Source organism: Pseudomonas sp. G1002, from assembly GCF_013385455.1.
GTDB lineage: Bacteria > Pseudomonadota > Gammaproteobacteria > Pseudomonadales > Pseudomonadaceae > Aquipseudomonas.
Map to the genome: position 1 here is coordinate 638,245 of NZ_JACAPY010000027.1, position 56,450 is coordinate 694,694.

At 59.8% G+C, this 56,450-nt stretch carries 54 protein-coding genes (1 of these 54 running past the window's edge); 26 read left to right on the forward strand and 28 right to left on the reverse strand.

Going from position 1 to position 56,450, the window contains the following annotated elements; genetic code table 11:
- The 5 genes from HX801_RS17180 to mnmG all read right to left on the reverse strand — a co-directional run.
- Positions 1-402: the 5' portion of a F0F1 ATP synthase subunit I gene (locus HX801_RS17180; RefSeq protein ID WP_003213556.1), read on the reverse strand. Its footprint begins 6 nt before the window's first position; 402 of the gene's 408 nt are visible here — the first part of the coding sequence; it begins with the start codon at positions 400-402; the stop codon falls past the left edge of the window.
- A 148-nt stretch (positions 403-550) separates the two neighbouring features.
- Positions 551-1,423, reverse strand: coding sequence for a ParB/RepB/Spo0J family partition protein (locus HX801_RS17185; protein WP_063033750.1), 873 nt, complete (start codon positions 1,421-1,423; stop codon positions 551-553).
- Positions 1,424-1,432: 9 nt separating this feature from the next.
- On the reverse strand, positions 1,433-2,230 hold the full coding sequence (locus tag HX801_RS17190; protein ID WP_003213559.1) for a ParA family protein: 798 nt from the start codon (positions 2,228-2,230) through the stop codon (positions 1,433-1,435).
- 18 nt (positions 2,231-2,248) lie between these two features.
- Entirely contained in the window at positions 2,249-2,893 is a 645-nt protein-coding gene (gene rsmG / locus HX801_RS17195) for a 16S rRNA (guanine(527)-N(7))-methyltransferase RsmG (RefSeq protein ID WP_003213561.1), read from the reverse strand.
- On the reverse strand, positions 2,890-4,782 hold the full coding sequence (gene mnmG, locus HX801_RS17200; RefSeq protein WP_177022416.1) for a tRNA uridine-5-carboxymethylaminomethyl(34) synthesis enzyme MnmG: 1,893 nt from the start codon (positions 4,780-4,782) through the stop codon (positions 2,890-2,892). The genes rsmG and mnmG overlap by 4 nt, the downstream gene beginning before the upstream one ends.
- 586 nt (positions 4,783-5,368) lie before the next feature.
- Between mnmG and HX801_RS17205 the strand changes: the two genes are divergently transcribed.
- The 3 genes from HX801_RS17205 to HX801_RS17215 all read left to right on the forward strand — a co-directional run bounded on the left by HX801_RS17205 (position 5,369) and on the right by HX801_RS17215 (position 9,354).
- Entirely contained in the window at positions 5,369-5,875 is a 507-nt protein-coding gene (locus HX801_RS17205; protein WP_008439546.1) for a sigma-70 family RNA polymerase sigma factor, read from the forward strand.
- Positions 5,875-6,819: a FecR domain-containing protein gene (locus tag HX801_RS17210; protein ID WP_087694576.1), complete on the forward strand. Its 945-nt coding sequence runs from the start codon at positions 5,875-5,877 to the stop codon at positions 6,817-6,819. The genes HX801_RS17205 and HX801_RS17210 overlap by 1 nt, the downstream gene beginning before the upstream one ends.
- A 93-nt stretch (positions 6,820-6,912) precedes the next feature.
- Positions 6,913-9,354 (forward strand): TonB-dependent siderophore receptor, encoded by a 2,442-nt coding sequence (locus HX801_RS17215; RefSeq protein WP_102370204.1) that lies wholly within the window; start codon positions 6,913-6,915, stop codon positions 9,352-9,354.
- Positions 9,355-9,376: 22 nt separating this feature from the next.
- Here HX801_RS17215 and mnmE read toward each other — a convergent pair whose 3' ends face one another.
- The 5 genes from mnmE to rpmH form a co-directional block, all read right to left on the reverse strand.
- Positions 9,377-10,747: a tRNA uridine-5-carboxymethylaminomethyl(34) synthesis GTPase MnmE gene (gene mnmE, locus HX801_RS17220; RefSeq protein WP_134327611.1), complete on the reverse strand. Its 1,371-nt coding sequence runs from the start codon at positions 10,745-10,747 to the stop codon at positions 9,377-9,379.
- An 80-nt stretch (positions 10,748-10,827) separates the two neighbouring features.
- Entirely contained in the window at positions 10,828-12,510 is a 1,683-nt protein-coding gene (gene yidC / locus HX801_RS17225; RefSeq protein ID WP_003213572.1) for a membrane protein insertase YidC, read from the reverse strand.
- A 2-nt stretch (positions 12,511-12,512) separates the two neighbouring features.
- The gene (gene yidD / locus HX801_RS17230) at positions 12,513-12,758 is read right to left on the reverse strand and encodes a membrane protein insertion efficiency factor YidD (RefSeq protein ID WP_003213574.1); all 246 of its coding nucleotides are present in this window, start codon (positions 12,756-12,758) and stop codon (positions 12,513-12,515) included.
- On the reverse strand, positions 12,751-13,155 hold the full coding sequence (gene rnpA / locus HX801_RS17235) for a ribonuclease P protein component (protein ID WP_010168490.1): 405 nt from the start codon (positions 13,153-13,155) through the stop codon (positions 12,751-12,753). Before rnpA ends, yidD begins: the two co-directional genes overlap by 8 nt.
- A gap of 16 nt (positions 13,156-13,171) precedes the next feature.
- Positions 13,172-13,306, reverse strand: coding sequence for a 50S ribosomal protein L34 (gene rpmH, locus HX801_RS17240; RefSeq protein WP_003213577.1), 135 nt, complete (start codon positions 13,304-13,306; stop codon positions 13,172-13,174).
- Positions 13,307-13,891: 585 nt separating this feature from the next.
- On the opposite strand from rpmH, the gene dnaA reads away from it, so the two are divergent.
- From dnaA to gyrB, 4 genes are read left to right on the forward strand one after another with little or no spacing between them, the layout of a single operon-like run.
- A complete protein-coding gene (gene dnaA / locus HX801_RS17245; protein WP_032868695.1) occupies positions 13,892-15,412 on the forward strand; it encodes a chromosomal replication initiator protein DnaA in 1,521 nt (506 codons plus the stop codon).
- A gap of 39 nt (positions 15,413-15,451) precedes the next feature.
- On the forward strand, positions 15,452-16,555 hold the full coding sequence (gene dnaN, locus HX801_RS17250; protein ID WP_177022417.1) for a DNA polymerase III subunit beta: 1,104 nt from the start codon (positions 15,452-15,454) through the stop codon (positions 16,553-16,555).
- A gap of 20 nt (positions 16,556-16,575) precedes the next feature.
- Positions 16,576-17,679, forward strand: coding sequence for a DNA replication/repair protein RecF (recF, locus tag HX801_RS17255; RefSeq protein ID WP_003213585.1), 1,104 nt, complete (start codon positions 16,576-16,578; stop codon positions 17,677-17,679).
- A gap of 4 nt (positions 17,680-17,683) precedes the next feature.
- A complete protein-coding gene (gyrB, locus tag HX801_RS17260; protein ID WP_003213587.1) occupies positions 17,684-20,107 on the forward strand; it encodes a DNA topoisomerase (ATP-hydrolyzing) subunit B in 2,424 nt (807 codons plus the stop codon).
- Between the two features lie 98 nt (positions 20,108-20,205).
- On the opposite strand, the gene HX801_RS17265 is transcribed toward gyrB, so the two are convergent.
- Positions 20,206-20,928, reverse strand: a complete 723-nt coding sequence (locus HX801_RS17265) for a response regulator transcription factor (protein ID WP_003213588.1) — start codon at positions 20,926-20,928, stop codon at positions 20,206-20,208.
- Between the two features lie 173 nt (positions 20,929-21,101).
- Here HX801_RS17265 and HX801_RS17270 point away from each other — a divergent pair, with 173 nt between their 5' ends.
- The 3 genes from HX801_RS17270 to HX801_RS17280 all read left to right on the forward strand — a co-directional run bounded on the left by HX801_RS17270 (position 21,102) and on the right by HX801_RS17280 (position 24,928).
- Entirely contained in the window at positions 21,102-21,353 is a 252-nt protein-coding gene (locus HX801_RS17270) for a hypothetical protein (protein ID WP_003213590.1), read from the forward strand.
- Between the two features lie 269 nt (positions 21,354-21,622).
- Positions 21,623-22,618 carry a FecR domain-containing protein gene (locus HX801_RS17275; RefSeq protein ID WP_256344261.1) on the forward strand — a complete coding sequence of 332 codons (996 nt, stop codon included), beginning with the start codon at positions 21,623-21,625 and terminating at the stop codon, positions 22,616-22,618.
- 18 nt (positions 22,619-22,636) lie between these two features.
- A complete protein-coding gene (locus tag HX801_RS17280) occupies positions 22,637-24,928 on the forward strand; it encodes a CHASE2 domain-containing protein (RefSeq protein ID WP_177022418.1) in 2,292 nt (763 codons plus the stop codon).
- Between the two features lie 180 nt (positions 24,929-25,108).
- Here the strand turns inward: HX801_RS17280 and HX801_RS17285 are convergent, their stop codons facing one another.
- The 4 genes from HX801_RS17285 to glyQ all read right to left on the reverse strand — a co-directional run bounded on the left by HX801_RS17285 (position 25,109) and on the right by glyQ (position 29,507).
- Positions 25,109-25,879 (reverse strand): 1-acyl-sn-glycerol-3-phosphate acyltransferase, encoded by a 771-nt coding sequence (locus tag HX801_RS17285; protein ID WP_003213596.1) that lies wholly within the window; start codon positions 25,877-25,879, stop codon positions 25,109-25,111.
- Between the two features lie 84 nt (positions 25,880-25,963).
- The gene (gene gmhB / locus HX801_RS17290; RefSeq protein WP_176438638.1) at positions 25,964-26,500 is read right to left on the reverse strand and encodes a D-glycero-beta-D-manno-heptose 1,7-bisphosphate 7-phosphatase; all 537 of its coding nucleotides are present in this window, start codon (positions 26,498-26,500) and stop codon (positions 25,964-25,966) included.
- A 2-nt stretch (positions 26,501-26,502) separates the two neighbouring features.
- Positions 26,503-28,557: a glycine--tRNA ligase subunit beta gene (glyS, locus tag HX801_RS17295; protein ID WP_177022419.1), complete on the reverse strand. Its 2,055-nt coding sequence runs from the start codon at positions 28,555-28,557 to the stop codon at positions 26,503-26,505.
- A complete protein-coding gene (glyQ, locus tag HX801_RS17300) occupies positions 28,554-29,507 on the reverse strand; it encodes a glycine--tRNA ligase subunit alpha (RefSeq protein WP_003213601.1) in 954 nt (317 codons plus the stop codon). The genes glyS and glyQ overlap by 4 nt, the downstream gene beginning before the upstream one ends.
- An 81-nt stretch (positions 29,508-29,588) precedes the next feature.
- Here glyQ and HX801_RS17305 point away from each other — a divergent pair, with 81 nt between their 5' ends.
- Positions 29,589-30,146, forward strand: a complete 558-nt coding sequence (locus HX801_RS17305) for a DNA-3-methyladenine glycosylase I (protein WP_087694571.1) — start codon at positions 29,589-29,591, stop codon at positions 30,144-30,146.
- Between the two features lie 40 nt (positions 30,147-30,186).
- Positions 30,187-31,074, forward strand: coding sequence for a lysophospholipid acyltransferase (locus HX801_RS17310; RefSeq protein ID WP_003213605.1), 888 nt, complete (start codon positions 30,187-30,189; stop codon positions 31,072-31,074).
- Between the two features lie 134 nt (positions 31,075-31,208).
- Here the strand turns inward: HX801_RS17310 and HX801_RS17315 are convergent, their stop codons facing one another.
- From HX801_RS17315 to def, 5 genes are read right to left on the reverse strand one after another with little or no spacing between them, the layout of a single operon-like run.
- Complete coding sequence (locus HX801_RS17315) at positions 31,209-31,520, reverse strand: lipopolysaccharide assembly protein LapB (protein ID WP_003213608.1); 312 nt, start codon at positions 31,518-31,520, stop codon at positions 31,209-31,211.
- Positions 31,521-31,538: 18 nt separating this feature from the next.
- Complete coding sequence (trkA, locus tag HX801_RS17320; RefSeq protein WP_003213611.1) at positions 31,539-32,912, reverse strand: Trk system potassium transporter TrkA; 1,374 nt, start codon at positions 32,910-32,912, stop codon at positions 31,539-31,541.
- Between the two features lie 22 nt (positions 32,913-32,934).
- Complete coding sequence (gene rsmB / locus HX801_RS17325) at positions 32,935-34,245, reverse strand: 16S rRNA (cytosine(967)-C(5))-methyltransferase RsmB (protein WP_008439563.1); 1,311 nt, start codon at positions 34,243-34,245, stop codon at positions 32,935-32,937.
- Positions 34,242-35,201 carry a methionyl-tRNA formyltransferase gene (gene fmt / locus HX801_RS17330; protein WP_003213615.1) on the reverse strand — a complete coding sequence of 320 codons (960 nt, stop codon included), beginning with the start codon at positions 35,199-35,201 and terminating at the stop codon, positions 34,242-34,244. The genes rsmB and fmt overlap by 4 nt, the downstream gene beginning before the upstream one ends.
- 57 nt (positions 35,202-35,258) lie before the next feature.
- Positions 35,259-35,765, reverse strand: a complete 507-nt coding sequence (def, locus tag HX801_RS17335) for a peptide deformylase (protein ID WP_003213617.1) — start codon at positions 35,763-35,765, stop codon at positions 35,259-35,261.
- A 150-nt stretch (positions 35,766-35,915) separates the two neighbouring features.
- Here def and HX801_RS17340 point away from each other — a divergent pair, with 150 nt between their 5' ends.
- The 3 genes from HX801_RS17340 to HX801_RS17350 all read left to right on the forward strand — a co-directional run bounded on the left by HX801_RS17340 (position 35,916) and on the right by HX801_RS17350 (position 38,474).
- Entirely contained in the window at positions 35,916-36,704 is a 789-nt protein-coding gene (locus HX801_RS17340; protein ID WP_177022420.1) for a peptidoglycan-binding protein, read from the forward strand.
- A gap of 63 nt (positions 36,705-36,767) precedes the next feature.
- Positions 36,768-37,862, forward strand: coding sequence for a DNA-processing protein DprA (gene dprA, locus HX801_RS17345; RefSeq protein ID WP_177022421.1), 1,095 nt, complete (start codon positions 36,768-36,770; stop codon positions 37,860-37,862).
- Positions 37,863-37,916: 54 nt separating this feature from the next.
- Entirely contained in the window at positions 37,917-38,474 is a 558-nt protein-coding gene (locus HX801_RS17350) for an L-threonylcarbamoyladenylate synthase (RefSeq protein ID WP_003213622.1), read from the forward strand.
- 145 nt (positions 38,475-38,619) lie between these two features.
- Here HX801_RS17350 and HX801_RS17355 read toward each other — a convergent pair whose 3' ends face one another.
- Complete coding sequence (locus HX801_RS17355) at positions 38,620-39,597, reverse strand: NADPH:quinone reductase (protein WP_177022422.1); 978 nt, start codon at positions 39,595-39,597, stop codon at positions 38,620-38,622.
- 158 nt (positions 39,598-39,755) lie between these two features.
- Between HX801_RS17355 and hemF the strand changes: the two genes are divergently transcribed.
- Both hemF and aroE read left to right on the forward strand, forming a co-directional pair.
- On the forward strand, positions 39,756-40,685 hold the full coding sequence (gene hemF, locus HX801_RS17360) for an oxygen-dependent coproporphyrinogen oxidase (protein WP_003213625.1): 930 nt from the start codon (positions 39,756-39,758) through the stop codon (positions 40,683-40,685).
- The gene (gene aroE, locus HX801_RS17365) at positions 40,685-41,503 is read left to right on the forward strand and encodes a shikimate dehydrogenase (RefSeq protein WP_177022423.1); all 819 of its coding nucleotides are present in this window, start codon (positions 40,685-40,687) and stop codon (positions 41,501-41,503) included. The genes hemF and aroE overlap by 1 nt, the downstream gene beginning before the upstream one ends.
- Before the next feature lie 114 nt (positions 41,504-41,617).
- Here the strand turns inward: aroE and HX801_RS17370 are convergent, their stop codons facing one another.
- From HX801_RS17370 to betC, 3 genes are all read right to left on the reverse strand, one after another.
- A complete protein-coding gene (locus HX801_RS17370) occupies positions 41,618-43,186 on the reverse strand; it encodes a SulP family inorganic anion transporter (protein ID WP_177022424.1) in 1,569 nt (522 codons plus the stop codon).
- Positions 43,187-43,351: 165 nt separating this feature from the next.
- A complete protein-coding gene (gene choX / locus HX801_RS17375) occupies positions 43,352-44,272 on the reverse strand; it encodes a choline ABC transporter substrate-binding protein (RefSeq protein WP_177022425.1) in 921 nt (306 codons plus the stop codon).
- 16 nt (positions 44,273-44,288) lie between these two features.
- Positions 44,289-45,803, reverse strand: a complete 1,515-nt coding sequence (gene betC / locus HX801_RS17380) for a choline-sulfatase (protein ID WP_008439571.1) — start codon at positions 45,801-45,803, stop codon at positions 44,289-44,291.
- Positions 45,804-45,906: 103 nt separating this feature from the next.
- On the opposite strand from betC, the gene HX801_RS17385 reads away from it, so the two are divergent.
- The 6 genes from HX801_RS17385 to HX801_RS17410 all read left to right on the forward strand — a co-directional run bounded on the left by HX801_RS17385 (position 45,907) and on the right by HX801_RS17410 (position 51,586).
- Positions 45,907-46,857, forward strand: a complete 951-nt coding sequence (locus tag HX801_RS17385) for a LysR family transcriptional regulator (protein WP_008439576.1) — start codon at positions 45,907-45,909, stop codon at positions 46,855-46,857.
- Positions 46,858-46,888: 31 nt separating this feature from the next.
- Positions 46,889-47,215 carry a DOPA 4,5-dioxygenase family protein gene (locus tag HX801_RS17390; protein WP_003213639.1) on the forward strand — a complete coding sequence of 109 codons (327 nt, stop codon included), beginning with the start codon at positions 46,889-46,891 and terminating at the stop codon, positions 47,213-47,215.
- 102 nt (positions 47,216-47,317) lie between these two features.
- A complete protein-coding gene (locus HX801_RS17395) occupies positions 47,318-48,286 on the forward strand; it encodes a 2-dehydro-3-deoxygalactonokinase (protein WP_008439579.1) in 969 nt (322 codons plus the stop codon).
- Positions 48,287-48,299: 13 nt separating this feature from the next.
- Positions 48,300-48,920 (forward strand): 2-dehydro-3-deoxy-6-phosphogalactonate aldolase, encoded by a 621-nt coding sequence (locus HX801_RS17400; protein ID WP_003213643.1) that lies wholly within the window; start codon positions 48,300-48,302, stop codon positions 48,918-48,920.
- A 33-nt stretch (positions 48,921-48,953) separates the two neighbouring features.
- Positions 48,954-50,102 carry a galactonate dehydratase gene (dgoD, locus tag HX801_RS17405; RefSeq protein WP_003213645.1) on the forward strand — a complete coding sequence of 383 codons (1,149 nt, stop codon included), beginning with the start codon at positions 48,954-48,956 and terminating at the stop codon, positions 50,100-50,102.
- 179 nt (positions 50,103-50,281) lie between these two features.
- Positions 50,282-51,586, forward strand: a complete 1,305-nt coding sequence (locus HX801_RS17410) for an MFS transporter (protein WP_177022426.1) — start codon at positions 50,282-50,284, stop codon at positions 51,584-51,586.
- Positions 51,587-51,772: 186 nt separating this feature from the next.
- Here HX801_RS17410 and HX801_RS17415 read toward each other — a convergent pair whose 3' ends face one another.
- The 3 genes from HX801_RS17415 to trpB form a co-directional block, all read right to left on the reverse strand.
- The gene (locus HX801_RS17415; protein ID WP_003214903.1) at positions 51,773-52,216 is read right to left on the reverse strand and encodes an anti-virulence regulator CigR family protein; all 444 of its coding nucleotides are present in this window, start codon (positions 52,214-52,216) and stop codon (positions 51,773-51,775) included.
- A 140-nt stretch (positions 52,217-52,356) separates the two neighbouring features.
- Positions 52,357-53,166 (reverse strand): tryptophan synthase subunit alpha, encoded by an 810-nt coding sequence (gene trpA, locus HX801_RS17420; RefSeq protein WP_003214901.1) that lies wholly within the window; start codon positions 53,164-53,166, stop codon positions 52,357-52,359.
- Positions 53,167-54,393 (reverse strand): tryptophan synthase subunit beta, encoded by a 1,227-nt coding sequence (trpB, locus tag HX801_RS17425; protein WP_003214899.1) that lies wholly within the window; start codon positions 54,391-54,393, stop codon positions 53,167-53,169.
- Between the two features lie 109 nt (positions 54,394-54,502).
- Between trpB and HX801_RS17430 the strand changes: the two genes are divergently transcribed.
- A complete protein-coding gene (locus tag HX801_RS17430; protein WP_177022427.1) occupies positions 54,503-55,399 on the forward strand; it encodes a LysR family transcriptional regulator in 897 nt (298 codons plus the stop codon).
- On the opposite strand, the gene HX801_RS17435 is transcribed toward HX801_RS17430, so the two are convergent.
- Entirely contained in the window at positions 55,396-55,722 is a 327-nt protein-coding gene (locus HX801_RS17435; protein WP_003170746.1) for a YqjD family protein, read from the reverse strand. The two genes, HX801_RS17430 and HX801_RS17435, sit on opposite strands and share 4 nt — an antisense overlap.
- Before the next feature lie 156 nt (positions 55,723-55,878).
- Between HX801_RS17435 and HX801_RS17440 the strand changes: the two genes are divergently transcribed.
- Both HX801_RS17440 and HX801_RS17445 read left to right on the forward strand, forming a co-directional pair.
- Positions 55,879-56,094: a dodecin gene (locus tag HX801_RS17440; protein ID WP_008439585.1), complete on the forward strand. Its 216-nt coding sequence runs from the start codon at positions 55,879-55,881 to the stop codon at positions 56,092-56,094.
- Between the two features lie 117 nt (positions 56,095-56,211).
- Positions 56,212-56,439: a DUF1161 domain-containing protein gene (locus tag HX801_RS17445; protein ID WP_003214893.1), complete on the forward strand. Its 228-nt coding sequence runs from the start codon at positions 56,212-56,214 to the stop codon at positions 56,437-56,439.
- The last annotated feature ends 11 nt before the right edge of the window (positions 56,440-56,450 follow it).

Below are 56,450 nucleotides of genomic sequence, written 5' to 3' on the forward strand. Positions count from 1 at the left end.
TTTCGAAAGTCTTGTTTTCATTAGCAGGGGAGCGAACCAGCTGACCAGTTGGGTCAACACGAAGACGCCGAATACAGCCAGCGGCGCCAATGGCTTCACACCTGCAAAGGTCAGTGCAAACAGCACTGCCGTCAAAATCAATTTCCCCGCCTCGCCGGCATAAAAAGACCGGACGATAGCCTGGGCTGCTCGGGCGCCGGAAAACCGAAAGGCCCTGTGAGCAAAATACATATTGGGCAGCAAGGCTATCAGGCCTCCGCAGAGTCCCGAGTATCCGGCTACGACTCCATACCAATACCAGAGCGCCAAAGAGGCGATCAGTAAAATGACAAATTGAGCCACTAAAACCGGGAAAACGGCCAAGCGATGGAACGGCAACGTGTTTGGCGTGCGGGTTTCCATCACTCTTGCTCCTCAATGGTCGGCTGCCGGAAATCAATAACTTGGCATAATTTGTGCCGACAAAATGCGCGCAGAGTATAGGGGCGGTTCTGCCCCTATTCAACTGCCGGGTAGTGATTTCCGACTGCGCGCTACAGAAGCAATTGTTTCAGCGGATGTGGGCAAGGACGCCCTGAAGCTCATCCAATGAGTTATATCCGATGACCAATTGCCCTTTGCCTTTCTTGCCATGACGAATTTGCACCGCAGAGCCTAGGCGTTCGGCCAGGCGCTGCTCCAGGCGTGCAATATCCGGATCAGGTTTGGCGGTTTCGACCGGTGCAGGTTTGCCACTGAGCCACTGGCGAACCAGGGCCTCGGTCTGACGAACGGTGAGGCCTCGTGCGACAACGTGTCGCGCCCCCTCAACCTGTTGATTTTCCGGCAAACCGAGCAAAGCACGGGCATGACCCATTTCCAGGTCGCCATGGGAAAGCATGGTTTTGATGACTTCCGGCAGCGCGATCAGGCGCAACAGGTTGGACACGGTAACCCGGGACTTGCCCACCGCATCCGCGACTTCCTGCTGAGTCAGTTTGAATTCCTGCTGCAAACGCTGCAGGGCGATCGCTTCCTCGATCGGATTGAGGTCTTCACGCTGGATGTTCTCGATCAACGCCATGGCGATGGCGGTTTCATCCGGCACATCGCGCACCATTGCCGGAATGGTTTCCTTGCCGGCCTGCTGGCTGGCGCGCCAGCGGCGCTCGCCGGCGATGATTTCAAAGCGGCCAGCACCAATCGGGCGCACCACGATCGGCTGCATCACGCCCTGGGCCTTGATCGAATTCGCCAATTCCTCCAGCGCCTGCGGGTCCATGTCCCGGCGCGGCTGGTATTTGCCGCGCTGGATCAGGTCCAGCGGCAGGTGCTGCAGCTCGCGCTCGTCGGCCTGCACTGCCTGTTCTTCAAGCGAAGTGACAGTCGGACCACTCAGCAGTGCATCCAGTCCACGTCCGAGACCTCGTTTCTTGACGGCCATGGGGATTCCTTAAGTTGGCTGGGCTGCAGCGGTGCGTGAATTGCGGCGTTGACGGCGAACCATCTCGCCGGCCAGCGCCAGATAGGCAATGGCGCCGCGGGAAGACTTGTCGTACGCCAGCGCGGGCATGCCATAGCTTGGCGCTTCGGCCAGGCGGATGTTACGTGGAATCACGGTGTCGTAGAGCTGATCGCCGAAGTGTTCCTTGAGCTGTGCCGACACATCGTTCATCAGGCTCAGGCGCGGGTCATACATGGTCCGCAGCAGGCCTTCGATTTGCAGGTTCGGGTTGAGCAACTCGGCGATACGCTTGATGTTATCCACAAGGTCGCTCAAGCCTTCGAGCGCAAAATACTCGCACTGCATGGGGATAATCACCCCGTCGGCCGCAACCAGTGCGTTCAACGTCAGCATCGACAGCGACGGCGGGCAGTCGATCAAAATGTAGTCGTAATTCTCGCGAATCGGCGCCAGAGCGCTGCGCAGACGGCTTTCTTTCATCTGCATTTCCAGCAGCACCACTTCCGCCGCGGTCAAATCGCGGTTGGCAGGCAGCAGTTGATAACCGCCGTGCTCGGAGAAGTGCATGGCCTGGGCCAGGTCGCACTCGCCAATCAGCAAGTCGTAGACCGAGTTTTCCAGGCCGTGTTTATCCACACCGCTACCCATGGTGGCGTTGCCCTGTGGATCGAGATCGATCAACAGCACCCGACGCTTGGTAGCGACCAGGGATGCTGCGAGGTTGATGCAGGTGGTGGTTTTGCCCACGCCACCTTTCTGGTTCGCTATCGCGAATACCTTAGCCATTCTTGCTTGTGTTCCCAATCATGCCGTGCGGCGCAGTATCAGCAGATGGCGTTGGCCTTGGCAACCGGGTACGGCCAAGGCGTGTTCGCTATCGAGGTGGAAGTCTGCCGGCAATGCTAACAGCTCGTCGCTTGGATGAACGCCCTTCATTGCCAGCCAACGGGTATCGCGGTCGCCGAGGTGGCGGGTCCAGTTGCTGAAGTTCTCCATGCTGCTGAACGCCCGGGAAACAATTCCGTTGAAAGGCTGTTCAGGCGTAAAGGCTTCGACGCGACTGTGGATAACTTGCAGGTTATCCAGCTTGAGTTCGAGTTTGACCTGGGTCAGGAAGCGGGTTTTCTTGCCGTTGCTGTCCAGGCAGGTCACTTGCGACTCCGGAAACAGGATCGCCAGCGGGATGCCGGGCATGCCGCCGCCGCTGCCAACGTCGAGCCAGCGGCCGTTTTCGATAAACGGCATCACGCTGAGACTGTCGAGCAGATGGCGGGAGACCATTTCGTCCGGGTCACGCACCGCAGTGAGGTTGTAAGCCTTGTTCCATTTGATCAACAGGGCCAGATAACCCAGCAGCAACTCGTGCTGGGCTTCGGTCAGGTTGACGCCAAGCTGGCGAGCACCTGTGGATAACTCTTCGGCGTGTTGCGAGGTGACCAACGAACTCAAGCGCTTTGCTCCAAATGACGGCCCGCGCCGCGTTTTTTCAAATGAATCATCAACAGCGAAATGGCTGCCGGCGTGACGCCCGGAATACGGGACGCCTGGCCCAGGGTCTCCGGTCGAGTTATCCCCAGCTTGCCTTGGATCTCTTTCGACAGCCCGGAAATGTTTGTGTAATCGATATCCACAGGCAGCTTGGTGTCTTCGCTGGCCCGCAGACGAGCGATCTCATCCTGCTGACGGTCAATGTAACCGGCGTATTTGGTCTTGATTTCGACCTGCTCGGCAACCTGTGGATCTTCTGCGCCAGCGCCGGTGACCGAGATCAGACCAGCGTAGTCGATTTCCGGCCGGGACAGCAGGTTCAGCAAGTTGTATTCGTGAGTCAGCGGCGTGCCGAATTTTTCGGCAATCGCATCGCCTTGCTCGGTGCCCGGGCGAACCCAAGTACTTTTCAGGCGTTGCTCTTCCAACTCGATACTTTCGCGTTTTTTGCAGAAGGCCGCCCAACGCACGTCGTCGACCAGGCCCAATTCGCGACCTTTTTCGGTCAAGCGCAGGTCGGCGTTGTCTTCCCGCAGGATCAGGCGGTATTCGGCCCGGGACGTAAACATCCGGTACGGTTCCTGGGTTCCGAGGGTGATCAGGTCGTCGACCAACACACCGATGTACGCCTCATCGCGACGCGGGCACCAGCTGTCTTTGCCCTGTGCACGCAGTGCCGCGTTGGTTCCGGCCAGCAAACCCTGGGCGCCGGCTTCTTCGTAACCGGTGGTGCCGTTGATTTGCCCTGCAAAGAACAAACCGCCGATGACCTTGGTTTCCAGGCTGTATTTCAGGTCACGCGGGTCGAAGTAGTCGTACTCGATGGCGTAGCCAGGACGCACGATGTGCGCATTTTCCATACCGCGAATCGACTGCACGATCTGGATTTGCACGTCGAACGGCAAGGAAGTTGAAATCCCGTTCGGGTACAGCTCGTGGGTAGTCAGACCTTCCGGTTCGATAAACACCTGGTGGCTTTCCTTGTCGGCAAAGCGGTGGATCTTGTCTTCGATCGACGGGCAGTAGCGCGGGCCAATACCTTCGATCACCCCGGAATACATCGGCGAACGGTCGAGGTTCGCAGCAATGATTTCGTGGGTGCGGGCGTTGGTATGGGTAATCCAGCAACTGACCTGCTTTGGATGCTGTTCCTTGGAGCCCATGAACGACATCACCGGGATCGGTGTATCGCCGGCTTGCTCGGTCATCACCGAGAAATCCACAGACCGGCCATCAATTCGCGGCGGCGTGCCGGTTTTCAGGCGACCAACACGCAGTGGCAGTTCGCGAAGGCGCTGAGCCAAGGCGATTGACGGTGGATCACCGGCGCGGCCACCGGAATAGTTCTGCATACCGATGTGGATAAGTCCGCCGAGGAAGGTACCGGTGGTCAACACCACGGATTCTGCGAAGAAACGCAGGCCCATTTGCGTGACAACACCGCGTACCTGGTCTTGTTCGACGATCAGGTCATCGGCTGCCTGTTGAAATATCCACAGGTTCGGCTGGTTTTCCAGGGTTTCGCGGACAGCGGCCTTGTACAGGATGCGGTCGGCTTGAGCACGTGTGGCTCGTACGGCCGGGCCTTTGCGACTGTTCAATACGCGAAATTGAATACCACCTTTGTCGGTAGCCATGGCCATCGCGCCGCCGAGGGCATCGATTTCCTTGACCAGATGGCTTTTGCCAATCCCGCCAATCGCGGGGTTGCAGCTCATGGCGCCGAGGGTTTCCACGTTATGCGTCAGCAACAGGGTTTTTGCCCCCATGCGTGCTGACGCCAGTGCTGCCTCGGTACCGGCATGACCGCCGCCGATGACGATCACTTCAAAACGGGAAGGGAAATCCACCACGCACCTCGTGCCTGCTTCTGTAGGTAATTAGGAATGAGCGTTCGAGATCAGGTTTTCGAACGAGTCGGCAAGTATAGGGACTTCGCCCTTCCTAAAGAACCCTTTGCACAAAATTTAACCAGCTGTGGATGAATCACGAACAATAGAAATTAAAAGAGAGAAATTTATTAAATCTTTGTTTTTATGTTTATTTCTACTGAGGCATGTTTCTGTGGATAGATCTCTACAGGCCTTTATTTACGATATGTACAGAGATTCTAAAGTCTGTGGTTAGGTGCCAATGAGGCCCTTGGATAAGTGCTTTAAGCCTGTGGATTAAACGGGTGGTTATCCACAGAGGGGTTTTTACTCAGGTTTCAAGCCTGGTTATCAACCGGGCACAGGGGCGGTTATTCACAGGGCTTAATCCACAGAAAATACGGATCCCGATAAGTTTCAGGCAGGCAGATGCCTCCGAAAATCCTCGGTCAGGCAGGAAACAGTTCATTTGCATTTGTGAAACGGGTTGATGGAACGCCTATTGTGAGAAAGCGTCACGGCAGTTAATAATAGTTATTATCATTAACCTGCCTCGTCACCTCTCATGGCCCTTCCCTCGCATACCGTTGCAGTCCAACACATCTATGAGCAGCACCATTCGTGGTTGCACAGCTGGCTCAAGGGAAAGTTGCATAACGCCTGCGATGCAGCTGACGTGGCACACGATACGTTCGTGCGGATCCTGGGGGGCCGCAATGCGACGCAGATCCTCGAGCCCAGGGACTATCTGGCCACAGTTGCCCGGGGACTGGTGATTGACCGCTATCGTCGCCGCGCCATTGAGCAGGCCTATCTGCAAACCCTGGCAGACCGGCCCGAAGCGATCGCAATCAGTGAAGAAGACAAGGCCATCATCATTGAAACCCTCGTTGCTGTGGATAAAGCCTTGTGTGGGCTGGGGGAGCGGGCCAGGCGAATTTTCATGCTGTCCCAGGTCGAAGGCCTGACTTATCAACAGATCGCCGATCAGTTGCGTGTCTCGCTGACCACCGTCAAGAAACATATGGTTCGGGCCCTGACTGAATGCGCCTTGATCATGGCGGGCATGTAATGGCTGCCCCGGATCGCAAGACGTTCGAAGCCGCCGCCAGTTGGTACGTGCAATTTCAATCGCAGCCACCGACACCCGCGCAACAAAGTGCCTGGCAGCAATGGCTCAACGGCGACCCCTCCCATCAGGCGGCCTGGAACCAGATGGAGCAGTTGCAACGTGGCCTCGGTGCGCTACCCAAGGACTTCACCCGTCGTGCGCTCTCGGCCAGTCAACAACGGCGGCAAGTGCTCAAGCTGATGCTGATGCTCGGTGCCGCCGGGTACTTGGGGTGGAACGTTCAACAACACACATCCCTGGGCAACCTCTGGGCTGACTATCGGACCAAGGTCGGCGAACGACGGCGAATCGGGTTGGCCGACGGCACTCAAATTGACCTCAATACGAACACGGCTATCGACGTACTTTTCGATGGGCAGCAGCGACTGGTCCGTTTGCGTGAGGGGGAAGTACTTATCCACACCGGAAAGTCGGGCCGGCAAACACCGTTTTATGTCGAAACCCATGAGGGTCGTGTTCAAGCCTTGGGTACGCGGTTCACTGTTCGCCAACTGCAAGGGTCGACGCGGGTTGGTGTGCTGGAAGACCGGGTCAGCGTGCAACCCGTCGACCAGCCGGCCCATAGCCGAGTGCTCGGACCTGGTGAAAGTGTCGACTTCGGCACGCAAGACGTAGGCCCCAGCCATATCTATCGCGGGAACCAAGCCGCATGGGTCGACGGCCAACTGATCGTTCTGGATGCGCGACTGGGGGATGTCATCGACGAACTGGCGCGCTATCGGCCGGGCGTTATGCAGTGCGATGCCGCATCAGCGCGGCTGCGGGTGTCCGGCACTTTCCGTCTGGATTCCACCGACGCCGTATTGGCCAACCTGCAGGTCACGCTGCCGATCCACGTGAAGTATTTCACGCGCTATTGGGTCTCCGTCACGCTTACAGCTTGATACTGAAAAAATACTCTCAGCGGGGGTTATCTTTTTTTTACCTGGCGCGGCCCTACAGGTAATCACGATGCTACCTTCAGGGCTTACTCACACATGCGCCTTCCTACAAAACTTCGCCAGCGTCTCTCCCATCACGGCATCACGTATGGCTTGCTGCTGGCCACGGCAGCGACTGCCAGCACCTTGCTATGCACTCGGGCCATTGCTGCCAGCCCAGTGCAACATTACGTGATCGCCTCCGGGCCACTCGACAATGCCTTGAGCCAATTCGCGTCGAAGGCCAATGTGATTCTGTCATTCTCGCCGCAGCAGACGGCGCGCCTGCAAAGTCCTGGGCTGGAGGGTGACTACTCGGTGGAGCAAGGGTTTGCGTTATTGCTGCAAAACTCGGGATTGCAGGCGGCGGTTCAAGGCCCCGGCAGCTACGCGCTGCAGCCGGCTGCGAGCGGGGAACAGCTCATGCTGGCCCCCACTACTGTCAGCACGTATCAACAGACTGGGTTCAATCAGGAAATTGCCGGGGACGTAGGTTACAAGGCGCAAAACAGCCGAATCGGTACCAAGACCAGCACACCATTGTCGGAAACCCCGCGCTCGGTGTCGGTGGTGACCGGCCAGCGCATCAAGGATCAAAAATCCCAGACGCTCACAGAAGTGCTGGGCTATGTGCCGGGAATCTTTGCCCCTCCCTTCGCTGCGGGCGACGGGCTGGCCGGTGACTTGTTCTTCATTCGCGGTTTCAACGCCACGGATTATGGCTACGGCCTGCTGCGCGATGGCTTGCGAGTCCAAGGCAACCGGTATGACACCACCAGCGAACCTTATGGCCTGGAACGGGTGGAGATATTCCGTGGCCCTTCTTCCCTGCTCTACGGCGAAAACGCACCCGGTGGCCTGGTCAACCTGGTGAGTAAACACCCGACAGCTACACCACAAGGCGAAGTTCAGCTGACCTACGGTTCTAATAACCGGCGCCAGGTGGGTGTGGATATCTCCGGTCCCTTGGACGACAGCGGCAATATCCTTGGACGGGTGGTGATGCTCGGCAGGAAGTCCGACACCCAGACCGATCACGTTCCCGATGACCGTCTGTATATCGCACCGTCCCTGACCCTCAATTTCGACGACTACAACACCCTGACGCTGCTGGCCAACTACCAGAAAGACCACACCAATCTTGAACTTGGCCTACCTGCAGCAGGCACGTTACTGACCAACCCCAACGGAAAGCTCTCCAAGCACACCATGCTCGGTGACCCGGATTGGAACACCTTCGAACGGGAAACCTGGAGCACCGGCTACGAGTTCAGCCACAGCTTCAACGATGACTGGCAGTTTCGGCAGAACTCGCGCTACATGCAGTCGCGAATCACCCGCCATGAAACCTGGCCAGGCAACCTGAATAATGCGGGGTTCGGCACACAGCTGAACATGAATGCCTACGACCGCTACAACAAATCGATGGTCTACTCGCTGGATAACCAGTTGGAAGGCAAATTCCAGGTAGGCGGGCTGGAAAATACCGTGCTGTTCGGTGCCAGCTATGACCGTACCTCGTTCAGCCAGGATTGGAATGCCGGATTTGCAGGCACGATCAATGTGTATAACCCGGTGTACCTGAGGGATCCATTGACGCCTCTCGCGGTGCAAAACACGTTGCTCGAACAGCAGATGAAAGGTGTTTATGCACAGCTTCAGAGCAAGTATGACCACTGGTTATTCTTGCTCGGCGGGCGGCAGGACTGGGTCGACAGTGATTTTCGCGACAAGGTGGCCAAGGCCGGCAACATCAGCTCTGAAGACCGCAAGTTCACCTATCAGGGCGGGATCATGTACCAGTTCGACAATGGCCTGACGCCATATGTCAGCTACTCGACCGCGTTCGTTCCGGTACAGCAGATCTCCAATGCCGGCACACCGCTGGACCCGATCACCAGCAGTCAATACGAAGTAGGCCTCAAGTACGAGCCGATCGGCTGGGACACGGCGATGACGTTGTCGGTCTATGACTTGCGCAAGCAGGACGACACGTACCTCGACGCCACGACCAATACCTACCGCCAGGTCGGCGAAAGCCGGGCCAAGGGTGTGGAAGTGGAGGTCAACAGCAACCTCACACCTAATTTGAACGTGACTGCGGCCTACACCTACACCGATGCTCGGATTACCAAGGATTCGGCAACGTCGCTCGTGGAAGGTCACCAGATGACCGGTGTTCCGCGTAATCAGGCTTCGGTCTGGGGCAAATACCGCTTTCTTGATGGCCAGCTCAAGGGCTTGTCCGTCGGTGGCGGCGTGCGCTACTTCGACAGCACTTTCGCTTACACCGCGCCTTCTCTATACGGGAAGCTGGATGCTGGAAGCGTGACGTTGGTGGATGCCGCCATTGGTTACCAGATTGACCAGCACTGGTCGGTAGACGTGAACGCGAAGAACCTGTTCGACAAGGAGTATGTGTCCGGCTGCAACGATGCGGGCCGCTGCTACTGGGGTGAAAGCCGGACGCTACTCGGAACTGTTTCCTACAACTGGTAACCAGCCAGCTGTGGATAACCGCCTATTTCCCGATACAGAAGCTTGAAAAGATCCGCCCCAACAAATCATCGGAGCTGAATGCGCCGGTGATCTCACCCAACAGCTGCTGCGCCTGGCGTAAATCCTCAGCCAGCAGCTCACCGGCTCCTGCCAGCGTCAGTTGCGCACGGCCATGCTCGAGGGCGGCGCTGGCATGCCGCAGTGCCTCCAGGTGCCTGCGACGAGCGCTGAAGCTGCTTTCCGAAGTCTGCTCGTAGCCCATGCACGCTTTCAGATGATCGCGCAGCAGTTCCAGCCCTTCTCCTGCAGCCTTGGCACTCAAGCTGATTGTCACGTGGCCATCTTCACTGACTTCCAGGGCAATTGCCTCGCCCGTCAGGTCAGCCTTGTTGCGAATCAGCGTGACCTTGGCCGGGTCCGGCCGTTGTTCGAGGAATTCCGGCCACAGTGCGAACGGGTCTGCAGCCTCTGGCGCGGTGGCATCCACCACCAGCAACACGCGGTCAGCTTCCGTGATGGCCTTCAACGCGCGTTCCACCCCGATCTTTTCCACCTGGTCATCGGTGTCACGCAGTCCAGCGGTGTCCACCACATGCAGGGGCATGCCATCGATGTGGATATGTTCGCGCAGGATATCCCGCGTGGTGCCGGCGATCTCGGTGACGATCGCGGCCTCTCGCCCGGCCAGGGCATTGAGCAGGCTCGACTTGCCGGCGTTGGGACGGCCGGCAATCACCACGGTCATACCGTCACGCAGCAAGGCACCTTGCCCGGCTTCGCGCAGCACTGTGGATAACTCATCGCGAACCTTATCCAGCATCGCCAGGACATGGCCATCGGCAAGGAAGTCGATTTCTTCCTCCGGGAAATCAATCGCGGCCTCCACGTAGATGCGCAAGCTGATCAATTGCTCGGTGAGGTTATGCACACGCAGGGAAAACGCGCCCTGCAACGAGCGCAACGCATTGCGCGCAGCTTGTGCAGAGCTGGCTTCGATCAGGTCGGCAATCGCCTCGGCCTGGGCCAGGTCGAGTTTGTCGTTGAGGAACGCGCGTTCGCTGAATTCACCCGGACGTGCCAGGCGGCAACCCAACTGCAGGCAACGCTGCAGCAGCATGTCCAGAACGATCGGGCCGCCGTGGCCTTGCAGCTCCAGGACGTCTTCGCCGGTAAAGGAGTTCGGCCCCGGGAAATAAAGGGCGATACCTTCATCCAGCACTTCTTCATCAGCACCTAAAAACGGCCCGTAATGCGCATACCTCGGCTTCAGTTCCCGCCCGCTGATGGCCTGGGCCGCCACGCTGGCGAGCGGCCCGGAAATACGAACGATACCGACACCACCACGACCTTGAGCGGTGGCGACAGCGGCGATGGTTTCACGAGGAGCGCTCATGGCGGGTACCCGGATAAAAGTGACAGAAAGCAAAACGCCCCACTAGGGGGCGTCTTGAGTGGTGTTATCCACAGAGTAAATTACGCCTCGGCTTTTTTGGTAGCCGCTTCGATTTTACGTGTGATGTACCACTGTTGGGAGATCGACAGGCAGTTGTTGACCACCCAGTACAGCACCAGACCAGCCGGGAACCACAGGAAGAAGAAGGTGAAGATGATTGGCATCATTTTCATTACCTTGGCCTGCATCGGGTCCGGCGGAGTCGGGTTCAGGCGCTGCTGGATGAACATGGTCGCGCCCATGATGATCGGCAGGATAAAGAACGGGTCTTTGATCGACAGGTCAGTTATCCACAACATGAACGGAGCCTGGCGCATTTCCACGCTTTCCAGGAGCACCCAGTACAGCGACAGGAATACCGGCATCTGCACCAGAATCGGCAAGCATCCACCCAACGGGTTGATCTTCTCTTTCTTGTACAGCTCCATCATGGCCTGGGACATTTTCTGCCGGTCATCGCCATGTTGTTCTTTCAGCGCAGCCAGTTTCGGGGCCACGGCACGCATACGCGCCATCGACTTGTAGCTGGCGGCCGACAGTGGGAAGAAGATCCCCTTGATCAGCATGGTCAGCAGGATAATCGAGAAGCCCCAGTTACCCACAATGCTGTGGATATGTTGCAGCAGCCAGAAAATCGGCTGGGCAATGAACCACAGAATGCCGTAATCCACAGTCAGTTCCAGACCTGGGGATAACTCTTTGAGGACTGCCTGGCTCTTCGGACCGGCGTACAACGTGGCGCTGGCTTCAGCCTTGGCACCCGGAGCGACGGTCAACGTCGGGCCAGTAAAGCCAATGATGTAGTTGCCTTGGCTGTCTTTGCGGGTTTGAACCAGGTTGGCATCACCTTTGTTCGGGATCCATGCGGTCACGAAGTAGTGTTGCAACCAGGCAACCCAGCCACCTTGAACGGTTTCTTTCAGCGCGCCCTTGTCGATATCTTTCATCGACACTTTTTTGTACGGCTCGCTACTTGTCCACAGGGCTGCGCCCAGGTACGTCGCGGTGCCGGTGGCGGTGCTGGAAGAAGGATCGGCGCTGTTGTCACGCTTGAGCTGGGCAAACAGGTTGCCCGTCCACGGCTTCGCGCTTTCGTTGTCGATCAGGTAAGTGACTTTCAGATCGTACAAACCGCGGGTGAAGCTGAAACGCTTGATGTAGTTGACGCCGTCGTGACTGAATTTCAGGTCGACGTTCAACTGGTTCTGGCCATCGGCCAGTTGATAAGTCTTCTGTTCGGTCGAATAAACCGGACGACCGGTAGCACGAGCATCCGGACCGTCAGTACCGGTCAGGCCACTTTGCGCCAGATATACACGTTCGCCACCGTTATCGAACAGCTGGAACGGAACATCCGGATGGTCTTGGCGACGTGGATACAGCGGCAGCTTGAGCTGGGCGATATCACCACCCTGTGGGTCGATTGCCAGGTCCAGTACATCCGTTTTTACATGGATGAGGTCTTTATTGGTGACGACCGGGGTTTCTACCGGGGTACTGGTATCGGCATTCGCGCTGGGTACATCGGCACTGGCGGCAGCATTGTTACCCAGTGGCGTATCCGGAATAGCCGGCGCCGACTGATTGGTAGCAACATTCTGAGTCGGCAGGGCAGCTTGGCCATAATCCTGGTTCCACTTAAGAACCATAGAGTAGGACACGATTGCCAGGGCGACGATCAGGATCGTGCGTTTAATATCCATGATTACTCGGCCATCGAAGAAGAACGGGAGGTAGGGATAGGCGGAACCGGGTCATAACCACCGGGATTCCACGGATGACAGCGACCTAAACGACGAAAGGTCAGCCAGCCACCGCGCAGAAGGCCATGATTTTCTATGGCTTCCAACGCGTAGCAGGAACAACTGGGGTAGAAACGACAGTGGTTTGCCATCAGGGGACTAATGGCATAGCGGTAAAACTGGATCGGAACGAGGGCCAGTTTACGCATCAGTACTGTCTACCCCTACAGTTTCGGTGCTGACAGCTGGTGCTGGCTTGTTGGTACGAGCCAAACGTTTCCAGAGCTTGCCGAAATGCTGAATCAATTCGGGGTTTTCTACGTCCCCCAAGCCTTTGCGCGCGACGATAACAATATCCCAACCAACCAGAGTTTCCTGGTGGAGGCGAAACGATTCGCGCATCAGACGCTTGAGGCGATTGCGCTCAACGGAGAGCTTTACGCTCTTCTTGCCGATCACCAACCCGAGACGGGGGTGATCCAGATCGTTGTTACGCGCAAGGAGCAGGAGATTTTTCCCCGGAACCTTGCCGGTGGGGGAGTCAAAGACTGCCTTGAAATGCCGGGGGGTTAGCAGACGCTTTTCCCGACTGAAGTCCTGACTCACCACCAGTACCGGATTATCAAACTGCCAGACGCGCACGACCTTTGGCGCGGCGACGCGACAGGACAGCACGGCCGTTCTTGGTGGCCATGCGAGCACGGAAGCCGTGAGTACGGGCGCGTTTGATGGTGCTTGGTTGGAAAGTACGTTTCATGGCGTGTTACCTGGTTCGTCCACAACGGGCCGGAATGGCCCCCGTTTTAAGAGACCGGCGATTCTAGAGAAAGCAAGCCTCTAGGTCAATTTCCAACCAGCTTTTCCTTTAATTAGATATCTGGAGGCCTGCGGACCGAATCCGGGCGATTCGCCTTTCACGAGCAATGCCATAGATATAAAAATAAAGAAGGAAGTTATTTAAAGCTTTTCTGTAAAGCTTATAAAAGCTAGGCACCCCATCTTCTGTGGATAACTGCCTTGAGGCCATATTCTACGGGCTGTACAGAGAATGACAACACGGGGGAGAAACGGTGCTCTGCCTGTGCTGCGCTATCGGATAAGCTGTGTGTGGAATGGCTAGTTATCCACAGGCCAGTTACCCACAGACTTTCGACCCCACTTGTACAACGAGCTTAGGGGCGCTTATCCACAGAGCTTATGCACAGACCATTTGTCGCCTTTTTTACGGTTAAGGCATTGATTCTTGGCGCCCTGTGAGCAACCTACATGTGGATAAGTGGGCGGCTGGCCGCTACAATGGCGGCTGTTTTTGCCTCACCGGCTTTCAACTTAGGGGATATCCGTGTCAGTGGAACTTTGGCAGCAGTGCGTGGAGCTTTTGCGCGATGAGCTGCCTGCCCAGCAATTCAACACCTGGATCCGTCCGCTACAGGTCGAAGCCGAAGGCGACGAGTTGCGTGTCTACGCACCCAATCGTTTTGTTCTCGACTGGGTCAACGAGAAATACCTGAGCCGCGTTCTCGAATTGCTCGATGAACATGGCAACGGGCTTGCTCCGGTGCTCTCCTTATTAATAGGCAGCAAACGTAGCTCGGCACCTCGTGCTGCGCCGAATGCACCGTTGGCAGCCAGTGCCTCCCAGGCTCAGGCCGCTGCGGCACCTGTTAATAACTCGCCAGCCCCGGTCGCCCAGACGCCTTCGAAATCCTCGTCGCAGAAAAACGCGCCTATAAATGAAGAGCCGTCCCGCGACAGCTTTGACCCAATGGCCGGCGCCAGCTCACAACAGGCCCCGGTTCGTGCCGAACAGCGCACCGTCCAGGTAGAGGGTGCGCTCAAGCACACCAGCTATCTGAACCGCACGTTCACCTTTGAGAACTTTGTCGAAGGTAAATCCAACCAGCTGGCCCGCGCGGCTGCCTGGCAGGTCGCCGACAATCCCAAGCACGGTTACAACCCGCTCTTCCTTTATGGTGGCGTTGGCTTGGGTAAAACTCACTTGATGCACGCCGTGGGTAACCACCTATTAAAGAAGAACCCGAATGCCAAGGTCGTGTACCTGCACTCGGAGCGCTTCGTGGCCGATATGGTCAAGGCGTTGCAGCTCAACGCCATCAACGAGTTCAAGCGGTTCTACCGTTCCGTTGATGCCTTGCTGATCGATGACATTCAATTCTTCGCCCGCAAGGAACGTTCCCAGGAAGAGTTTTTCCACACGTTCAACGCGTTGCTCGAAGGTGGCCAGCAGGTCATCCTGACCAGTGACCGTTATCCGAAGGAAATCGAAGGCCTGGAAGAGCGCCTGAAGTCGCGCTTCGGCTGGGGCCTGACCGTAGCGGTAGAACCGCCGGAGCTTGAAACCCGCGTCGCGATCCTGATGAAAAAGGCCGACCAGGCCAAAGTCGACCTGCCGCACGACGCCGCGTTCTTTATCGCCCAGCGCATTCGCTCCAACGTGCGTGAACTGGAAGGCGCACTCAAGCGGGTCATCGCTCACTCGCACTTCATGGGTCGTGACATCACCATCGAGCTGATTCGCGAATCCCTGAAAGACCTGCTGGCGTTGCAAGACAAGCTGGTGAGTGTGGATAACATCCAGCGCACCGTGGCCGAGTATTACAAGATCAAGATTTCCGACCTGCTGTCCAAGCGCCGTTCGCGCTCGGTAGCACGTCCCCGCCAGGTAGCGATGGCGCTCTCGAAAGAGCTGACCAACCACAGCCTGCCGGAAATTGGTGATGTGTTTGGCGGTCGCGACCACACCACGGTCTTGCACGCGTGCCGCAAGATCAACGAACTTAAGGAATCCGACGCGGATATTCGCGAGGACTACAAGAACCTGCTGCGTACACTGACTACTTGATGAACACCAGCGCAGCTTATTAAGGCAAGGGACTAGACCATGCATTTCACCATTCAACGCGAAGCCCTGTTGAAACCCCTGCAACTGGTCGCAGGCGTCGTCGAGCGCCGACAGACCTTGCCGGTGCTTTCCAACGTATTGCTGGTTGTCGAAGGCCAGCAATTGTCCTTGACCGGTACCGACCTGGAAGTCGAGCTGGTCGGTCGCGTCCAGCTCGAAGAGCCCGCCGAACCCGGCGAGATCACCGTGCCGGCGCGCAAGCTGATGGACATCTGCAAAAGCCTGCCCAACGACGCGCTGATCGACATCAAGGTTGATGAGCAAAAGCTGGTGGTCAAGGCCGGTCGCAGCCGTTTCACCCTGTCGACCTTGCCGGCCAACGACTTCCCGACCGTGGAAGAAGGCCCAGGCTCGCTGACCTGCAGCCTGGAACAAAGCCGACTGCGCCGTTTGATCGAGCGCACCAGCTTCGCCATGGCCCAGCAGGACGTGCGTTATTACCTTAACGGCATGCTGCTGGAAGTCTCCGAAGGCATCATCCGCGCCGTAGCCACCGACGGTCACCGACTGGCCATGTGCTCGATGAAAGCCGATATCGGTCAGCCGGATCGCCACCAGGTGATCGTGCCGCGTAAAGGTATTCTGGAACTCGCGCGCCTGCTGACTGAGCCGGATGGCAATGTCAGTATCGTGCTGGGCCAGCACCACATCCGCGCGACCACTGGCGAGTTCACCTTCACTTCCAAGCTGGTTGACGGCAAGTTCCCGGATTACGAGCGCGTTCTGCCTAAAGGCGGCGACAAGCTGGTGATTGGTGATCGTCAGGCCCTGCGTGAAGCGTTCAGCCGTACCGCCATTCTTTCCAACGAGAAATACCGTGGTATCCGCCTGCAATTGGCCAAGGGCCAACTGAAAATCCAGGCGAATAACCCTGAGCAGGAAGAAGCGGAAGAAGAAGTGGGCGTCGACTACAACGGCGGCAACCTGGAAATCGGCTTCAACGTCAGCTACCTGCTGGACGTGCTGGGCGTGATGACCACTGAACAGGTTCGCCTGATTCTGTCTGACTCCAACAGCAGCGCCCTGGTACAAGAATCCGACAACGATGACTCGGCTTACGTTGTCATGCCGATGCGCCTGTAATCATGTTCAGCAGAAGCTAGATGTCCCTCAGTCGCGTCTCGGTCACCGCGGTGCGCAATTTGCACCCGGTGACCTTCTCCCCCTCCCCCCGCATCAATATCCTCCACGGCGCCAACGGCAGTGGCAAAACCAGCGTGCTGGAAGCCATTCACCTGCTGGGGCTCGCTCGTTCCTTTCGCAGTGCCCGCTTGTTGCCGGTGATTCAGTACGAGCAACTGGCGTGCACAGTATTTGGCCAAGTCGAATTGGCCGAAGGCGGTCATAGCAGCCTGGGGATTTCTCGTGATCGTCAGGGGGAGTTTCAAATCCGCATCGATGGGCAGAATGCTCGTAGTGCTGCGCAGCTGGCAGAAATCCTGCCGCTGCAACTGATCAACCCGGACAGCTTCCGCTTGCTGGAAGGCGCGCCAAAAATCCGCAGGCAATTCCTCGATTGGGGAGTGTTCCACGTGGAACCGCGTTTCATGGCCACTTGGCAGCGCCTGCAGAAGGCCCTGCGGCAGCGGAACTCATGGCTGCGGCATGGTACACTTGACGCCGCTTCGCAAGCTGCTTGGGACCGGGAACTGTGCCTGGCCAGCGCTGAAATAGATGAATACCGCCGCGCCTATATCAAAGCCTTGAAACCAGTCTTTGAGCAGACCTTGAGCGAGTTACTTGAACTCGAGGGGCTGACGTTGAGCTACTACCGTGGTTGGGACAAAGACCGGGAACTGAGTGCAGTGCTCGCGACGTCCTTGCAACGGGATCAGCAAATTGGTCACACCCAGGCCGGACCACAACGGGCTGATTTGCGCCTTAGATTGGGCGCACATAATGCTGCGGATATCTTGTCCCGCGGTCAGCAGAAGTTGGTGGTCTGCGCTTTGCGTATCGCCCAGGGGCATCTGGTTAGCCAGGCCCGGCGCGGGCAATGTATTTATCTGGTGGATGACTTGCCGTCCGAACTGGACGAGCAGCACCGCCGCGCGTTATGCCGCTTGTTGGAAGACTTACGCTGCCAGGTGTTTATCACCTGTGTAGACCACGAATTATTGAGGGAAGGCTGGCAGACGGAAACGCCAGTCGCTTTGTTCCACGTGGAACAAGGCCGTATCACCCAGACCCACGACCATCGGGAGTGAAGGCATGAGCGAAGAAAATACGAATACGTACGACTCGACCAGCATTAAAGTGCTTAAAGGTTTGGATGCCGTACGCAAACGTCCCGGTATGTACATCGGTGATACCGATGATGGCAGCGGTCTGCACCACATGGTGTTCGAGGTGGTCGATAACTCGATCGACGAAGCTTTGGCCGGTCACTGCGACGACATCAGCATCATCATCCACCCGGACGAATCCATCACCGTACGCGACAACGGTCGCGGCATTCCGGTAGATGTGCATAAAGAAGAAGGCGTTTCGGCGGCAGAGGTCATCATGACCGTGCTCCACGCCGGCGGTAAGTTCGACGATAACTCCTATAAAGTATCCGGCGGTTTGCACGGTGTAGGTGTTTCGGTAGTAAACGCCCTTTCTGAAGAGCTGATCCTGACTGTACGTCGTAGCGGCAAGATCTGGGAACAGACTTACGTTCATGGTGTTCCACAGGAACCGATGAAAATCGTCGGTGACAGCGAAAGCACTGGTACGCAGATTCACTTCAAGCCTTCGGCTGAAACCTTCAAGAACATCCACTTCAGCTGGGACATTCTGGCCAAGCGGATTCGTGAACTGTCTTTCCTGAACTCCGGTGTGGGTATCGTCCTCAAGGACGAACGCAGCGGCAAGGAAGAGCTGTTCAAGTACGAAGGCGGTCTGCGTGCGTTCGTTGAATACCTGAACACCAACAAGACCGCGGTCAATCAGGTGTTCCACTTCAACATCCAGCGTGAAGACGGCATCGGCGTAGAAATCGCCCTGCAGTGGAACGACAGCTTCAACGAGAACCTGTTGTGCTTCACCAACAACATTCCTCAGCGCGATGGCGGTACTCACTTGGTGGGTTTCCGTTCTGCACTGACGCGTAACCTGAACACCTACATCGAAGCGGAAGGCTTGGCGAAGAAACACAAAGTCGCCACCACCGGTGACGATGCCCGCGAAGGCCTGACCGCCATTATCTCGGTCAAGGTTCCGGATCCGAAGTTCAGCTCCCAGACCAAAGACAAGCTGGTGTCCTCCGAAGTGAAGACAGCGGTCGAACAGGAAATGGGCAAGTACTTCTCCGACTTCCTGCTGGAAAACCCGAACGAAGCCAAGCTGGTTGTCGGCAAGATGATCGACGCAGCACGGGCTCGTGAAGCGGCGCGTAAAGCCCGTGAGATGACGCGTCGTAAAGGTGCGCTGGATATCGCCGGCCTGCCGGGCAAACTGGCTGACTGCCAGGAGAAAGACCCTGCCCTCTCCGAACTGTACCTGGTGGAAGGTGACTCTGCTGGCGGTTCCGCCAAGCAGGGTCGCAACCGTCGCACCCAGGCCATCCTGCCGTTGAAGGGTAAGATCCTCAACGTCGAGAAGGCGCGTTTCGACAAGATGATTTCCTCGCAGGAAGTCGGCACCTTGATCACCGCCCTGGGCTGTGGCATCGGCCGCGATGAGTACAACATCGACAAGCTGCGCTACCACAACATCATCATCATGACCGATGCTGACGTTGACGGTTCGCACATCCGCACCCTGCTGCTGACGTTCTTCTTCCGTCAGTTGCCGGAGTTGATCGAGCGTGGCTACATCTACATCGCCCAGCCGCCGTTGTACAAAGTGAAAAAAGGCAAGCAAGAGCAATACATCAAAGACGACGACGCCATGGAAGAGTACATGACGCAGTCGGCCCTGGAAGATGCGAGCCTGCACTTGAACGACGAAGCCCCGGGCATCTCCGGTGAAGCGTTGGAGCGCCTGGTAAACGACTTCCGCATGGTGATGAAGACCCTCAAGCGTTTGTCGCGCCTGTACCCTCAGGAGCTGACCGAGCACTTCATCTACCTGCCATCCGTCAGCCTGGAACAGTTGGGTGATCATGCCCACATGCAGGCTTGGTTGGCCCAGTACGAAGTCCGCCTGCGTACCGTTGAAAAATCCGGCCTGGTCTACAAAGCCAGCCTGCGTGAAGACCGTGAACGTAACGTCTGGCTGCCAGAGGTCGAACTGATCTCCCACGGCCTGTCGAACTACGTCACCTTCAACCGCGACTTCTTCGGCAGCAACGACTACAAGACGGTTGTTACCCTCGGCGCGCAACTGAGCACCCTGCTGGACGACGGTGCTTACATTCAGCGTGGCGAGCGCAAGAAAGCGGTCAAAGAGTTCAAGGAAGCCCTGGACTGGTTGATGGCGGAAAGCACCAAGCGCCATACCATTCAGCGATACAAAGGTCTGGGCGAAATGAACCCGGATCAGCTGTGGGAAACCACCATGGACCCAGCCCAGCGTCGCATGCTGCGCGTGACCATCGAAGACGCCATTGGCGCGGACCAGATCTTCAACACCCTGATGGGTGATGCGGTCGAGCCTCGTCGTGACTTCATCGAGAGCAATGCCCTGGCGGTTTCCAACCTGGACTTCTGATCAGGTTGCAGCGCAAAAACAAAAAAGGCCAACGCTTAGCGTTGGCCTTTTTTATGGGCTGGATATGAGCATTTTATAAATGCTCCACGTGGAACATCTCAGTCCTCGGAAGCCGCCGTCACACTCTCCAACCGATATCCGTACCCATAGATCGTCAGCAACTGCCAACCCCGATCCGCCGTCAGCCCGAGCTTATTCCGCAGCCGATAAATATGCGTATCCAGCGGCCGCGACGACACCATCTCCTCATGGGTCCAGAACCGTTCATACAGGTACTCTCGAGACAGCGGCCGCGCCAGGTTCTCAAACAGGCACCGCGCCAGGCGGTATTCGCGCTCCGTCAGGCTGATGGGTTTTCCCGCCCTGCTCACCGTGAGTTCAGCATCATCAAAGGTCAGGTCATTGAAGGTATGCACCTCACTGGCTGCAGACTTCTGCAACCCGTGGCGACGCAGAACGGCATTCACCCGAGCCTTAAGCTCATTGGGACGAAACGGCTTGCTGACGTAATCATCGGCACCACTGTTCAGCGCCTGGACGATATCGCTCTCGGCATCGCGGCTGGTAAGCATGATGGCGGCTGGCGGCGCTTCCATGTGCTCGCGGGTCCAGCGCAGCAATGCCAGGCCACTGAGGTCGGGCAGTTGCCAGTCAAGGATCAGCAAGTCGAAGGTCTCGCGGCGCAGTTGTCGCAGCAGGTCTTCTCCACGCTCGAAGCAGTGCAGGGTCCATGGCTGATCCGCAGCGCTGGGGATTTGTCGCAGTGTCTGTTCCACCCGCCGCAGTTCAGCAGGTTCGTCATCCAGTATTGCGACACGCATGGCAGGGTCCTTTCTTATTGAAGAATGCGGGCATCGAATCTGAACAATTATGGCCAGATTCTCAGGCCCTCTGAATCTCTCGGTACGCTGATATCAAATGGCCGCAAGCCATTGGAAATCGTCAACACCCAAGCTGGGAAGATACCGGCTCGAGACCTTCAGGAAAAGGATCAATGGCAATCTGGTTTTATGCTGTTTCGAGACGTATGGCCGTTCTGGGGAAGGTTGATGTATGGGGAAGACTGGTATTGGTGGTGATGGTTGCTACGCTGGGCACGGAAACGGTCGGGGCCAATAAGCCGGCGATACCTATGCCGTTCGAGGAACGGCAGACTTTGAGTGAGCCCGGCAATGGCATGGGCTTCGCCCGTTCACCGTTTCAGCAACTCAGCGAACAGCAGCAGACCCAACGTTGGGTATTTTAAGTACCCGCAAATCTGAACAAATGTTGCGAATCGGTCCGATGCACCTATGTTGTAGGTAAATTCGCTCTCGCTGGATGACACACGGATTGGAGCGACGGAGGTGCTCCGACACAGGGACGTGTCATCTTCTGCAATGGATCTCACGCTCCCAGATATTTCGGCTATCGACTGGATACCTCATCGAGTATCGTAGACGGTACTCAAGGTCTTCCCGCTGCAAGACGCTGCCTGAAAGTGCTTTCTGATGACCCATTAGAACTAGAATCTTGATGAGCGCCATGACCTTTTTCCCTTGCCGATTCCGCTCTGCCGCTACTACGCTGTTGAGTTCGGGCCTGATCGTTACGCTTGGCGTAGTGAGTCTTCCGGCCTTGGCACGCCCTTCCCCTCCCCGTGCACCCTATATCGACGACAACCGGATGTGCCGCGCGCAACCGCTTCCGGCAGTGGTGCAGCACCTCACGGGTGAAGCCTGGAAACTGGATGCCAAGGGTGTGTCCACGGCCCTGGAAGAAGGCATGTTCATCGATGAACAAGAAAGCGTAAAAACCTCATCGGGCGCATTTGTCAGCCTGTTGCTGGGGGACGGCTCGCGGATTGTCTTGCCCTCCAGCTCCCAGGTCCGATTGCATCTGGTCGAGGAGCAATCCATTCCCCAGGTGATTCTTGAAGAAGGTCAGGTCGAGGCTTACGTGATCAAGCGTGCCAGCGACTATGACCGTTTCCAGATCATGACCCCGGTGGGCGTTCTAGGGGTACGCGGCACGCATTTCCGTGTGCGTAACGATGGCGAACAATCGCTGGTGGAAGTACTCAACGGGCAAGTGGCGGTCAATCGTGATGACGCTCCACCGAGCCCGCGCCCTATCAAGAAGAAGCCCATTACCGGTCCAGTCTCTGGTGAAGTAAAGGTTGGTGCGCGGCAGGGCCTCGCGTTCAAGAAACAAGGCGAACTCAAACCCGTGGAACTGCTTGATGCGCCACGGTTGGTCGGCCAGGACGGCCAAAAGGGCGATGCGCCTGTCTGGACCCTGTTCCTGCGGCCATTGGCCGGGGCCCAACGCTACCGGGCCCAGGTCGCGACCGATAAGGAGTTTCTGAACATCAAGCAGGAAAATTTCTCCGACAAGCCGCAAATGCGCTTCACTGGGCTGAAAGCATCGTTCTATCACGTTCGCTTGTCGGCATATGATGAACACGGGCTTGAGGGAGAAACCGGGGTTTATGACATTTTCTATTACCCACCCGCGAACCGCGTTCAGTAGTGCCCTGGACGCGAGCCGGTGAGGCTGTGGCACAGGGCTGAAAAGCGCCAACCGACTCAGGCTCAGCGGCTGTTCAATGGCCTGGTGCGCGAATGGCTGTGGGTCAGCCTGTTGCTATTACCCATCACGGCCTTCCTGTCCCTGAGCCCTGGCCTGGCCCTCAATAACCCGCTGTATGACAGCCTCCGCCGGCTGGCGCCTTTATCGGTGGATCCACGCATCCTGCTGGTAACGATCGACGACCGAAGCCTGAAGGAGCTCGGCCAATGGCCGTGGTCCCGACGTGTGCATGCCGACCTGCTTGATCGGCTGAGCGCCGCCAAGCCTGCCGGCATCCTGTTTGATGTGATCTTCAGCGAGCCCGCCCGGGAGCCAGCCAATGACCTGCGCCTGGCCGAGGCTATGTGCAGCGCTGGCAACGTCCTGTTGCCTTTGATTCGTGAAGGTTCGCCACGCTACGGCCAGCCTGTGGCGCAAATCCTGCCTGTGTTGCCCTTGCGTGATTGCGCCCGTAGCGTCGGCCATATCAACGTGGAAGCGGACAGCGACGGCATCGTTCGAAGCCTGTATTTGCGTGAAGGTCCACCCGGTAATTTGACACCGCAGTTAGCTTGGCTGGCGTTTGAACTGAGCGGCCAGCGATCCGGAATGCCGGGCGCACCTGGTCCGTCGGAAAGCTCCAGCTGGCAGCGGGAAAATGCCATTCGAATTCCTTTTATTGCCAGTCATGCCGGCTTTCCCAGCGTGCCGTATATCAGTGTCTTGCGCGGGGAGGTGCCATCCGAGTTGCTGCGCGACCGCTTGATCCTGATTGGCGCTACGGCACCGGGCATGGGCGACCGTTATGTCACGCCGCTTTCGGCCAGTGTCGGCACCACCCCGGGCGTGGAGATCCAGGCAAATATTCTCAATGGCTTGCTGCAAGGGCGCAGTATTGTCGATCTGCCCGTGTGGATGGCGACGCTACTGGCCACCGCGATGGTCGCGGTGCTGTTGGGCCTTCTGCTGTTTCGCCCGCGTTATGCACTGTGGCTGACCCTCGGTTGCATGGGGGCTGCGCTTCTGGGTTCATGGGGCCTGTTGCGCCTGGGCCATTGGTGGTCGCCGGCAGCAAGTCTGATTGGCATGCTGCTCAGCTACCTGATCTGGAACTGGCGGCGCCTGAGCGTGATCCTGGCCTACTTCGGCTGGGAACTGGCACGCCTGGACAACGAACCCAAAGTGCTCCCGGAGCGCCGTCGAGCGCCCGCCAGCCAGGGTGATGTATTGCAGGGACGAATCTTCGCCCTCGAACAAGCGGTCAGCCGTACCCGGGACACTCGTCGCTTCATGGCCGATGGGCTGGAATGTTTGCCTGTAGCAACCTTGATTACCGATCCCAAGGGCAACGTCCTGCTGGCCAATCGAATTGCCCGCGATGTGTTCGACAATGAACTGGTGGCCGAAAACCTCTTGGATCAGCTCGCCACATTAGGTTATCCACCGCTGCAGGACGGTGTTCGCCCTGCCCTGTCGACGCTGGAGATTGTCGAGTTCCGCGACACCCTTGACCGCAGCCTGCGCCTCGACCTGGCTCCGCTGCTGCCCGCAGACGGTGACGTGGCCCTTGGCTGGCTGCTGAGCCTCACAGACCTGAGCATTGAGCGTGATGCCCAGCAGCAACGGGAGACCCTGCTGCGCTTTCTGTCCCATGACTTGCGTGCGCCGCATTCGGCGATCCTGGCCCTGTTGGATGTTCAGGACACCGCCGCGCCGATATTTGCGCAGATCGAACAACAAGTCCGCCGTGCCCTGAACCTGACCGAATCATTCGTGCAGCTGGCGAAAGCCGAATCCGATGGCTACCAATTCCAGCCCAGCCTGTTCGCCATGTTGGTGCTCGACGCATTTGATCAAGTCGCAGTGCACGCCCAGTTGAAAGGCATTCGCCTGGTCCATCACCTGGATGAAGACGGCGAAGAAACGGTGTGGGCAGACCAATCGCTGCTGACCCGAGCCTTGTTCAACCTGTTGGAAAATGCGGTGAAATACAGCCCATCGGGCACCACCGTTACGTTAAGCCTGACCAGCCATAAAGACGCTTTGCAGTGCCGTATCAGCGACCAGGGGCGAGGAATCTCCCCGCAGGATTTGCCCGAACTCTTCGCTCAATACCGGCGCTTCGCCTCGGCTCAAGGCAGTGAAGGATTGGGGTTGGGGCTGACCATGGTCAAGGCCGTCGTGGATCGTCACGGTGGGAGAATTCGCTGCGAGAGCGAGGTGGATAAAGGTACGACCTTCATCCTTCAACTGCCATTGTGGCGAGACTGAATCGCGGCTTTTCACCTGTGCATAAAAAACCGGTCTCAAGGACCGGTTTTTTAATGCGGAAAAAACTTATGCACCTTTTCCGCCGTTTTATGAGCTTGGGAAATATGTAAGTAAATCAGCAGCCTATAAGCTAAAAAGCGCAATTCGCCAACAAACCGTACACAGGTTATCCACAGAAACTCAAATCACCGGCGTGTCGACCACAACCGGCTCCGGCGGCAACGAACCCATGGCCCTTTGTTGCGCTTCATTCCATGCCTGGGCACGGTCGTTCAGCGCTGCAATGGCACGTGGGCCTTCGCCCTCGGCATACATGGGCTCGCCAATGATTACAGTGATGGTGCCTTCACGCTTGGCCCAGCCGGTCTTTGGCCAGAACTTGCCGGCATTGTGGGCAATTGGCAGCACCGGCAGCCCGGCGTTCACCGCCAGGGCCGTACCGCCACGTGAGAACTTGCCCACAGTGCCGTAGGGCACGCGTGTGCCTTCAGGGAAGATCAGCACCCAAACCCCATCCTTCAACAGCTCATCGCCCTTCTTGGCCACATGCTTGAGTGCGGCCTTGGGGTTGTCGCGGTCGATGGCGATCGGTCGCAGCATGGCCATGGCCCAGCCGAAGAATGGCACGTACAGCAGCTCACGCTTGAGCACTTGGCTCAGGGGCGAGAAATACGCAGACAGGAAAAAGGTTTCCCAGGTGCTCTGGTGGTTCGACAGAATCACACAAGGCTGGTCCGGGACGTTTTCGGCGCCCTTGATCTCGAAACGAATGTTCAGGAACACCTTGGTCAACCACAGCGCGCAGTTGCACCAAAAGACGTTGATGAAACGATAGCGCGCCTTGAACGGCAGGAAAGGCGCGATAAAAAAGCTCAGGGTGCACCAGAGAAAAGAGCTGGTGCCCAACAGCAGGTAAAAGAAGAAGGTTCTGATGGCCTGCAAAATCGACATGGCGGCATTTACCGTTGCGGGACAACGCCCGCCTGTTAAAAGCGCGCTCCCGAACAGTCCTTGGTCAGGAAGTCAGAAGGGCTGCTAGTTGTTGATAAGTTCTGCGGCAACCGCCGCCAGATCGTCAAAAATCAAAGTACCTACCGGCAGGGTTTTAGCCTGGGTCTTTTCGCCTTTCCCGGTTTTTACCAAAACTGGCTGAGAGTCGACGGCTTTGGCGGCTTCCAGGTCACCGAGGCTGTCCCCGACAAACCATAGCCCAGCCAACGGCACGTTGTAATGTTCAGCAATAGTTTTAAGCATACCCGGTTTGGGCTTGCGGCAATCGCAGCCTTCATCCGGACCGTGCGGGCAATACACCACCAGCCCTACGTCACCGCCCTGCTCGGCCACCAGCGTGCGCAGGCGCGCGTGCATGGCGTCGAGGGTGGCGATGTCGTAGTAGCCGCGGGCGATGCCGGACTGGTTGGTGGCGATGGCCACTGTCCAGCCCGCTTTGCTCAACTGCGCGATGGCCTCGATCGAGCCGGGCAGTGGAATCCATTCCGCCACCGATTTGATGTAAGCGTCGGAGTCGTAATTGATCACTCCGTCCCGGTCGAGAATCAGCAGTTTCAACATGGTCAGCTCAGCACGGAAATGTCAGCGATATTGATGAACAGGCCGCGCAGGCGCGCCAGCATGGCGTAGCGGTTTTTCCGCACGCCCGCGTCTTCGGCATTGATCATCACCGCTTCGAAGAACGCATCCACCGGCTCACGCAAGGTGGCCAGGCGCGCCAAGGCTTCGGCGTAGTTGCGTTCGGCGATCAGCGGCTTCACTGCATTTTCTGCCTTGGCGATGGCCGAGTTCAGCGAGAACTCCTTGGCATCGGCAAACAGGCCCGGGTCGACTTCGGCATTGCCGAGGTTGTCGGCCTTGCTCAGCAGGTTCGACACACGCTTGTTCACGGCGGCCAGGGCACCGGCTTCCGGCAGCTTGCGGAAGGCCTGTACGGCCTGCACACGCTGGTCGAAGTCCAGCGCCGAACCTGGTTGCAGGGCACGTACCGACAGGTACACCGAAACGTCCACGCCTTCGTCTTCGTAACGCGCACGCAGACGGTCGAACACGAACTCCAGCACTTGCTCGGCCAGGCCCGCTTGCTTGACCTTGGCACCGAACTGGCCAACCGCAAACACCACGGCCTGGGTCAGGTCGAGGTCGAGCTTCTTGTCGATCAGGATGCGCAGCACGCCCAGGGCCGCACGGCGCAGCGCATACGGGTCTTTGCTGCCGGTAGGCAACATGCCGATACCGAAGATACCGACGAGGGTATCCAGCTTGTCAGCGATGGCCACGGCCGCACCGGTGAGGGTGGTCGGCAGCTCGGCGCCGGCACCGCGCGGCATGTACTGCTCGTTCAGCGCGAGGGCGACGTCCTGCGGCTCGCCATCATTCAGGGCGTAGTAGTAACCGGCAACACCTTGCATCTCCGGGAACTCGCCGACCATCTCGGTGGCCAGGTCGCACTTGGACAGCAGGCCGGCACGCGCAGCCCAGGCAGCATCGCCACCAATGCGTGGCGCGATGTAGGCCGCCAGCTTGGAAACCCGTACGGCCTTGTCGTATACGCTGCCGAGTTTTTCCTGGAACACCACGTTCTGCAGGCGCAGGTTGAAGTCTTCGAGCTTCTGCTTCTTGTCTTGCTTGAAGAAGAACTCGGCGTCAGTCAGGCGCGGGCGAACGACTTTTTCGTTACCGGCGATGATCTGCTGCGGGTCCTTGCTTTCGATGTTGGCCACGGTGATGAAGCGCGGCAGCAGCTTGCCGTCGACGTCCAGCAGGCAGAAATACTTCTGGTTGTCCTGCATGGTGGTGATCAGCGCTTCCTGCGGCACGTCGAGGAAACGCTCCTCGAACGAGCACACCAGCGGCACTGGCCATTCAACCAAAGCGGTCACTTCGTCCAGCAGGCTTGGCGGCACGATGGCGGTGCCTTCCTGCAGGCGGGCCAGCTCTTCGGTACGCTTGCTGATCAGCTCGCGGCGCTCATTGGCATCCGCCAGCACATAGGCTGCACGCAGGTCATTGAGGTAGTTGGCGGGCGCGGTGATGCGCACGGCTTCCGGATGGTGGAAGCGGTGGCCACGTGAATCACGGCCGGCCTTCTGGGCGAGGATGGTGCAGTCGATGACCTGGTCACCGAGCAGCATCACCAGCCATTGGGTCGGGCGCACGAACTCTTCCTTGCGGGCACCCCAGCGCATGCGCTTGGGAATCGGCAGGTCGTTCAGCGAGTCTTCAATGATGGTCGGCAACAGGCTGGCGGTCGGCTTGCCGGTGATGACCTGGCTGAAACGCAGCTTCGGGCCACTCTGGTCGATTTCGCTCAGCTCGACGCCACACTTCTTGGCAAAACCAAGGGCGGCTTGAGTCGGGTTGCCTTCAGCATCGAAGGCGGCCTGGCGTGGCGGGCCGTCGAGGTTGATGCTGCGGTCCGGCTGCTGGGTTTCCAGTGCGGTGAGCAACACAGCCAGTCGGCGCGGCGCGGCGTAGACTTTTTTTGCGGCGAACTTCAGGCCAGCGGTTTGCAGGCCTTTTTCGATACCGGCCAGGAATGCGTCGGCCAGGGTATTCAGGGCCTTGGGTGGCAGCTCTTCGGTGCCCAGTTCAACCAGGAAATCTTGAGCACTCATTGTGCAGCCTCCAGCTTAGCCAACACTTCATCACGCAGGTCCGGGGTGGCCATCGGGAAGCCCAGCTTGGCGCGAGCCAACAGGTAGGCTTGGGCGACGGAACGCGCCAGGGTGCGTACACGCAGGATGTATTGCTGGCGCGCAGTTACCGAGATGGCACGACGGGCGTCCAGCAGGTTGAAGGTGTGGGATGCCTTCAGAACCATTTCATAGCTTGGCAACGGCAACGGCTGATCCAGTTCGATCAGGCGCTTGGCTTCGCTTTCATAGAAGTCGAACAGTTCGAACAGCTTCTCGACGTTGGCGTGTTCGAAGTTGTAGGTCGACTGCTCCACTTCGTTCTGGTGGAACACGTCGCCGTAGGTCACCTTGCCGAACGGGCCGTCAGCCCACACCAGGTCGTAGACCGAGTCCACGCCTTGCAGGTACATGGCCAGGCGCTCGAGACCGTAGGTGATCTCGCCGGTCACCGGGTAGCACTCGATGCCGCCGGCTTGCTGGAAGTAAGTGAACTGCGTCACTTCCATGCCGTTGAGCCAGACTTCCCAGCCCAGGCCCCAGGCGCCCAGGGTTGGCGATTCCCAGTTGTCTTCGACGAAACGGATGTCGTGGACCAGCGGGTCCAGGCCGACATGTTTCAACGAGCCCAGGTACAGCTCCTGGAAGTTGTCCGGGTTTGGCTTCAGAACCACCTGGAACTGGTAGTAGTGCTGCAGGCGGTTCGGGTTTTCGCCGTAGCGGCCGTCAGTCGGGCGACGACTGGGCTGCACATAAGCGGCGTTCCAGGTTTCCGGGCCGATGGCCCGCAGGAAGGTAGCGGTGTGGAAAGTGCCGGCGCCTACTTCCATATCGTAGGGCTGAAGTACCACACAACCTTGCTCGGCCCAGTATTGCTGGAGGGCGAGGATCAAGTCTTGGAAGGTACGCACGGCTGGCGTAGGCTGGCTCACGAAATTCACCTGTTACTTGGGCTGCGATTTAAAGAGCGGGAGTATACCCGATTCGGCCGCGCCACCATCCCCTGGAGCCTTATGCCACGCTGCTTTTGGTGTTCTGAAGATCCGCTGTACATGGCTTATCACGATCAGGAGTGGGGAACGCCGCTGCGCGATGCGCAGGGACTGTTCGAGTTGCTTTTGCTCGAAGGGTTCCAGGCGGGCCTGTCCTGGATCACCGTTTTACGCAAACGCGAGCATTATCGAAAGGTCTTGTTCGGCTTTGATGCGCAGCGTCTGGCCCAACTGAGCGATGCCGAGATCGAAGCGCTGATGCTCGATCCGGGCATCGTGCGTAACCGCCTGAAACTCAATGCCACCCGGCGCAATGCCGCCGCCTGGCTGGCGCTGCAGGACCCCGTGGAGTTTCTGTGGTCGTTTGTGGGCGGCGTGCCCAAGGTCAATCATTTCAAGGACCGCAGCCAGGTTCCGGCCATTACGCCGGAGGCTGAGGCCATGAGCAAAGCCTTGAAAAAAGCCGGCTTCACCTTCGTCGGGCCGACCATCTGTTACGCGTTCATGCAGGCCTCGGGCATGGTCATGGACCACACTCAGGACTGCGACCGTTACGCGGACCTCGCCAACGCCGGTTAGAATGGCGGCTTTGCGCACCACACACGATCAGGAGTGACCTGTGGAAAAGTTTAAAGGCGCCTTGCTGGTAGGCGCTCTTCGGTTGTTTGCCCTGCTGCCCTGGCGCGCGGTGCAAGCGGTCGGTTCGGCAATTGGCTGGATCATGTGGAAAACCCCCAACCGTTCCCGTGAGACGGTGCGGATCAACCTGTCCAAATGCTTCCCGGACATGGATCCGGCCGAGCGCGAGCGTCTCGTTGGACGCAGCCTGATGGACATCGGCAAGTCCCTGACCGAAAGCGCCTGCGCCTGGATCTGGCCGGCCCAGCGTTCCATCGACCTGGTGCGCGAGGTCGAAGGCCTGGAAGTGCTGCACGAAGCCCTGGCCTCGGGCAAAGGCGTGGTCGGCATCACCAGCCACCTGGGCAACTGGGAAGTGTTGAACCACTTCTATTGCAGCCAATGCAAACCGATCATTTTCTACCGCCCGCCGAAGCTCAAGGCGGTGGATGACTTGCTGCGCAAACAGCGGGTGCAACTGGGTAACCGCGTGGCGGCGTCCACCAAGGAAGGCATCCTCAGTGTCATCAAGGAAGTGCGCAAAGGCGGCCAGGTGGGGATTCCTGCGGATCCGGAGCCGGCGGAATCGGCCGGGATCTTCGTGCCGTTCTTCGCCACCCAGGCGCTGACCAGCAAGTTCGTGCCGAACATGCTGGCGGGGCACAAGGCGGTCGGGGTGTTCCTGCATGCCCTGCGGCTGCCGGATGGCTCGGGCTACAAAGTGATCCTGGAAGCGGCGCCGGAAGACATGTACAGCACCGATACAGCCACTTCGTGTGCGGCGATGAGCAAGGTGGTGGAGCGCTATGTGGGGGCTTACCCGAGCCAGTACATGTGGAGCATGAAACGCTTCAAGAAACGCCCGCCGGGTGAGGCGCGGTGGTATTGATGTACGGCTGACTCAAGGTTGGCACAAAACAAAATGTGGGAGCGGGCTTGCTCGCGAAGGCGGTGTATCAGACACAAATTCGGTGACTGACACGACGCCTTCGCGAGCAAGCCCGCTCCCACATTGGGTTCTGCTTAAGCTTGGCGGTCGAGTTTCTTCAGGAATACGGTCATTTCCTTTTCGGCCTGCTTGTCGCCATGTGCCAGGGCCGCTTCAATACCCTTCTCCCAAGCTAACCGCGCTGCAGCGTTATCACCCTGCCCCAGCTGCGCCTTGCCCAACAGCTTCCACGCCGCCGAATACTTCGGGTCGAACTCGACGCATTTCTGCAAATGCTCGGCAGCCTTGGCGTTGTCCTTCAGATCAAGATAACCCTTGCCCAAACCAAACCGCAGCAGTGAGTTATCCACACCCTTGGCGAGCATTTTTTCCAGGGATTCGAGCATGTCGGTCACTCCGTTTGATCAGAAAAAGCTCAGGCCCACGTGGAACAGCTTCTCCACATCGCGGATATGTTTTTTATCCACAAGGAACAGAATCACGTGGTCGCCCGTGGCGATCACCGTGTCGTCGTGGGCGATGATCACTTCTTCATCGCGAATGATTGCGCCGATGGTGGTGCCCGGCGGCAGGCCGATATCGCGGATCGCCTTGCCAATCACCTTGCTCGATTTTGAATCACCGTGGGCAATCGCCTCGATGGCTTCCGCCGCACCCCGGCGCAACGAGTGCACACTGACGATATCGCCGCGCCGCACGTGGGCCAGCAAGGTGCCGATGGTCGCCAGTTGCGGGCTGATGGCGATATCGATATCGCCGCCCTGGATCAGGTCGACGTAGGCCGGGTTGTTGATGATGGTCATCACCTTCTTCGCCCCCAGCCGCTTGGCCAGCAACGACGACATGATGTTGGCTTCGTCATCGTTGGTCAGGGCCAGGAAGATATCGGCGTCGGCGATGTTTTCTTCCAGCAGCAGATCACGATCCGAGGCGCTGCCCTGCAGGACCACGGTGCTGTCGAGGGTGTCGGACAAATACCGGCAGCGTGCCGGATTCATCTCGATGATCTTCACCTGGTAGCGGCTTTCGATGGCCTCGGCCAAGCGCTCACCGATCTGCCCGCCGCCGGCGATGACGATGCGTTTATAGGTCTCATCCAGACGGCGCATTTCGCTCATCACCGCGCGAATGTTCGCTTTGGCGGCGATGAAAAACACCTCGTCGTCAGCCTCGATCACCGTATCGCCCTGGGGCAGGATCGGCCGGTCGCGACGGAAGATCGCCGCCACCCGCGTCTCGACGTTGGGCATGTGCTCGCGCAGCTGGCGCAGTTGCTGGCCCACCAACGGCCCGCCGTAGTAGGCCTTGACCGCCACCAGCTGTGCCTTGCCTTCGGCGAAGTCGATCACCTGCAAGGCGCCCGGGTGTTCGATCAGGCGCTTGATGTAATGGGTCACCACCTGTTCCGGGCTGATCAGCACATCGACCGGGATCGCGTCGTTGTCGAACAGTCCGGCGCGGGTCAGGTAGGCCGCCTCACGCACTCGGGCGATCTTGGTCGGAGTGTGAAACAGGGTGTGGGCGACCTGGCAGGCGACCATGTTGGTCTCGTCACTGTTGGTGACCGCCACCAGCATGTCGGCATCGTCGGCACCGGCCTGGCGCAGCACTGTAGGAAACGAGGCGCGGCCCTGTACGGTACGGATGTCCAAACGGTCGCCCAAATCCCGCAGGCGCTCCGCGTCGGTGTCGACCACGGTGATGTCGTTGGCTTCGCTGGCCAAATGCTCGGCCAGCGTACCGCCAACCTGCCCTGCGCCGAGGATGATGATTTTCATCCGGTCACTCCCTTAAAACCATTCAGCCGCGAGCGGCGGCAATCTTGATCAGCTTGGCGTAATAGAACCCGTCGTGGCCGCCTTCCTGGGCCAGCAACTGGCGGCCATGAGGCTGCTTGATCCCGGCCTGGATGTCGAGGTCCAGTTCCCGTGCGCCGCTAGTGCGAGCAAGGAAGGCTTCGATGACGTCAGTGTTTTCGGTAGGCAGCGTCGAGCAGGTGGCGTACAGCAGGATGCCGCCTACTTCGAGGGTCGGCCACAACGCGTCCAGCAACTCGCCTTGCAGCACGGCCAGGGCGGCGATGTCGTCGGGTTGGCGGGTCAGCTTTATGTCCGGGTGGCGGCGGATCACGCCGGTGGCGGAGCACGGTGCGTCCAGCAGGATGCGCTGGAACGGCTTGCCGTCCCACCAGGTGGCGGTGTCGCGGCCGTCGGCGGCGATCAGCTCGGCGCTGAGGCCCAGGCGGGCGAGGTTTTCCCGCACACGCACCAGGCGCTTGGCTTCCAGGTCGACGGCGACGACACCGGCCAGGTCCGCTTGCACTTCCATGATGTGGCAGGTCTTGCCGCCGGGGGCGCAACAGGCGTCCAGTACGCGTTGGCCCGGGGCCAGGTCCAGCAGGTCGGCGGCCAGTTGAGCGGCTTCGTCCTGCACGCTGATCCAGCCTTCGGCGAACCCGGGCAGGTTACGTACATCGCCCGGTTCTGTAAGAACGATGCCGTCCTGGCTGTAGACGCAGGCCGTGGCCGCTACACCGGCTTCGCCAAGCAATGTGAGATAAGCGTCGCGGGTGTGATGACGGCGATTGACCCGCAGGATCATCGGCGGGTGCGCGTTGTTGGCCGCGCAGATGGCTTCCCATTGCTCGGGCCAGAATGCCTTCAGGGATTTTTGCAGCCAGCGCGGGTGGGCGGTGCGCACCACCGGGTCATGTTCCAGTTCGGCCAGCAGCGCTTCGCTTTCGCGCTGGGCGCGGCGTAGCACGGCGTTGAGCAAGGCTTTGGCCCAGGGCTTTTTCAATTTGTCGGCGCAACCGACGGTTTCGCCGATGGCGGCGTGGGCCGGCACGCGGGTATAGAGCAGTTGATAGAGGCCCACCAGCAGTAGTGCCTCGACATCGGCATCTGCGGCCTTGAACGGCTTTTGCAGCAGCTTGGCCGCCAGCGCCGACAACCGCGGCTGCCAGCGGGCGGTGCCGAAAGCCAGGTCCTGGGTAAAGCCGCGATCGCGGTCTTCGACTTTATCCAGTTGGGTCGGCAACGAACTATTGAGGGAAGCCTTGCCGTTGAGCACGGCGGCCAGGGCCTTGGCGGCGGCCAGACGTGGGTTCATTGCGCGTCCACCGCTTGGCCGAGGACGATGCCAACGGCAAATTTCTCACGGCGGCTGTTGAACAAATCGCTGAAGTTCAGCGCCTTGCCGCCGGGCAATTGCAGACGGGTCAGACACAGCGCCTGTTCACCGCACGCTACCAACAGGCCGTCCTTGCTGGCGCCGATGATCTCGCCGGGGGCGCCCTTGCCTTCGGCCAGGGTGGCGGCCAGTACTTTCAAGGCCTCGCCATTGAGCGTGCTGTGGCAGATCGGCCACGGGTTGAAGGCACGCACCAGACGCTCCAGCTCAACGGCCGGGCGGCTCCAGTCGATGCGGGCTTCATCCTTGTTCAATTTGTGGGCGTAGGTGGCGAGGCTGTCGTCCTGAACTTCACCTTGCAGAGTGCCGGCAGCCAGGCCTGCGATGGCCTGGACGACAGCCGGCGGGCCCATTTCGGCGAGGCGATCATGCAGGCTGCCGCCGGTGTCTTGCCCGGTGATCGGGGTGGTGACTTTCAGCAGCATCGGCCCGGTGTCCAGGCCTGCTTCCATGCGCATCACGGTCACCCCGCTTTGCGCATCACCGGCTTCGACGGCACGCTGGATCGGTGCCGCGCCACGCCAGCGAGGCAGCAGCGAGGCGTGGCTGTTGATGCAGCCCAGGCGCGGGATATCCAGCACAGCCTGGGGCAGGATCAAGCCGTAGGCCACCACCACCAGCAGGTCTGGCTTCAGCGCAGCCAGTTCGGCCTGGGCATCGGCGTTGCGCAGGGTCGGCGGCTGCAGCACCACAATGTTGTTTTCCAGTGCCAGCTGCTTGACCGGGCTGGGCATCAGTTTTTGCCCACGACCGGCCGGGCGATCGGGCTGGGTGTAGACCGCCACGATTTCATAAGGGCTGGCGAGCAGGGCCTTGAGGTGTTCGGCGGCGAATTCGGGGGTGCCGGCAAAAACGATGCGCAGTGGCTCGGTCATGGGAAACGTCTCACAAAAGAAAAAGGCTTGCCGGAGCAAGCCTTTGAAAGAAGGGAATCAAGCTTGCTGGCGATGCTTCTTTTCCAGCTTCTTCTTGATCCGGTCGCGTTTAAGCGTGGACAGGTAATCGACAAACAGCTTGCCGTTGAGGTGGTCGCACTCGTGTTGGATGCACACCGCCAGCAGGCCTTCGGCAATCATCTCGAACGGCTTGCCGTCACGGTCCAGGGCCTTGATCTTGACGCGCTGGGGACGGTCGACGTTCTCGTAGAAGTCGGGCACCGACAGGCAGCCTTCCTGGTACTGGCCCATCTCGTCGGTCAGGGTTTCGAACTCAGGGTTGATAAACACCAGGGGCTCGCTGCGGTCTTCGGACAGGTCCATGACCACGACGCGCTGATGCACGTCGACCTGGGTCGCGGCGAGGCCGATACCCGGGGCTTCATACATTGTTTCAAACATGTCATCGACCAACTGACGAACCTTGGCGTCCACTACGGCCACTGGCTTGGCGATGGTGCGCAGGCGTGAGTCCGGAAATTCGAGGATGTTCAAAATAGCCATAAGCGTAATTGCTGCACATGTGAGGTAAAGGCAAGTCGGCGCCGGGGATGGACCCTTGATGTGCCGGGATAAGTGCCGTGGGAAAACGTCCGAAAGCCGCGAAGGCCAAGGCGTTTCACGCGAATGCACATAATAAAGGAGATTCACCCCATGAGGAAATCGCTACTCGTCTTGCTGCTGTGGGCCCAGGCCGTTATTGCCCAGGTTCCCGAGAGCTATCCACAGGCCGGCCAACCGTTGCCGCTTCATACGCAGCAGGCCATCCAGCGCTTTTTACTGCACAACCGCATTCTCGATACCCCCCAGGAACTGGAGCACGCTCCCTATATTGTTGCAGCAGATGCCGGACGAGTATTGGGCGCCGATGGCGAGCGTATTTATGCGCGAGGTGCCCTGGACCCTGCAGTCGAAAGCTACGGGATCTTCCGTCGCGGCAAGGCCTATACCGACCCGCAAAGCCAGGAATTGCTGGGTATCAACGTCGACGACATTGGCACCGCACGTTTTGTGACGGCGGGCGATGTCAGCACGTTGGGTGTGCAGCGCGTCACCCAGGAAGTGCGGCCCGGCGACCGATTGCTCAGCCAGCAAGCGCCCATCGACCTGACCAGCCTGGTGATTCAGATGCCTGCTCGCGCCACTGCCGGGCACATCATCGACGTGCCACGGGGCGTGACGCAGATCGGCGTGCTGGACGCGGTGACGCTGAACAAGGGCCGTCGTGACGGCCTGATGGAAGGCCATTTGCTGGCCGTGGTGAAAACCGGGGAAACCGTTCGGGACCGAGTGACCGGTGCTCCGGTGAAGATGCCCGACGAGCCGGCCGGGACGCTATTGGTGTTCCGTACCTACGAAAAGCTCAGCTACGGCCTGGTGCTCAGCGCGTCGCGTTCGCTGGCGGTAATGGACCGTTTTGAGGCGCCTGAACGAAGACAATAATTAGGTTGCTAAATAAGTTACCAACAGAGTTATCCACAGCTTGTTCCGATCAAGGACGATCAAATGTTACCGACGAATGACCGTGAAATTTCCCCGGCAGAACTGGAAGCCCGACTACGCTTGCACAGGCTGCCGGAACTGGGTCCCAAGGGCTTTAAAAAACTTATCGAGGCCTTTGGTTCTGCGTCAAAAGCCATCAGCGCACCGGCCAGTGCCTGGTGCTCCCTGGGGCTCAAGGTGGCCAGCGCCGATGCCCGGCGTTGCGAGGAAGTACGTGATGGCGCCAGTGCGGCATTGGCCTGGTTGGAGCGTCCGGCCCAGCATTTGCTGATGTGGGACCAACCCGACTACCCGGCATTGCTTGCAGAATTGGATGATGCACCCCCGCTATTATTCGTCGCCGGCAACCCGGCGATTCTGGAGAAACCGCAGCTGGCGATGGTCGGCAGCCGTCGCGCCTCCAGGCCAGGAATGGATACCGCCGCCGCGTTTTCCCGCAGCCTGGCGAGTGCCGGTTTTGTCATCACCAGTGGCCTTGCCCTGGGTATCGACGGTGCTGCTCACCAGGCGGCTTTGGATGTTGGTGGACATACAATCGGCGTGCTGGGCACCGGGCTCGAAAATTTTTATCCACAGCGCCAACGACGCTTGGCCGAGGCGATGATTGCCCAAGGCAGCGCCGTGGTTTCCGAGTTTCCGTTGGACGCCGCGCCCCAGGCCGGCAACTTCCCGCGCCGCAACCGTATTATCAGTGGCCTGTCGCTTGGGGTACTGGTGGTGGAGGCCAGCATGGCCAGCGGTTCGCTGATCACCGCGCGGCTGGCGGCGGAGCAAGGGCGCGAGGTATACGCCATCCCCGGCTCCATCCATCACCCCGGGGCCAAAGGCTGCCATCAACTGATCCGCGATGGCGCGGTGCTGGTGGAAACCATCGAGCACATTCTCGAAAACCTGCGTGGCTGGCAGGCCCTCTCCCGCCCGGCGCCGATTGCGGTCAATCATCCGCTGGTGGCGCTGTTGCACGCGGCGCCCCACACCAGTGAAGCCCTGGCGATTGCCAGTGGCAGGGCCTTGTCCGAGGTGCTGGCCAGCCTGACGGAGCTGGAACTGGAAGGCCGAGTGATCTGCGAAAGCGGGCGCTGGCTTGCGCGCGGCTAGGTTTTGTAACGAAGATCGGTAAACTGCGCAGAGCTTTAGTCCGGAGAGTGAGTAATGGTCAACAGGTGGCGTGTGCGAGAAGCCGCACGAGAAATTCGCGCAGGCGCAGTGATTGCCTATCCAACCGAGGCGGTCTGGGGCCTGGGCTGTGACCCTTGGAACGAAGAAGCGGTGGATCGGTTGCTGGCGATCAAGGGCCGGTCTGTGGATAAGGGGCTGATCCTGATTGCCGACAATATCCGTCAGTTCGATTTTCTCTTCGAAGACTTTCCCGATGAGTGGATGGACCGCATGGCCAGTACCTGGCCTGGCCCGAATACGTGGCTGGTGCCCCATCAGGACTTGCTGCCCGAGTGGATTACCGGGGTGCATGACACGGTGGCGTTGCGGGTGACTGATCATCCGCAAGTGCGGGATCTGTGCTCGCTGGTCGGGCCACTGATTTCCACCTCGGCCAACCCGCAGGGCCGCCCGGCGGCGCGCACGCGGATTCGTGTGGAGCAGTACTTCCGCGGGCAGGTGGATCTGGTATTGGGGGGGAATCTGGGGGGGCGCAAGAACCCGAGTCTGATTCGGGATCTGGCGACGGGTGAGGTTGTGCGGCCTTCCTGAGACCGAGCCGCCTGCTTTCGCGAGCAAGCCCGCTCCCACATTTGACCGAGTCCAACTTTTGGAACGCGGACAAATGTGGGAGCGGCGGTGCGACGATTCGACTTGCTCGCGAAGAGGCCCTCAAAGCCGCTGAAAATCCAACGCCCTATGGCAGCAGAATGGTCGACCCAGTCGTCCGCCGCGCCGACAACTCAATTTGCGCCTTCGCCGCATCCCCCAACGAAAACCGTTGGTTAATATCAATCTGCAGCTTCCCGCTGATGATCATCGAAAACAGATCATCCGCCATCGCCTGCAGGTTTTCCGGGTTGTTGGCATAGGTCGCCAATGTCGGCCGGGTCACATACAGCGAGCCCTTGGCCGCCAGAATCCCCAGGTTGACCCCATCCACCGCCCCCGAAGCATTACCGAAACTCACCACCAGCCCGCGTGGCGCAACACTGTCCAGCGAGGTGAGCCAGGTGTCCTTGCCTACGCCGTCGTACACCACTGGGCACTTCTTGCCGTCAGTCAGTTCCAGCACGCGTTGTGCGACATTTTCCTTGCTGTAGTCGATGGTTTCCCAGGCGCCGAGGGATTTGGCCAGCGCCGCTTTTTCCGGCGAACTCACGGTACCGATCAGCTTCACGCCCAAGGCCTTGGCCCATTGGCAAGCCAGGGAGCCGACGCCACCGGCAGCGGCGTGGAACAGAATGGTTTCGCCGCCCTTCAACTCATAGGTCTGGCGCAACAGGTACTGCACCGTCAGGCCCTTGAGCATCGCGCCGGCGGCCTGTTCGAAGCTGATGTCGTCCGGCAGGTGCACCAGGTTGGCAGCCGGCAACACATGCAATTCGCTGTAGGCGCCCAGCGGGCCGCTGCCGTAGGCCACGCGATCGCCGACCTTGAATTGAGTGACTTCGCTGCCCACCGCATCAACCACGCCGGCACCTTCTGCGCCCACGCCCGACGGCAAGGCCGGTGGTGCATACAGGCCGCTGCGGAAATAGGTGTCGATGAAGTTCAGGCCAATGGCCTTGTTCTGCACGCGAACCTGCTGCGGGCCGGGTTCTGCCGGGGTGTAGTCCACATACTCAAGCACTTCGGGGCCGCCATGGGCACGGAACTGGATACGTTTGGCCATCTGCACTCTCCTTAAGTCATTTCGCGTAGCCCCCTATCGGACTCCTAAGCTTGATCTTCGTCAACTGTGGCAGCAGTGGGTGCAGTGGTATCCTGTGCGCCCATTTGCCGCCGATGCCCAATGGCCTCGTGTAGCGTTGCCCGATTCAAGGTGATGTCATGACTACCCGCACCGAGGCTGTCAAAGCCTACCTGCTTGACCTGCAAGACCGCATTTGCAGCGCCCTGGAAACCTTCGAGACGGACACTCGCTTCATCGAAGACGCCTGGACCCGGCCTGCCGGCGGCGGCGGTCGCACCCGTGTGATCGAAAACGGTTCGGTAATCGAGAAAGGCGGCGTTAACTTTTCCCACGTGTTTGGCAGCGGCCTCCCACCGTCCGCCAGTGCCCATCGCCCGGAATTGGCCGGTCGCGGTTTTGAGGCCCTCGGCGTGTCGCTGGTGATCCACCCGCACAACCCGCATGTGCCGACTTCCCACGCCAATGTGCGTTTTTTCATCGCTGAAAAAGAAGGCGAAGAGCCGGTGTGGTGGTTTGGCGGCGGCTTCGACCTGACGCCCTACTACGGCAACGAAGAAGACTGCATCCACTGGCACCGCGTCGCCGAACAGGCCTGCGCGCCGTTTGGCCCGGACGTTTATTCACGCTACAAGGCCTGGTGCGACACCTACTTCCACATCAAGCACCGCAACGAACCGCGTGGCATCGGCGGTTTGTTCTTCGATGATTTGAACGAGTGGGACTTCGACACCAGCTTCGCCTTCATGCGCGCCATCGGCGACGCCTACATCGACGCCTACCTGCCGATCGTCCAGCGCCGCAAGGCCATGGCCTATACCGAGCAGCAGCGCGAATTCCAGGAATTCCGCCGTGGCCGCTACGTCGAGTTCAACCTGGTCTACGACCGTGGCACTTTGTTTGGCCTGCAATCGGGCGGGCGTACCGAGTCGATCCTGATGTCGCTGCCACCCCAAGTGCGCTGGAGCTATGACTGGAAAGCCGCCCCCGACAGCGAAGAAGCGCGCCTAACCGACTACTTCCTGCAAGACCGCGACTGGCTGGGTGTGCTGCCCAAGGCGGCGGTCTGATGGATCGTTATGTCGTCTTCGGCAACCCCATCGGCCACAGCAAGTCGCCGCTGATTCACCGTCTGTTCGCCGAACAGACCGGCGAGCAACTGGACTACAGCACCTTGCTCGCGCCGTTGGAGGATTTCACCGGCTGTGCAAAAGCATTTTTCGCACAAGGCCGTGGCGCCAACGTCACCGTACCGTTCAAGGAAGAGGCCTATCGCCTGGCCAATACCCTGACCGAACGCGCCCAACGGGCCGGCGCGGTGAATACCCTGAGCAAGCTCGGCGATGGCAGCCTGTTGGGAGACAACACCGACGGCGCCGGCCTGGTGCGGGATTTGACGGTGAATGCCGGGTTCAGCCTGCAAGGCAAACGCATCCTGCTGCTGGGCGCCGGTGGTGCGGTGCGCGGCGCGTTGGAGCCATTGCTGGCTGAGCAGCCGGCTTCGCTGATCATTGCCAATCGCACCGTGGAAAAAGCCGAATTGCTCGCCGAGCTGTTCGACGATCTCGGCCCGGTGTCCGCCAGCGGTTTCGACTGGCTGCGTGAACCGGTGGACCTGATCATCAATGCCACGTCCGCCAGCCTGTCAGGCGATGTACCGCCGATTGCCGGCAGCCTGATCGAACCCGGAAAGACTTTTTGCTACGACATGATGTACGGCAAAGAGCCTACGACTTTCTGCCGCTGGGCCAGTGAGAAGGGCGCGGCGGTGGCAATGGATGGCCTGGGGATGCTGGTGGAACAGGCCGCGGAAGCGTTCTTCCTGTGGCGCGGCGTTCGACCGGACTCCGCGCCGGTGCTGGCTGAATTGCGTAGCCAACTGGCCTGACGCAATCCAAATGTGGGAGCGGGCTTGCTCGCGAATGCGGTGGATCAGTCGATACATACGGCGACTGTCACACCGCATTCGCGAGCAAGCCCGCTCCCACAGTTTCAACCGCGTTCAGTCTTCGAAATGGATGGGGCAGTTGTCGGCCCCTTCCAGTTTCCTCAACTCTTCCACCACCTGTGGCCGGGCCTTGCGCAACGCCAGGCTGCGCCCCACTCCATTCAATCGGCGCGCTTCCTGGTGCAGCATCTCCACCCCGGAATAGTCGATGAAGTTGATCTGCTGCGCCTCGATCACCACCCGCTGGCCGTGCAGGCTTTGCAGCCGCACCTGCAGGTAATGGCTGGCGCCGAAAAAGATCGACCCGCCGACCCGCAGCACATCGTCCTCTCCGTCACGCCATTGCTGGACCCGCGGCTGTGAGGTGCGCTTGAGGTAGAAAAACAGCGACGCCAGCACCCCGGCGTAAATGGCCGTTTGCAACTCCAGCAACAGCGTAGCGATGCAGGTCAGGTTCATCACCACGAACTCTGCGCGGCTGACCCGGAACAGCGCCCGAATACCGCGATGGTCGACCAACCCCCAGCAAATCAGCAGGATGCTGGCGGCCATGCTCGGGATCGGGATATGCGCGATCAATGCCGCACCGAACAGCGCGAACAACGCCACCCACAATGCGGAAAACACCCCCGCCAGCGGCGAACAGGCGCCTGCCTCATAACTCAGGCCCGACCGTGTGAAGGAACCCGCCGACAAGTACCCGGAGAAAAATCCGCCGACGATGTTGGATAAACCCTGGGCGCGCACTTCCTGATTTGCATCGAGCAATTGTTGGGAGCGGGCCGACAGTGAGCGCGCAATCGACAGGCTGGTCACCAGCCCCAGCATGCCCACCGCCACGGCACTCGGCAGCAGGCGCAGGACCATGTCCAGGTCCATCGGCAGCGGGCTGAACGGTGGCAGCTTGCCGACAAATGAACTGACCCGCGCCACCTCCCCGAACATCGTCGGCCACAGCCACGGGATGAGGCTGCCCAGGGCCAGCGCGATCAACAGGGTTGGCCAGCGCGGTACCCAGAGTTTCAGCAGCACCCCCACCAGCAAGGTGCCGAGCCCGAGCACCAGTGAAGGACGATTCCACTCCCCGGCATGGTTGATCAGCGCCAGCAGACTGTTGATCGCCGTGGCCTGGCTGGGCAGGTCCAGCCCCAGCAGGTTGGGCAGTTGGCCCAGGGCGATCACCACCGCAGCGCCGAGGGTGAAGCCGAGCACCACTGAATGCGAGACGAAATTCACCAGGGCGCCGAAGCGCAGCATACCCAACAGCCATTGGAAGACGCCGGCCAGGAATGTCAGCAACAGGATGAGTGTGATGTAGTCCTGGGAGCCGGGCACGGCCAACGGGCTGACGCTGGCGTAGAGCACGATAGAGATGGCTGCCGTGGGGCCGCAGATCAGGTGCCAGGAAGAGCCCCACAAGCAGGCGATCAATACCGGGATGATCGCGGCGTACAGGCCGTACTCCGGTGGGAGACCGGCGATCAGCGCGTAGGCAATGGACTGGGGTAATGCCAGGACTGCACCGCTAAGGCCGACGACCGCGTCCCTTCCGACGCTGGCGCGGGTTTGGCGCGGGAGCCAGCTGAGGAAGGGGAAGAGTTTGTGGCGGTTGGGCCAGGGCATTGAAAACTCGGTTGAAGAGGTTTGAATCAGAGTATCAGGCTCATGATGATCGTTCCCACGCTCTGTGTGGGAATGCCGTCTTGGACGCTCTGCGTCCGCTCTTGAGTCGTGACGCGCAGCGTCACCGGATGCGTTCCCACGCAGAGCGTGGGAACGATCAGTGCATCAGAGTTTGGCTTTTACAGCGGCCAGTGCATCCTGGCCGTCCACGGTTTTAACCCCGTCCAGCCACTTGTCCAGCACCGCCGGGTTCGCCTTGATCCACGCCTTCGCCGCGTCCGCATTACTGAGCTTCTTGTTCACCACCTCAGCCATGATGGCGTTCTCCATCTCCTGGGTGAAACTCAGGTTGGTCAGCAATTTCCCCACATTCGGGCACGCCTGTGCATAGCCCTTGCGGGTCAACGTATACACGCTGCCGGTGTCACCAAAGTACTTCTCCCCACCCTTGAGGTAATGCATCTTCAACTGCACGTTCATCGGGTGCGGCGTCCAGCCGAGGAAGGTCACGAACTTCTGCTTCTTCACCGCCCGGGACACTTCGGCCAGCATCGCCTGTTCACTGGACTCGATCAGCTTCCACTGGCCCAGGTCAAAGTCGTTCTTCTTGATGATTTCCTGCAACGAGAGATTCGCCGGCGCACCCGAACCGATGCCGTAGATCTTCTTGTCGAACTTGTCGGCAAACTTGTTCAGGTCGGCAAAGTCATGCACCCCGGCGTCCCAGACATAGTCCGGCACGGCCAGGGTGAACTCGGTGCCGTCGAGGTTCTTCGCCAGTTGCACCACATCGCCATTGGCCACGAACTTGTCGTAGAAGCCCTGCTGCGCCGGCATCCAGTTACCCAGGAACACGTCCACCTGGCCGTCCTTGAGCCCGCCAAAGGTGATCGGCACCGCAAGGGTGTCGACCTTGGCCTTGTAGCCCATGCCGTTCAACAGGAAACCGGTAATGGCATTGGTGGCGGCGATATCGCTCCAGCCCGGATCGGCCATCTTCACGGTGTCGCAGCTGGTGTCCGCGTAGACGCCGGCACTGCTCAATGCCAGCAGCGCAACGCTCAACACGGTGGATAACTTTTGCATGGCCTTCCCCTCAGTTTTATTGGTTTTGGCAGGGTTGTGGAAAACGTGCCTTGCGCTCCAGATCGTCGAGGTCGATGTGGTTGCGCATGTATTGCTGACTGGCGTCTACCAGTGGCTGGTGGTCCCAGCTCTTCAGCTTGCCCTGGGTCAGCGCCTCGAACACCAGGCGGCGACGGCGTTGGCTGGCGAGCACCTGCTGGTGGATCGCCGGGATGTCCCATTTGGCCCGCGCTTCATGCAAAAACGCCTCGAACAGTGGCCGGTGTTCCGGTGACTGGCTGAGGTCCTCCCGCTCGTGCGGGTCGTTGTGCACATCGAACAATAGGCAAGGATCGTCCTCGCTGTAGATGAACTTGTAGGCGCCACGGCGAATCATCATCAGCGGGCTGATGGTGCCCTCGGCCATGTACTCACCGAACACTTCGTCGTGCCCGCCCTGCCCTTGCAGGTGAGACACCAGCGAGCGGCCGTCCAGCGCCAGCCTCGGGTCCAGCTCGCCGCCGGCCAGTTCCACCAGGGTAGGCAGCAGGTCGGCGGTGGACACGGCGGCGGTCACCCGGCCGGCCGCAAACTGCCCCGGCGCGCTGATTAGCAGCGGCACGCGGGCGGCCATTTCAAACCAGTGCATTTTGTACCAGAGCCCGCGCTCGCCGAGCATGTCGCCGTGGTCGCCGGAGAAGATGATGATGGTGTCGTCGGCCAGGCCCGTGTCTTCCAGGGTTTGCAGGAGCTTGCCGACGTTGCTGTCGATGTAGCTGCACGCGCCGAAGTAAGCGCGGCGTGCATCGCGGATCTTGTTCAGCGGCAGCGGCTTGTCCCACAGGTCATAGACCTTGAGCAGGCGCTGGGAGTGAGGGTCGAGGTCAGCCTGTGGCGGTGTTGCAGGCAGCGGGATGTCGTTGTCGTCGTACAGGTCCCAGAACGGTTTGGGAATGGTGTACGGGTCGTGTGGGTGAGTCATCGACACGGTCAGGCAGAACGGCTGGTCGCCATCCTCGCGGATATGGTCGAACAGGTACTGCTGGGCCTTGAACACCACCTCTTCGTCGAAATCCAGCTGGTTGGTGCGCACGCACGGCCCGGCCTGCAGCACCGACGCCATGTTGTGGTACCAGGAGGGGCGCACGTCCGGCTCATCCCAGTTCACGGCCCAGCCATAGTCGGCCGGGTAGATGTCACTGGTCAGGCGTTCTTCATAGCCGTGGAGCTGGTCGGGGCCGCAAAAATGCATCTTGCCCGACAGCGCGGTGCGGTAGCCGAGGCGGCGCAGGTAGTGGGCATAGGTCGGCACGTCGGCGGGGAAATCGGCCGCGTTGTCGTAGGCGCCGATCTTGCTCGGCAACTGCCCACTCACCAGGGTAAAGCGCGATGGCGCACACAGCGGACTGTTGCAGTAAGCGGCGTCGAACACCACGCCCTCAGCGGCGAGGCGACTCAAGTTTGGCAGTTTGATAGGCGAAGGACCGTAGAACGGAAGCATCGGCGCGGCCATTTGATCGGCCATGATAAAAAGAATGTTCTTGCGCTTCATGGTTTCGCGGCATTCCATAGTCGATGTTTATGCGAATGAGCATGCAGGCCATGGAAATCGTGGTAAAGCCCATGAGAAGCAATGTCTAGGATAAGCCCAGCTTATGTATGAATCCCTCGGTCACCTGTCACTCGACCTGCTGCGTGCCTTTGAATCCGCAGCGCGCCAACGCAGCTTTACGGCAGCGGCGATGGAGTTGGGCACCACCCAGCCGGCCATCAGCCAGCAGATCAAGCGCCTGGAAGAACAGCTGAAGGTGCGCCTGTTTGATCGCATCTACCGTGGCATCGAGCTGACCGACGCGGGCGCCTTGTTATTCGAGCAGGTACAGGCCGGTTTGCAGAGCATCAACCAGGGCCTGAGCGCGATTGCCGAGCAGGACCAGCATGAAGTCCTGCAGGTGGCGACCGACTTTGCCTTCGCCGCGTATTGGCTGATGCCACGCCTGCATCGTTTCCATGAAGCCAACCCGCAGGTGGACGTGAGCCTGGTCACCAGCGAGCGTAACCACGCCACGTTGCGCAGCGATATCGACGTAGCGGTGCTGTTCGGTGACGGCCGCTTCAAACAGGGCGACAGCCTGTGGCTGTTCAACGAGGAAGTGTTCCCGGTGTGCAGCCCGCAGCTACTCCAGGACCGAGTCGCGCCACTGTCGGTGCAGAGCCTGCTGGAGTTCCCCTTGCTGCACCTGCGCCAGCAAAACAACAACCAGTGGTTCGACTGGAGCGGGGTGTTTCGCGAACTGGGCATCACCACCGCGCCCACTCCGGGCCAACTGCGTTTCGACAATTACACGCTGTTGATCCAGGCCGCGATCGCGGGCCAGGGCGTGGCCATCGGCTGGCGTCACCTTGTGGATAACCTGCTGGAGCAAAAATGGCTGTGCCGGCCGATTGGCGACACGGTGATCTCGCGCTTCGGCTATTACGTGGTGCTGCCCCAGCGCAAACGCCGCAGCCAGTTGATCGAGCGTTTCGTCGACTGGCTGATGACCGAACAGGCCAGCAGCGCACAATCGCTGACCGGTCTGGCCCTGCCGTCCATTGCGGTCTAGGATTTGCCGATCAATGAGCCCGGAGCCTGTCATGCAACGTATCAAGGGCTACCACGCCCATATCTATTTCGACGCCAACACCATCGACCAGGCGCGCAAACTCTGCGAAGACGCCGCGCAATTGTTTCCGCTGCGCATGGGCCGCGTGCATGAACGCCCGGTGGGCCCGCACCCGGACTGGAGCTGCCAGCTGGCATTCGAACCTGAATACATCGGCGTCGTGCTGCCTTGGCTGGCCCTCAACCGCAACGGCCTGGTGGTGTTCCTGCACCCGACCACCGGTGATGACCTCAAGGACCACACCGAACACGCGATCTGGATGGGGGCGATGCGCACGCTGGATCTGTCAATATTTTAAACCTTCAATTTCCCTATATATGGGACTGATATTTATATATTGAGACTTTGCCGGTCTTGGGTTTATATTCGCCTCATCCGCTCAGAACACTCAGGTGAAGCGATGCAGGCGCAATTGATCGCGCTCGATTGGGGAACCAGTTCCCTTCGTGCTTACAAGCTCGGCCCGGCAGGCGTCGTGATCGAACGGCGCACCTTGGCGTCGGGGATCATGCACCTGCCCACTGAAGCCCGGGAAATAGCCGGTGTTCGCTGCAGCAACGGGTTCGAGCTGGCATTCGACGCAGCCTGCGGTGACTGGCTCGACACCCAGCCCGACCTTCCCGTTATCGCCTGCGGCATGGTCGGCAGCGCCCAGGGCTGGAGCGAAGCGGCTTACCGCGACACCCCGGCCGACGTTTCTACCCTCGGCCAGGCGCTGCATGTGGTGCGCAGCCTGCGGGGCGCAGCGGTGCACATCGTGCCCGGCGTGATTCAACGCGGCGCGTTGCCCAATGTGATGCGCGGTGAAGAAACCCAGGTGCTCGGCGTGCTGCAAAGCCTGGCTGCCCATACCGGGCGCGACGTATTGATCGGCCTGCCGGGCAGCCATTCCAAGTGGGTGGAGGTGGTGGAAGGCTGCATCACTCACTTCGATACTTTCATGACCGGCGAGTTGTTCGCCGTGCTCAGTCAACACAGCATTCTGGGGCGCACCCAGCGCCCTTCCGAACAGTTCCAGGTGGCCGCTTTTGATCGCGGTGTTCAGGTTGCGCTGTCGGCAGACGGCCAAACGGGGCTGTTGTCGAACTTGTTCAGCGCACGCTCCCTGGGATTGACCGGCGAGCTGGCGCCTGACGAGCAACCGGACTATCTGTCCGGGCTGTTGATCGGCCACGAACTGACCGGCCTGCGCACTCGCAAGCCCAGCCAGCAGCGCGACATCGTCCTGGTCGGCACACCCCAACTCTGCACCCGCTACCAGCGTGCACTCCAACTCTGTGGCTTCCCCCACGTGACCCTGGCGCAGGAGGCTACCGAGCGTGGCCTTTGGCAACTGGCCATGGCGGCGGGGCTGCTGCCTGCAACCTGACGAGAGGCCCGACATGCTCAAGCAAGCACTGACACACAACGGTTTGATCGCGATCCTGCGCGGCCTGCGACCGGAGGAGGCGCTGGCGATCGGCGAGGTGTTGTACACGGCGGGCTTCAGGGTGATCGAAGTGCCGCTGAACTCGCCGGATCCTTATTCCAGCATCCGCATCCTGCGGGACAGCCTGCCCGCCGATTGCCTGATCGGCGCCGGCACCGTGCTGACCCCGGAACAGGTCGATCAAGTCAAAGCCGCCGGCGGCCAGGTGATCGTCATGCCCCATAGCGATGCCAAGGTGCTGCGAGCCGCCAAGGCCGCGGGCCTGTATCTGTCGCCGGGTGTGGCCACGCCCACCGAAGCGTTTGCCGCGCTGGCCGAAGGCGCCGACGTGCTGAAGCTGTTCCCGGCCGAGCAAATGGGCCCGGCGGTGGTCAAGGCTTGGCTCGCGGTACTGCCCGCCGGCACCGTGCTGCTGCCGGTGGGCGGCATCACCCCGGACAACATGCAGGTATTTTTCGACGCGGGCGTCAAAGGCTTCGGCCTGGGCTCCGGGTTATTCAAGCCGGGCATGAGCGTCGCCCAAGTGGCGAGCAACGCCCAGGCCTACGTCGCGGCCTGGCATGCCTTGGGCTGATCAGCGTTCTCCATCTACAAGAGAGATAAGAAGATGAAAATCACCAAACTGACCACCTTCATCGTCCCGCCGCGCTGGTGCTTCCTCAAGGTTGAAACCGACCAGGGCGTGACTGGTTGGGGCGAGCCCGTTGTCGAGGGCCGCGCCCATACCGTGGCTGCCGCGGTCGAAGAATTGTCCGACTACTTGATCGGCAAGGACCCACGCAATATCGAAGACATCTGGACCGTGCTCTATCGCGGCGGTTTCTACCGTGGCGGCGCGATCCATATGAGCGCTCTCGCCGGTATCGACCAGGCGCTGTGGGACATCAAGGGCAAGGCCCTCGGCGTGTCGGTCAGCGACTTGCTGGGTGGCCAGGTGCGCGACAAGATCCGCGTGTATTCGTGGATCGGTGGCGACCGCCCGGCCGACACTGCCCGCGCCGCCAAGGAAGCCGTGGCCCGTGGTTTTACTGCGGTGAAAATGAACGGCACCGAAGAGCTGCAATTTCTCGACAGCTTCGAAAAAGTCGACCAGGCCCTGGCCAACGTCGCCGCCGTGCGGGATGCGGTCGGTCCGAACGTCGGCATCGGCGTCGACTTCCATGGCCGGGTGCACAAACCCATGGCCAAGGTGCTGATGAAGGAACTCGACCCCTACAAACTGATGTTTATCGAAGAGCCGGTGCTCAGCGAAAACTACGAAGCGCTGAAAGAGCTGGCGCCGCTCACCAGCACCCCGATTGCCCTCGGCGAGCGCCTGTTCTCGCGCTGGGACTTCAAGCGCGTGCTCAGCGAAGGCTACGTCGACATCATCCAGCCGGATGCTTCCCACGCCGGCGGTATCACCGAAACCCGCAAGATTGCCAACATGGCCGAAGCCTACGACGTGGCCCTTGCCCTGCACTGCCCGCTCGGCCCGATTGCCCTGGCAGCGTGCCTGCAGCTGGATGCGGTTTGCTACAACGCGTTCATCCAGGAACAGAGCCTGGGCATTCACTACAACGAGAGCAATGACCTGCTGGATTACGTGCGCGATCCGGGTGTTTTCGACTACGACCAGGGCTTTGTGAAAATCCCCAACGGGCCAGGCCTGGGCATCGAGATCAACGAGGAATACGTGATCGAGCGCGCGGCCATCGGGCATCGCTGGCGCAACCCGATCTGGCGTCATGCCGATGGCAGTTTTGCGGAGTGGTAAACACCGCGAACTTGAGGTGAAAACCCGATCAATGTGGGAGCGGGCTTGCTCGCGAAGGCGGAGTGTCAGTCAACACCTCCGCTGCTGGTAGACCGCTTTCGCGAGCAAGCCCGCTCCCACATTTGATTCGGTTTCTTCATAAGACCTGTCCTCAATAACCATAAGAAGAGGCAACCCCCATGCAATCCGAGTCCTTCACCGGGCAGGCTTCTTTAGTCACGCCCAGCCGAAAGCGTTTCTTCATCATGGTGCTGCTGTTCATCACCGTGGTGATCAACTACCTGGACCGCAGCAACCTGTCGATTGCCGCTCCGGCCCTGACCAGCGAGCTGGGGATCGACCCGGTGCATGTCGGGCTGATCTTCTCCGCGTTCGGCTGGACCTACGCGGCCATGCAGATTCCCGGCGGCTGGCTGGTGGACCGGGTGCCGCCGCGCATTCTCTACAGCGTCGCCCTGCTGCTGTGGTCGGTGGCCACGGTGATGCTCGGTTTCGCCGCCAGCTTCATCGCGCTGTTCATATTGCGCATGGCGGTGGGCGCCCTGGAGGCCCCGGCCTACCCGATCAACAGCCGCGTGGTGACCACCTGGTTCCCTGAGCGTGAGCGGGCCACGGCGATTGGTGTTTATACCTCCGGGCAGTTTGTCGGGCTGGCGTTTCTCACGCCGGTGTTGGCCTGGCTGCAACACACCTTTGGCTGGCACATGGTGTTTGTCGCCACCGGCGGCGTGGGCATTGTGTGGGCGTTGATCTGGTACGCGGTGTACCGCGAGCCACGGGATTTCAAAGGCGCGAATGCGGCGGAAATCGAGCTGATCCGCGAAGGCGGCGGGTTGGTGGACATCCAGGCGCAGGCGGCCAAGGCGCCGTTCAGATGGGTCGACCTCGGCATCGTGTTGAGCAAGCGCAAACTGTGGGGGATCTACCTGGGTCAGTTCTGCCTGAATTCCACGTTGTGGTTTTTCCTGACGTGGTTTCCCACCTACCTGGTGAAATATCGCGGCATGGACTTCATCAAGTCCGGCCTGCTGGCGTCGCTGCCGTTTCTGGCGGCGTTTGTCGGGGTGCTGTGTTCGGGGCTGTTTTCCGATTGGCTGATTCGCCGGGGAGCGTCCGTGGGGTTTGCGCGCAAGTTGCCGATCATTGGCGGGCTGTTGATTTCCACGGCGATCATCGGCGCCAACTTTGTTGATTCCACGGCGTGGGTGATTGCGTTTCTGGCGGTGGCGTTTTTCGGCAATGGCCTGGCGTCGATCACCTGGTCGCTGGTGTCGACCCTGGCGCCGGCAAGGCTGCTGGGGCTGACCGGAGGGGTGTTCAACTTCATCGGCAATCTGTCGGCGATTACCACGCCGATCGTGATTGGCTTTCTGGCGACCGGGGATTCGTTTGCGCCGGCGATTACGTACATCGCGGTGCTGGCGTTGTTGGGTGCGTTGTCCTACATCTTGTTGGTCGGCAAGGTCGAGCGTATCGAGATTTAGGCGACTGCTGCGGCGAGGGGGCTTGCTGTGGCGAGGGAGCTTGCTCCCGCTGGAGTGCGCAGCGCTCCCAGGATTTTGGGGCCGCTGCGCAGCCCAGCGGGAGCAAGCTCCCTCGCCACACCAGCTCCCCGGCCACACCAGCTCCCTAGCCACAGCAAGCTCCCTCACCACAAAAGCAGTGCGGCTCTAGTACAGCGCGCCATCCAGAATCTGATAGACGATGCTGGTGCCAACGGCGATCAATACGATGTCCCCACCCGAACGGCGCCATTCATAACCAGGGTATTGCGGCAGATGGCCCAGCGCCCGTGGGTCCAGACGCTCACCATAGTAGTTTGGCGGCAGGCGCTGGCCGCGCACCAGGTGGATGCCGGGAGGCGGCGGCGCGCCACGGCGGAAGTCGCCATGGTTGTCGCGGATGACCTGTCTCACAGGACCAAAGTCCTGAGGCGGCCCGCCACGGTGGTTGTCCTGCGGCCCGCGATGGTCATCGCCACGTTGATCGTGCTGGCCCTGTGGGCCACCACGGTCAGGTCCGCCACCCTGATCATAGGGCGCAGCTTGGACCAGGGCGCTGGCGCCAAGCACCAGCACACCTACACCTGCAATCAAACGTTTGGGGATTTTCATGGGGCTGTTTCCTCAGTACTGCACGAACAAAAAAGGGATTTCGAACCGGGTTCGAAATCCCTTGGTCTTGTTAGCTTAGGTGCTGATTTGCCAGCATGATTCCTCTGTATCAGGAACTTTACCTACCGCTTACGAGCCGCTTACTTACGGGCGTTGCGTACACCTTCCGACAGCGCCGAGCACAGGGTCAATACACCGTCGATGGCCTGTTGATCATTGCTGGCGTTGGCGATGTGGTCGATCAGTGCCGACCCCACCACCACACCGTCTGCCAAGCGGGCGATTGCAGCGGCCTGCTCCGGGGTGCGTATGCCGAAACCGATGCTGATCGGCAGGTCGGTATGCCGACGCAGACGGGTCACGGCCTCTTCGACGTGTTCCAGGGTCGCGGCACCGGCACCGGTCACACCGGCCACCGAGACGTAGTACACAAACCCTGAGCTGCCGTTGAGCACGGTCGGCAGGCGCGCGTCGTCGGTGGTCGGCGTGGTCAGGCGGATAAAGTCGATACCGGCAGCCTGGGCCGGGTCGCACAGCTCGCCGTTATGTTCCGGCGGCATGTCGACCACGATCAGGCCGTCGACGCCGGCTTCTTTCGCATCGCTGATAAAGCGTGGCACGCCGTACATGTGGATCGGGTTGAAGTAGCCCATCAGCACCAGCGGCGTGTCGCTGTTGCCCTCGCGGAACTCGCGAACCATTTGCAGGGTTTTCGTGAGGTTCTGCTTGGCGGTCAGCGCGCGGATGTTGGCCAGTTGAATGGCCGGGCCGTCAGCCATCGGGTCGGTGAACGGCATGCCCAGTTCGATCACATCGGCGCCGGCCGCCGGCAACCCTTTGAGGATCGCCAGCGAGGTGTCATACCCCGGGTCGCCAGCGGTGACGAAGGTCACCAGGGCGGCGCGGTTTTGTTCTTTCAGTTGCGCAAAACGTGTTTGCAGGCGGCTCATTTAGTGTTTCTCCTGCTTGGACTGTTCCATGTGGTGCATCACGGTTTGCATGTCTTTGTCGCCACGGCCGGACAGGTTGACCACCATCAGGTGATCTTTCGGCAAGGTCGGCGCGCGCTTGAACACTTCGGCCAAGGCGTGGGCGCTTTCCAGTGCAGGAATAATCCCTTCCAGGCGGCAGCATTTATGAAAGGCGTCGAGGGCTTCGTCGTCGGTCACCGAGGTGTACTGGACGCGGCCGATGTCGTGCAACCAGGCGTGTTCAGGGCCGATGCCCGGGTAGTCGAGGCCCGCGGAGATCGAGTGGGCGTCGATGATCTGGCCATCGTCGTCCTGCAACAGGAAAGTACGGTTGCCGTGGAGCACACCCGGTACGCCGCCGTTGAGGCTGGCCGCGTGTTTGCCGGTCTCGATGCCGTAGCCGGCCGCTTCAACGCCGATGATCTCGACGCTGGTGTCATCCAGGAACGGGTGGAACAGGCCCATGGCGTTGGAGCCGCCGCCGATGCACGCCACCAGGCTGTCGGGCAGACGGCCTTCCTGGGCCTGCAGTTGGGTACGGGTTTCCTTGCCGATCACGGCCTGGAAGTCGCGAACCATGGCTGGGTACGGGTGCGGACCGGCCACGGTGCCGATCAGGTAGAAGGTGCTGTCGACGTTGGTCACCCAGTCACGCAGCGCTTCGTTCATCGCGTCTTTCAGGGTGCCGGTACCGGCGACTACCGGGATCACTTCAGCGCCCAGCAGCTTCATGCGAAATACGTTGGCCTGCTGGCGCTCGATGTCGGTGGTGCCCATGTAGATCACGCATTGCAGGCCGAAACGCGCGGCGACGGTGGCCGTGGCCACACCGTGCATGCCGGCGCCGGTCTCGGCGATGATGCGTTTTTTACCCATGCGCCGCGCCAGCAGGATCTGGCCGATGCAGTTGTTGATCTTGTGGGCGCCGGTGTGGTTCAGCTCTTCGCGCTTGAGGTAGATCTTGGCGCCACCGCAGAACTCGGTCAGGCGCTCGGCGAAGTACAGCGGGCTTGGGCGTCCGACGTAGTCGCGCTGGAAGTAGGCCAGTTCTTCGTTGAAGGCCGGATCGATCTTGGCCGCTTCGTATTCGCGGGCCAGGTCAAGGATCAACGGCATCAGGGTTTCCGCCACGTAGCGGCCGCCGAACGAACCAAACAGGCCATTGGCATCCGGGCCGTTGCGTAAATCGGTCTGGGTCTGAGTCATGGGACGCTCCAGGTAGAAAATGTGTAAGAGGCAATGACGGTCACTCTACCCCTGACGCTTCCGCGTGAAAACCGATAAGATCGCCACAACCTGTCAGGAAAACTCACAGATGAGCCGAGACCTCCCACCGCTGAATGCCTTGCGCGCTTTTGAGGCGACTGCGCGCCTGAACAGCGTTAGCCAGGCCGCTGAGCAACTGCACGTGACCCATGGTGCGGTCAGTCGGCAGCTCAAGGTGTTGGAAGAACACCTTGGTGTAAGCCTGTTCGCCAAGGACGGGCGCGGCCTCAAACTCACAGATTCCGGCATTCGCCTGCGAGATGCGAGTTTCGAGGCCTTCGAGCGACTGAGGGACACTTGCGCCGAGCTCACGCAAAGCAGTGCCGATGCGCCGTTTGTGCTCGGCTGCTCCGGCAGCCTGCTGGCGCGCTGGTTTATTCCGCGTCTGGGGCGCCTGAACGCCGAGTTGCCGGATTTGCGCCTGCATCTGTCGGCGGGTGAAGGCGATCTTGACCCGCGTCGCCCCGGCCTGGACGCGCTGCTGGTGTTCGCCGAACCCCCATGGCCGGCGGATATGCAGGTGTACGAATTGGCCAGCGAACGCATCGGCCCGGTCATGAGCCCGCGTTTTGCCCATTACGAGCGATTGCGCCAGGCGCCTCCCGAGGCGCTGCTGAATGAGGCCCTGTTGCACACTACCTCACGCCCGCAAGCCTGGCCCAGCTGGGCGCAGCACCATGGGATCGACGCTGGCGCGTTGAAGTACGGTCAGGGGTTTGAGCATTTGTATTATTTGCTGGAGGCGGCGGTGGCCGGGCTGGGGGTAGCAATTGCGCCTGAGCCGCTGGTGGCAGAGGACCTGCGAGCGGGTCGCCTGGTTGCGCCGTGGGGTTTCAGTGAAACCCCGGCGCAACTGGCGTTGTGGCTACCCAAGCGCGCCGCAGATGGGCGCGCCGGGCAACTGGCGCAGTGGCTCAAGGCTGAGCTTGCGCGCCAGGACGTTTAGTCGCCGCGTTTGCACAGCAAGTAAGCCGCCAGCAGACCCAGCGCGCCGACGGCAACACCGGCGGTAGTCCATGGATGCTCTTGCGCGTAGTCCCGTGTTGCAACACCGGTTTCGCGGATTTTGACTTTGCTTTCTTCGTAGGCATCGCTGATCAGGTGGCGGGAATGCTTGAGGGCGTTCTCGGCATTGCTTTTCAGGGCCTTCAGGGTTTTGCGCGACTCGTCAGACGCATCGTCCTTGAGGCTTTCCAAAGATTTGAGCAGGCTCGAAATCTCGGCTTCCATGCTTTCCAATGACGCTTTGCGTAAAGAGGTGTTGGCCATGTGGGCTCTCCTGGAGTGATTGAGTGGCGTGTGTTGTTTCCGACTGCGGCGGTTTCAGAAAGTGCAGTAAATCTGAACTTTCACATCGCAATAGCCGCCAGAAGCAGTACGAGAATTCACTGCTAGTCTTGATTAACGACCCCAGGAGAAAAACTTATGAGTGATCATCACACCTACAAGAAAGTCGAACTGGTGGGCTCTTCCGCGACCAGCATCGAGGAGGCCATCAACAATGCCCTGGCTGAAGCCAGCAAGAGCATCAAGCACTTGGAGTGGTTTGAAGTGACCGAAACCCGTGGCCACATCAAGGACGGCAAGGCTGCGCATTTCCAGGTCACCCTCAAGGTGGGGTTCCGAATTGCCAGTAGTTGATTGAGCCGGTTGAACTTGCGCGCTGGCCGATTGCCATAAACTCCGCTACAACCTTTAGGCACGTCGACGTGACGAGCGTCGGCGTGCTTCCTTTCGATCAACCCAAGGAAGTGACGGATGAAGAACTTTTTGTTGGCGGTAGGTTTGTTGAGCATTGCGGGCACGGCCCTGGCGGCGGGCAAGCCTTGTGAAGAGCTGAAAAGCGAGATTGCGGCGAAAATCGACGCTAAAGGCGCTTCGGGCTACTCCCTGGAAATCGTGGACAAAGGTGCTGCACCTAGTGACCACACGGTTGTCGGCAGCTGTGAAGCCGGTACCAAGGAAATCGCCTACAAGCGCGGGTGATCCCGTGTTGC

What these genes read in the sequence shown, in the direction of transcription:
- rsmB (WP_008439563.1), bottom strand. Translation starts at nt 34,245, where the DNA reads ATGAACCCACGTCTGGCCGCCGCCAAGGCCCTGGCCGCCGTGCTCAAC.
- HX801_RS17445 (WP_003214893.1), top strand. Translation starts at nt 56,212, where the DNA reads ATGAAGAACTTTTTGTTGGCGGTAGGTTTGTTGAGCATTGCGGGCACG.
- gyrB (WP_003213587.1), top strand. Translation starts at nt 17,684, where the DNA reads ATGAGCGAAGAAAATACGAATACGTACGACTCGACCAGCATTAAAGTG.
- HX801_RS17270 (WP_003213590.1), top strand. Translation starts at nt 21,102, where the DNA reads ATGGCAATCTGGTTTTATGCTGTTTCGAGACGTATGGCCGTTCTGGGG.
- HX801_RS17305 (WP_087694571.1), top strand. Translation starts at nt 29,589, where the DNA reads ATGCCACGCTGCTTTTGGTGTTCTGAAGATCCGCTGTACATGGCTTAT.
- HX801_RS17395 (WP_008439579.1), top strand. Translation starts at nt 47,318, where the DNA reads ATGCAGGCGCAATTGATCGCGCTCGATTGGGGAACCAGTTCCCTTCGT.
- HX801_RS17385 (WP_008439576.1), top strand. Translation starts at nt 45,907, where the DNA reads ATGTATGAATCCCTCGGTCACCTGTCACTCGACCTGCTGCGTGCCTTT.
- HX801_RS17370 (WP_177022424.1), bottom strand. Translation starts at nt 43,186, where the DNA reads ATGCCCTGGCCCAACCGCCACAAACTCTTCCCCTTCCTCAGCTGGCTC.
- fmt (WP_003213615.1), bottom strand. Translation starts at nt 35,201, where the DNA reads ATGACCGAGCCACTGCGCATCGTTTTTGCCGGCACCCCCGAATTCGCC.
- HX801_RS17390 (WP_003213639.1), top strand. Translation starts at nt 46,889, where the DNA reads ATGCAACGTATCAAGGGCTACCACGCCCATATCTATTTCGACGCCAAC.
- dgoD (WP_003213645.1), top strand. Translation starts at nt 48,954, where the DNA reads ATGAAAATCACCAAACTGACCACCTTCATCGTCCCGCCGCGCTGGTGC.
- HX801_RS17205 (WP_008439546.1), top strand. Translation starts at nt 5,369, where the DNA reads ATGGCCCTTCCCTCGCATACCGTTGCAGTCCAACACATCTATGAGCAG.
- glyS (WP_177022419.1), bottom strand. Translation starts at nt 28,557, where the DNA reads ATGAGTGCTCAAGATTTCCTGGTTGAACTGGGCACCGAAGAGCTGCCA.
- rpmH (WP_003213577.1), bottom strand. Translation starts at nt 13,306, where the DNA reads ATGAAACGTACTTTCCAACCAAGCACCATCAAACGCGCCCGTACTCAC.
- HX801_RS17435 (WP_003170746.1), bottom strand. Translation starts at nt 55,722, where the DNA reads ATGGCCAACACCTCTTTACGCAAAGCGTCATTGGAAAGCATGGAAGCC.
- HX801_RS17315 (WP_003213608.1), bottom strand. Translation starts at nt 31,520, where the DNA reads ATGCTCGAATCCCTGGAAAAAATGCTCGCCAAGGGTGTGGATAACTCA.
- HX801_RS17410 (WP_177022426.1), top strand. Translation starts at nt 50,282, where the DNA reads ATGCAATCCGAGTCCTTCACCGGGCAGGCTTCTTTAGTCACGCCCAGC.
- dprA (WP_177022421.1), top strand. Translation starts at nt 36,768, where the DNA reads ATGTTACCGACGAATGACCGTGAAATTTCCCCGGCAGAACTGGAAGCC.
- HX801_RS17185 (WP_063033750.1), bottom strand. Translation starts at nt 1,423, where the DNA reads ATGGCCGTCAAGAAACGAGGTCTCGGACGTGGACTGGATGCACTGCTG.
- HX801_RS17340 (WP_177022420.1), top strand. Translation starts at nt 35,916, where the DNA reads ATGAGGAAATCGCTACTCGTCTTGCTGCTGTGGGCCCAGGCCGTTATT.
- dnaN (WP_177022417.1), top strand. Translation starts at nt 15,452, where the DNA reads ATGCATTTCACCATTCAACGCGAAGCCCTGTTGAAACCCCTGCAACTG.
- HX801_RS17430 (WP_177022427.1), top strand. Translation starts at nt 54,503, where the DNA reads ATGAGCCGAGACCTCCCACCGCTGAATGCCTTGCGCGCTTTTGAGGCG.
- HX801_RS17350 (WP_003213622.1), top strand. Translation starts at nt 37,917, where the DNA reads ATGGTCAACAGGTGGCGTGTGCGAGAAGCCGCACGAGAAATTCGCGCA.
- trkA (WP_003213611.1), bottom strand. Translation starts at nt 32,912, where the DNA reads ATGAAAATCATCATCCTCGGCGCAGGGCAGGTTGGCGGTACGCTGGCC.
- yidC (WP_003213572.1), bottom strand. Translation starts at nt 12,510, where the DNA reads ATGGATATTAAACGCACGATCCTGATCGTCGCCCTGGCAATCGTGTCC.
- HX801_RS17190 (WP_003213559.1), bottom strand. Translation starts at nt 2,230, where the DNA reads ATGGCTAAGGTATTCGCGATAGCGAACCAGAAAGGTGGCGTGGGCAAA.
- HX801_RS17440 (WP_008439585.1), top strand. Translation starts at nt 55,879, where the DNA reads ATGAGTGATCATCACACCTACAAGAAAGTCGAACTGGTGGGCTCTTCC.
- recF (WP_003213585.1), top strand. Translation starts at nt 16,576, where the DNA reads ATGTCCCTCAGTCGCGTCTCGGTCACCGCGGTGCGCAATTTGCACCCG.
- yidD (WP_003213574.1), bottom strand. Translation starts at nt 12,758, where the DNA reads ATGCGTAAACTGGCCCTCGTTCCGATCCAGTTTTACCGCTATGCCATT.
- HX801_RS17285 (WP_003213596.1), bottom strand. Translation starts at nt 25,879, where the DNA reads ATGTCGATTTTGCAGGCCATCAGAACCTTCTTCTTTTACCTGCTGTTG.
- HX801_RS17355 (WP_177022422.1), bottom strand. Translation starts at nt 39,597, where the DNA reads ATGGCCAAACGTATCCAGTTCCGTGCCCATGGCGGCCCCGAAGTGCTT.
- aroE (WP_177022423.1), top strand. Translation starts at nt 40,685, where the DNA reads ATGGATCGTTATGTCGTCTTCGGCAACCCCATCGGCCACAGCAAGTCG.
- HX801_RS17210 (WP_087694576.1), top strand. Translation starts at nt 5,875, where the DNA reads ATGGCTGCCCCGGATCGCAAGACGTTCGAAGCCGCCGCCAGTTGGTAC.
- hemF (WP_003213625.1), top strand. Translation starts at nt 39,756, where the DNA reads ATGACTACCCGCACCGAGGCTGTCAAAGCCTACCTGCTTGACCTGCAA.
- def (WP_003213617.1), bottom strand. Translation starts at nt 35,765, where the DNA reads ATGGCTATTTTGAACATCCTCGAATTTCCGGACTCACGCCTGCGCACC.
- HX801_RS17400 (WP_003213643.1), top strand. Translation starts at nt 48,300, where the DNA reads ATGCTCAAGCAAGCACTGACACACAACGGTTTGATCGCGATCCTGCGC.
- HX801_RS17415 (WP_003214903.1), bottom strand. Translation starts at nt 52,216, where the DNA reads ATGAAAATCCCCAAACGTTTGATTGCAGGTGTAGGTGTGCTGGTGCTT.
- trpA (WP_003214901.1), bottom strand. Translation starts at nt 53,166, where the DNA reads ATGAGCCGCCTGCAAACACGTTTTGCGCAACTGAAAGAACAAAACCGC.
- gmhB (WP_176438638.1), bottom strand. Translation starts at nt 26,500, where the DNA reads ATGTTGAAACTGCTGATTCTCGACCGGGACGGAGTGATCAATTACGAC.
- trpB (WP_003214899.1), bottom strand. Translation starts at nt 54,393, where the DNA reads ATGACTCAGACCCAGACCGATTTACGCAACGGCCCGGATGCCAATGGC.
- mnmE (WP_134327611.1), bottom strand. Translation starts at nt 10,747, where the DNA reads ATGAGCGCTCCTCGTGAAACCATCGCCGCTGTCGCCACCGCTCAAGGT.
- choX (WP_177022425.1), bottom strand. Translation starts at nt 44,272, where the DNA reads ATGCAAAAGTTATCCACCGTGTTGAGCGTTGCGCTGCTGGCATTGAGC.
- HX801_RS17265 (WP_003213588.1), bottom strand. Translation starts at nt 20,928, where the DNA reads ATGCGTGTCGCAATACTGGATGACGAACCTGCTGAACTGCGGCGGGTG.
- HX801_RS17275 (WP_256344261.1), top strand. Translation starts at nt 21,623, where the DNA reads ATGAGCGCCATGACCTTTTTCCCTTGCCGATTCCGCTCTGCCGCTACT.
- betC (WP_008439571.1), bottom strand. Translation starts at nt 45,803, where the DNA reads ATGAAGCGCAAGAACATTCTTTTTATCATGGCCGATCAAATGGCCGCG.
- HX801_RS17215 (WP_102370204.1), top strand. Translation starts at nt 6,913, where the DNA reads ATGCGCCTTCCTACAAAACTTCGCCAGCGTCTCTCCCATCACGGCATC.